General features: G+C 71.1%; 54 protein-coding genes (1 of these 54 only partly in view). 23 read left to right on the top strand and 31 right to left on the bottom strand.

Annotated features, from left to right (window positions below; translation table 11 throughout):
* Nucleotides 1–257 precede the first annotated feature (257 nt).
* Nucleotides 258–1,454, bottom strand: coding sequence for an acetoin utilization protein AcuC (locus FHX52_RS22960; RefSeq protein ID WP_141824629.1), 1,197 nt, complete (start codon nt 1,452–1,454; stop codon nt 258–260).
* A 49-nt stretch (nt 1,455–1,503) separates the two neighbouring features.
* Here FHX52_RS22960 and FHX52_RS22955 point away from each other — a divergent pair, with 49 nt between their 5' ends.
* Nucleotides 1,504–2,172, top strand: a complete 669-nt coding sequence (locus FHX52_RS22955) for a potassium channel family protein (RefSeq protein WP_141824628.1) — start codon at nt 1,504–1,506, stop codon at nt 2,170–2,172.
* Between the two features lie 117 nt (nt 2,173–2,289).
* On the opposite strand, the gene FHX52_RS22950 is transcribed toward FHX52_RS22955, so the two are convergent.
* From FHX52_RS22950 to FHX52_RS22935, 4 genes are all read right to left on the bottom strand, one after another.
* The gene (locus FHX52_RS22950) at nt 2,290–2,817 is read right to left on the bottom strand and encodes a GNAT family N-acetyltransferase (RefSeq protein WP_141824627.1); all 528 of its coding nucleotides are present in this window, start codon (nt 2,815–2,817) and stop codon (nt 2,290–2,292) included.
* A gap of 149 nt (nt 2,818–2,966) precedes the next feature.
* Complete coding sequence (locus FHX52_RS22945; protein ID WP_246070348.1) at nt 2,967–3,470, bottom strand: GNAT family N-acetyltransferase; 504 nt, start codon at nt 3,468–3,470, stop codon at nt 2,967–2,969.
* Between the two features lie 5 nt (nt 3,471–3,475).
* Complete coding sequence (gene proC, locus FHX52_RS22940) at nt 3,476–4,282, bottom strand: pyrroline-5-carboxylate reductase (RefSeq protein ID WP_141824626.1); 807 nt, start codon at nt 4,280–4,282, stop codon at nt 3,476–3,478.
* A 12-nt stretch (nt 4,283–4,294) separates the two neighbouring features.
* The gene (locus FHX52_RS22935) at nt 4,295–5,245 is read right to left on the bottom strand and encodes a proline dehydrogenase family protein (protein ID WP_141824625.1); all 951 of its coding nucleotides are present in this window, start codon (nt 5,243–5,245) and stop codon (nt 4,295–4,297) included.
* Nucleotides 5,246–5,365: 120 nt separating this feature from the next.
* Between FHX52_RS22935 and FHX52_RS22930 the strand changes: the two genes are divergently transcribed.
* The 8 genes from FHX52_RS22930 (at nt 5,366) to FHX52_RS22900 (ending at nt 19,237) form a co-directional block, all read left to right on the top strand.
* Complete coding sequence (locus FHX52_RS22930; protein ID WP_246070347.1) at nt 5,366–6,163, top strand: maleylpyruvate isomerase family mycothiol-dependent enzyme; 798 nt, start codon at nt 5,366–5,368, stop codon at nt 6,161–6,163.
* Between the two features lie 62 nt (nt 6,164–6,225).
* Nucleotides 6,226–6,354: a hypothetical protein gene (locus FHX52_RS24625; RefSeq protein WP_281288050.1), complete on the top strand. Its 129-nt coding sequence runs from the start codon at nt 6,226–6,228 to the stop codon at nt 6,352–6,354.
* Between the two features lie 218 nt (nt 6,355–6,572).
* Entirely contained in the window at nt 6,573–12,158 is a 5,586-nt protein-coding gene (locus FHX52_RS22925; RefSeq protein WP_141824624.1) for a beta strand repeat-containing protein, read from the top strand.
* 133 nt (nt 12,159–12,291) lie between these two features.
* Nucleotides 12,292–13,632, top strand: coding sequence for an alpha-hydroxy-acid oxidizing protein (locus tag FHX52_RS22920; protein WP_141824623.1), 1,341 nt, complete (start codon nt 12,292–12,294; stop codon nt 13,630–13,632).
* Nucleotides 13,633–13,695: 63 nt separating this feature from the next.
* Complete coding sequence (locus tag FHX52_RS22915) at nt 13,696–14,448, top strand: SAM-dependent methyltransferase (RefSeq protein WP_141824622.1); 753 nt, start codon at nt 13,696–13,698, stop codon at nt 14,446–14,448.
* Nucleotides 14,449–14,745: 297 nt separating this feature from the next.
* Nucleotides 14,746–17,367, top strand: a complete 2,622-nt coding sequence (locus FHX52_RS22910; protein ID WP_141824621.1) for an ATP-dependent Clp protease ATP-binding subunit — start codon at nt 14,746–14,748, stop codon at nt 17,365–17,367.
* Between the two features lie 86 nt (nt 17,368–17,453).
* On the top strand, nt 17,454–18,671 hold the full coding sequence (locus FHX52_RS22905) for an LCP family protein (protein ID WP_141824620.1): 1,218 nt from the start codon (nt 17,454–17,456) through the stop codon (nt 18,669–18,671).
* Nucleotides 18,668–19,237 carry an amino-acid N-acetyltransferase gene (locus FHX52_RS22900; protein ID WP_141824619.1) on the top strand — a complete coding sequence of 190 codons (570 nt, stop codon included), beginning with the start codon at nt 18,668–18,670 and terminating at the stop codon, nt 19,235–19,237. The genes FHX52_RS22905 and FHX52_RS22900 overlap by 4 nt, the downstream gene beginning before the upstream one ends.
* A 118-nt stretch (nt 19,238–19,355) precedes the next feature.
* Here the strand turns inward: FHX52_RS22900 and FHX52_RS22895 are convergent, their stop codons facing one another.
* Nucleotides 19,356–20,270 (bottom strand): LysR family transcriptional regulator, encoded by a 915-nt coding sequence (locus FHX52_RS22895; RefSeq protein ID WP_141824618.1) that lies wholly within the window; start codon nt 20,268–20,270, stop codon nt 19,356–19,358.
* Nucleotides 20,271–20,356: 86 nt separating this feature from the next.
* Here FHX52_RS22895 and FHX52_RS22890 point away from each other — a divergent pair, with 86 nt between their 5' ends.
* The gene (locus tag FHX52_RS22890) at nt 20,357–21,622 is read left to right on the top strand and encodes an MFS transporter (protein WP_141824617.1); all 1,266 of its coding nucleotides are present in this window, start codon (nt 20,357–20,359) and stop codon (nt 21,620–21,622) included.
* A gap of 311 nt (nt 21,623–21,933) precedes the next feature.
* On the opposite strand, the gene FHX52_RS22885 is transcribed toward FHX52_RS22890, so the two are convergent.
* Genes FHX52_RS22885 through FHX52_RS22875 form a run of 3 tightly spaced genes read right to left on the bottom strand, consistent with a single transcriptional unit; the run spans nt 21,934 to nt 24,474 of the window.
* Nucleotides 21,934–22,866 carry an ABC transporter ATP-binding protein gene (locus tag FHX52_RS22885; protein WP_141824616.1) on the bottom strand — a complete coding sequence of 311 codons (933 nt, stop codon included), beginning with the start codon at nt 22,864–22,866 and terminating at the stop codon, nt 21,934–21,936.
* Complete coding sequence (locus FHX52_RS22880; RefSeq protein WP_141824615.1) at nt 22,863–23,687, bottom strand: ABC transporter permease; 825 nt, start codon at nt 23,685–23,687, stop codon at nt 22,863–22,865. The genes FHX52_RS22885 and FHX52_RS22880 overlap by 4 nt, the downstream gene beginning before the upstream one ends.
* Nucleotides 23,680–24,474: an ABC transporter permease gene (locus FHX52_RS22875; RefSeq protein WP_141824614.1), complete on the bottom strand. Its 795-nt coding sequence runs from the start codon at nt 24,472–24,474 to the stop codon at nt 23,680–23,682. The genes FHX52_RS22880 and FHX52_RS22875 overlap by 8 nt, the downstream gene beginning before the upstream one ends.
* A 78-nt stretch (nt 24,475–24,552) precedes the next feature.
* Between FHX52_RS22875 and FHX52_RS22870 the strand changes: the two genes are divergently transcribed.
* Nucleotides 24,553–25,092, top strand: coding sequence for a gluconokinase (locus tag FHX52_RS22870; protein WP_141824613.1), 540 nt, complete (start codon nt 24,553–24,555; stop codon nt 25,090–25,092).
* A 3-nt stretch (nt 25,093–25,095) separates the two neighbouring features.
* On the top strand, nt 25,096–25,485 hold the full coding sequence (locus FHX52_RS22865) for a PPOX class F420-dependent oxidoreductase (RefSeq protein ID WP_141824612.1): 390 nt from the start codon (nt 25,096–25,098) through the stop codon (nt 25,483–25,485).
* 71 nt (nt 25,486–25,556) lie between these two features.
* On the opposite strand, the gene FHX52_RS22860 is transcribed toward FHX52_RS22865, so the two are convergent.
* The 4 genes from FHX52_RS22860 to radA form a co-directional block, all read right to left on the bottom strand.
* A complete protein-coding gene (locus FHX52_RS22860; protein WP_425460124.1) occupies nt 25,557–26,861 on the bottom strand; it encodes an IS256 family transposase in 1,305 nt (434 codons plus the stop codon).
* 211 nt (nt 26,862–27,072) lie between these two features.
* Entirely contained in the window at nt 27,073–27,966 is an 894-nt protein-coding gene (locus FHX52_RS22855) for an HhH-GPD family protein (protein WP_141824611.1), read from the bottom strand.
* A gap of 26 nt (nt 27,967–27,992) precedes the next feature.
* Nucleotides 27,993–29,069, bottom strand: a complete 1,077-nt coding sequence (gene disA / locus FHX52_RS22850; protein ID WP_141824610.1) for a DNA integrity scanning diadenylate cyclase DisA — start codon at nt 29,067–29,069, stop codon at nt 27,993–27,995.
* A 55-nt stretch (nt 29,070–29,124) separates the two neighbouring features.
* Complete coding sequence (gene radA / locus FHX52_RS22845; RefSeq protein WP_141824609.1) at nt 29,125–30,540, bottom strand: DNA repair protein RadA; 1,416 nt, start codon at nt 30,538–30,540, stop codon at nt 29,125–29,127.
* On the opposite strand from radA, the gene FHX52_RS22840 reads away from it, so the two are divergent.
* Nucleotides 30,512–30,850 (top strand): hypothetical protein, encoded by a 339-nt coding sequence (locus tag FHX52_RS22840; protein ID WP_185747461.1) that lies wholly within the window; start codon nt 30,512–30,514, stop codon nt 30,848–30,850. The two genes, radA and FHX52_RS22840, sit on opposite strands and share 29 nt — an antisense overlap.
* A 139-nt stretch (nt 30,851–30,989) precedes the next feature.
* A complete protein-coding gene (locus FHX52_RS22835; RefSeq protein WP_141824607.1) occupies nt 30,990–31,328 on the top strand; it encodes a histone-like nucleoid-structuring protein Lsr2 in 339 nt (112 codons plus the stop codon).
* 119 nt (nt 31,329–31,447) lie between these two features.
* On the opposite strand, the gene ligD (FHX52_RS22830) is transcribed toward FHX52_RS22835, so the two are convergent.
* Together ligD (FHX52_RS22830) and ligD (FHX52_RS22825) are read right to left on the bottom strand one after the other, a co-directional pair.
* Nucleotides 31,448–32,392, bottom strand: coding sequence for a non-homologous end-joining DNA ligase (ligD, locus tag FHX52_RS22830; RefSeq protein ID WP_141824606.1), 945 nt, complete (start codon nt 32,390–32,392; stop codon nt 31,448–31,450).
* Nucleotides 32,392–33,339, bottom strand: a complete 948-nt coding sequence (gene ligD / locus FHX52_RS22825) for a non-homologous end-joining DNA ligase (RefSeq protein WP_185747440.1) — start codon at nt 33,337–33,339, stop codon at nt 32,392–32,394. Before ligD (FHX52_RS22825) ends, ligD (FHX52_RS22830) begins: the two co-directional genes overlap by 1 nt.
* An 18-nt stretch (nt 33,340–33,357) precedes the next feature.
* On the opposite strand from ligD (FHX52_RS22825), the gene ku reads away from it, so the two are divergent.
* The 3 genes from ku to FHX52_RS22810 are packed head-to-tail and all read left to right on the top strand — an operon-like array spanning nt 33,358 to nt 36,460.
* Nucleotides 33,358–34,347, top strand: coding sequence for a non-homologous end joining protein Ku (gene ku, locus FHX52_RS22820; RefSeq protein ID WP_141824605.1), 990 nt, complete (start codon nt 33,358–33,360; stop codon nt 34,345–34,347).
* A gap of 34 nt (nt 34,348–34,381) precedes the next feature.
* On the top strand, nt 34,382–35,608 hold the full coding sequence (locus tag FHX52_RS22815; protein ID WP_141824604.1) for an acetyl-CoA hydrolase/transferase family protein: 1,227 nt from the start codon (nt 34,382–34,384) through the stop codon (nt 35,606–35,608).
* Between the two features lie 54 nt (nt 35,609–35,662).
* Entirely contained in the window at nt 35,663–36,460 is a 798-nt protein-coding gene (locus tag FHX52_RS22810) for a sugar phosphate isomerase/epimerase family protein (protein ID WP_141824603.1), read from the top strand.
* Nucleotides 36,461–36,538: 78 nt separating this feature from the next.
* Here the strand turns inward: FHX52_RS22810 and FHX52_RS22805 are convergent, their stop codons facing one another.
* From FHX52_RS22805 to FHX52_RS22780, 6 genes are all read right to left on the bottom strand, one after another.
* Complete coding sequence (locus FHX52_RS22805; protein WP_246070345.1) at nt 36,539–37,273, bottom strand: SDR family oxidoreductase; 735 nt, start codon at nt 37,271–37,273, stop codon at nt 36,539–36,541.
* Nucleotides 37,274–37,369: 96 nt separating this feature from the next.
* Nucleotides 37,370–38,299, bottom strand: a complete 930-nt coding sequence (locus FHX52_RS22800) for a Ppx/GppA phosphatase family protein (RefSeq protein WP_141824602.1) — start codon at nt 38,297–38,299, stop codon at nt 37,370–37,372.
* A gap of 126 nt (nt 38,300–38,425) precedes the next feature.
* Nucleotides 38,426–39,160, bottom strand: coding sequence for an ABC transporter permease (locus FHX52_RS22795; RefSeq protein WP_141824601.1), 735 nt, complete (start codon nt 39,158–39,160; stop codon nt 38,426–38,428).
* The gene (locus FHX52_RS22790; protein WP_141824600.1) at nt 39,157–39,915 is read right to left on the bottom strand and encodes an ABC transporter ATP-binding protein; all 759 of its coding nucleotides are present in this window, start codon (nt 39,913–39,915) and stop codon (nt 39,157–39,159) included. The genes FHX52_RS22795 and FHX52_RS22790 overlap by 4 nt, the downstream gene beginning before the upstream one ends.
* Nucleotides 39,916–39,925: 10 nt before the next feature.
* Entirely contained in the window at nt 39,926–40,552 is a 627-nt protein-coding gene (locus FHX52_RS22785; RefSeq protein ID WP_141824599.1) for a TetR/AcrR family transcriptional regulator, read from the bottom strand.
* Between the two features lie 9 nt (nt 40,553–40,561).
* Nucleotides 40,562–41,860: an ankyrin repeat domain-containing protein gene (locus tag FHX52_RS22780; RefSeq protein WP_141824598.1), complete on the bottom strand. Its 1,299-nt coding sequence runs from the start codon at nt 41,858–41,860 to the stop codon at nt 40,562–40,564.
* Between the two features lie 344 nt (nt 41,861–42,204).
* Between FHX52_RS22780 and FHX52_RS22775 the strand changes: the two genes are divergently transcribed.
* Both FHX52_RS22775 and FHX52_RS22770 read left to right on the top strand, forming a co-directional pair.
* A complete protein-coding gene (locus FHX52_RS22775; RefSeq protein ID WP_141824597.1) occupies nt 42,205–43,062 on the top strand; it encodes a DUF3109 family protein in 858 nt (285 codons plus the stop codon).
* Entirely contained in the window at nt 43,059–43,748 is a 690-nt protein-coding gene (locus tag FHX52_RS22770; RefSeq protein WP_141824596.1) for a class I SAM-dependent methyltransferase, read from the top strand. The genes FHX52_RS22775 and FHX52_RS22770 overlap by 4 nt, the downstream gene beginning before the upstream one ends.
* Before the next feature lie 318 nt (nt 43,749–44,066).
* Here the strand turns inward: FHX52_RS22770 and FHX52_RS22765 are convergent, their stop codons facing one another.
* The 6 genes from FHX52_RS22765 to FHX52_RS22740 form a co-directional block, all read right to left on the bottom strand.
* Nucleotides 44,067–44,693 carry a flavin reductase family protein gene (locus FHX52_RS22765; protein WP_246070344.1) on the bottom strand — a complete coding sequence of 209 codons (627 nt, stop codon included), beginning with the start codon at nt 44,691–44,693 and terminating at the stop codon, nt 44,067–44,069.
* Entirely contained in the window at nt 44,690–45,583 is an 894-nt protein-coding gene (nadC, locus tag FHX52_RS22760) for a carboxylating nicotinate-nucleotide diphosphorylase (RefSeq protein WP_141824595.1), read from the bottom strand. The genes FHX52_RS22765 and nadC overlap by 4 nt, the downstream gene beginning before the upstream one ends.
* The gene (locus FHX52_RS22755; protein ID WP_246070343.1) at nt 45,580–47,406 is read right to left on the bottom strand and encodes an L-aspartate oxidase; all 1,827 of its coding nucleotides are present in this window, start codon (nt 47,404–47,406) and stop codon (nt 45,580–45,582) included. The genes nadC and FHX52_RS22755 overlap by 4 nt, the downstream gene beginning before the upstream one ends.
* Nucleotides 47,407–47,418: 12 nt before the next feature.
* A complete protein-coding gene (gene panD / locus FHX52_RS22750) occupies nt 47,419–47,862 on the bottom strand; it encodes an aspartate 1-decarboxylase (RefSeq protein ID WP_141824594.1) in 444 nt (147 codons plus the stop codon).
* A 35-nt stretch (nt 47,863–47,897) separates the two neighbouring features.
* Entirely contained in the window at nt 47,898–48,794 is an 897-nt protein-coding gene (gene panC / locus FHX52_RS22745; RefSeq protein ID WP_141824853.1) for a pantoate--beta-alanine ligase, read from the bottom strand.
* A 167-nt stretch (nt 48,795–48,961) separates the two neighbouring features.
* Nucleotides 48,962–49,870: a Rossmann-like and DUF2520 domain-containing protein gene (locus tag FHX52_RS22740; RefSeq protein WP_141824593.1), complete on the bottom strand. Its 909-nt coding sequence runs from the start codon at nt 49,868–49,870 to the stop codon at nt 48,962–48,964.
* A 23-nt stretch (nt 49,871–49,893) separates the two neighbouring features.
* Between FHX52_RS22740 and FHX52_RS22735 the strand changes: the two genes are divergently transcribed.
* Together FHX52_RS22735 and FHX52_RS22730 are read left to right on the top strand one after the other, a co-directional pair.
* On the top strand, nt 49,894–51,042 hold the full coding sequence (locus FHX52_RS22735; protein WP_246070342.1) for an SAM-dependent methyltransferase: 1,149 nt from the start codon (nt 49,894–49,896) through the stop codon (nt 51,040–51,042).
* Between the two features lie 5 nt (nt 51,043–51,047).
* Nucleotides 51,048–51,581 carry a copper resistance CopC family protein gene (locus FHX52_RS22730; RefSeq protein WP_141824592.1) on the top strand — a complete coding sequence of 178 codons (534 nt, stop codon included), beginning with the start codon at nt 51,048–51,050 and terminating at the stop codon, nt 51,579–51,581.
* A gap of 47 nt (nt 51,582–51,628) precedes the next feature.
* On the opposite strand, the gene FHX52_RS22725 is transcribed toward FHX52_RS22730, so the two are convergent.
* Entirely contained in the window at nt 51,629–52,015 is a 387-nt protein-coding gene (locus FHX52_RS22725) for a VOC family protein (RefSeq protein WP_141824591.1), read from the bottom strand.
* Nucleotides 52,008–53,261 carry a cytochrome P450 gene (locus FHX52_RS22720; protein WP_221630690.1) on the bottom strand — a complete coding sequence of 418 codons (1,254 nt, stop codon included), beginning with the start codon at nt 53,259–53,261 and terminating at the stop codon, nt 52,008–52,010. Before FHX52_RS22720 ends, FHX52_RS22725 begins: the two co-directional genes overlap by 8 nt.
* Before the next feature lie 89 nt (nt 53,262–53,350).
* Here FHX52_RS22720 and FHX52_RS22715 point away from each other — a divergent pair, with 89 nt between their 5' ends.
* Nucleotides 53,351–54,538: an NADH-quinone oxidoreductase subunit D gene (locus tag FHX52_RS22715; RefSeq protein WP_141824589.1), complete on the top strand. Its 1,188-nt coding sequence runs from the start codon at nt 53,351–53,353 to the stop codon at nt 54,536–54,538.
* An 8-nt stretch (nt 54,539–54,546) separates the two neighbouring features.
* Nucleotides 54,547–54,780, top strand: coding sequence for a hypothetical protein (locus FHX52_RS24030; protein ID WP_185747439.1), 234 nt, complete (start codon nt 54,547–54,549; stop codon nt 54,778–54,780).
* A gap of 100 nt (nt 54,781–54,880) precedes the next feature.
* Here FHX52_RS24030 and FHX52_RS22710 read toward each other — a convergent pair whose 3' ends face one another.
* Nucleotides 54,881–55,357, bottom strand: a complete 477-nt coding sequence (locus FHX52_RS22710; protein WP_141824588.1) for a DUF3180 domain-containing protein — start codon at nt 55,355–55,357, stop codon at nt 54,881–54,883.
* Nucleotides 55,354–56,122 carry the 3' portion of a 2-amino-4-hydroxy-6-hydroxymethyldihydropteridine diphosphokinase gene (folK, locus tag FHX52_RS22705; RefSeq protein ID WP_141824587.1) on the bottom strand. The gene runs 131 nt beyond the window's last position, so the window shows 769 of its 900 coding nt (coding positions 132–900); the start codon falls outside the window, past its right edge; the stop codon is at nt 55,354–55,356. Before folK ends, FHX52_RS22710 begins: the two co-directional genes overlap by 4 nt.

The following is a 56,122-nucleotide window of genomic DNA, read 5'->3' as shown; positions in this document are numbered from 1 at the left end:
CCTTCGCCGTCCGCAAACCGCGGTCGGCCTCTGGTCGTGCTCGGCTCAGGATCGTCAGGCCCGTCATCGCCGTGCGAACATGCTAGGTCCGCGGGACCCGTTGGACCAACCGGATTGCTCAGGACCTCGTGGTCCGGCCGGGGCGCCGGCGTCGCCTGGACGAAGCGCAGCGAGCGAGGAACGAGCGAGCGAAGCGGAGGAAGGCGACGTCAAGAGGGCGCCACGGCACGCGCGCAGCAAAGCGAAGCGCAGAGAACTCAGTCGAAGTGGACGTCGAGGCCGTGGAGGGGGAAGACGGCGCTGCGGGTCGCCATGATCGCGCGGTCGATCTCGCTCGCCGGGTCGTAGCCCATCTCCCAGGAGCGCCACCAGAGCGGACCGTCCTCGGTCGTGAGGTCACCCATCCGGCGCGGCCCGGGGCGCCCGGTCACCTGCTCGACATGGTCGCGCCAGTCCTGCGGCACGTCGGCGGAGGTCTTGACGGGTACGTGGGCGGCGATGGCGGTCAGGTGGGTCCACGTGCGCGGCACGACGTCGACGACCTCGTAGCCGCCGCCGCCGAGCGCGACCCAGCGCCCGCCGCATACGTCGTGGGCGAGCCGGTGCATCGCCTCGGCCGCTGCGCGCTGGGCGTCGACCGACACGGCGAAGTGGGCGAGCGGGTCCTCGACGTGGGTGTCGCAGCCGTGCTGGGTGACGAGCACGTCGGGCTTGAAGGAGCGCACGAGCGCCGGCACCGTCGCGTGGATGGCCCGCAGCCAGCCGGCGTCGGGCAGGCCCGGCGGCAGTGACACGTTGACCGCGTCTCCCTCCGCGTCGGGTCCGCCGATGTCGGTCGGCCACCCCGTGCCGGGGAAGAGCGCGCGCCCGCTCTCGTGCACCGAGATCGTCAGCACCCGCGGGTCGTCCCAGAAGATGCGCTCGACGCCGTCACCGTGGTGGACGTCGAGGTCGACGTACGCCACCCGCTTCGCGCCGTTGGCGAGCAGCCACCGGATGCCGACCGCCGCGTCGTTGTAGACGCAGAAGCCGCTGGCCGCCCCGGGCATGGCGTGGTGCAGGCCACCGCAGAAGTTGACCGCGTGCTCCGCCTCCCCCGTCCACACCGCCTGGCAGCTCTCGAGGGTGCCCGTGACGACGCGCGCGCTCGCGTCGTGCATGCCGAGGAAGGCCGGGTCGTCCTCCGTGCCGAGGCCGTATGCCGGGTCGGCGCTCCCCGGGTCGACCGACGCCGCGCGGACGGCCGCGACGTAGTCCGCGTTGTGCACCGTCTCGAGGACCTCGTCGCTCGCCACCTCGGCTCCGACGACCTCGACCCCGGGCGCGTCGAGCACTCCGAGGGCCTCACACAGGCGGGCGGTGAGATCGAGCCGGATGGGCGCCATAGGGTGCATCGGGCCGAAGTCGTACCTCGTGAACTCGGTGTCCCAGACGACCCTGGCCTGACTTGGCATGATTGAGACGCTATCGCGGACGCACCGCAGACGACGGAGGTTATGACCCATGGCACGCAACCGGCTCTTCGACGATGACGTCATCGTCATCGGGATGGGGCGGTTCGGCTCGGCCGTGGCGCTCGAGCTCACCCGCCTCGGTCACCGGGTCATCGCCGTCGAGCGCAACAACCAGCTCGCCGAGAGCTTCGTCAACAAGGTGGCCAAGGTCGTGCACGCCGACATGGCGCAGGCGAGCGCCCTCGAGATGATCAGGAGCGCGGAGCCGAAGATCGCCGTCGTCGGCATCGGCAGCTCGGTCGAGTCCTCGGTGCTGGCCGCGGCCAACCTCGTCGACGCCGGGGTGCCGTCGATCTGGGCCAAGGCCCTCTCGCCGGAGCACAAGCGCATCCTCGACCGCATCGGGGTCCACCACGTCATCTCGCCCGAGGCCGACTCCGGTCGACGAGTGGCGCACCTCGTCAACGGCAAGCTGCTCGACTACATCGAGTTCGACGACGGCTTCGCCATCGTCAAGGTCAGGCCGCCGAGCGAGACGATCGGCTTCACGCTCGAGCAGAGCCAGGTGCGCAGGAAGTACGGCGTCACGATCGTCGGCGTCAAGGCGCCGGGCGAGGACTTCACGTATGCCGTGCCGCAGACGAAGATCTCGGCGCACCACATGCTCATCGTCAGTGGGCCGACCGAGCTCATCGAGCGTTTCGCCGCCCGCCCCTGACGGAGCGGCCCCACCCAATCGAAAGAGCAGTTCGTCGCCCTCGAGCGCGCCCGCGCGGCCCCACCCAATCAACAGGGGGCCTGCCCTGCCGGAAGACGGACTGCTCTTTCGATCGGGTCAGAGGCGGGGGGCTGCTCCGGGGTCGCTGCCGAGCGCGAGGACCATGGCGATCTCCTCCTCGCCGTCCTCCTCGCTGACGACGCCCATGGGACGGCGGTAGTCGGTGGGCCGGAAGCCCATGCCGCTCGCGAAGGCCACGGCGCGGCCGTTCTCGGTGCCGACCCAGTAGACGAGGTGCGACTGCCCTCGGGCGGCCGCCAGGGAGGCGCCGTTCTTGACGAGGCGCGTCGCGACACCTGACCCGCGTGCCTCGGGGTGGACCCAGAGCCCGAAGAGCTCGCCTGCGTCGCCCTCGTCGGACTCGGCCTTGCCGACACTGACGACCCCGACGGCGCGGCCCGACCGCTCGGCGACGAGACGGGCGGAGCGCCGCATCCGCTCACGCCAGAGGTCCTCGTCGAAGGACTCCTCGTCGTCGACGGTCGCGACGAAGGCCTCAGGCGACTCACGCAGTGCTGCGAGCCGGACCGAACGGTAGTCCTGCCAGTCGTCCTCGCCGAGGGTGCGCACGCTGATGTCGGTCATGGGGTCAACCTTCGCATGCCGGGCCGTCCCGACGCACCCGCTGGAGCGCGGACGATCGGTGAACGTTCGGCGATCCGCACCCGCCCCACCGCGACGGCAGGCACCGCCCCACGTCGAATTCCCCTGTCATCAGGCGGATTACACCGATGTCAGAGGCTGCGGACCATCTCGATCTCGTGGAGCTCGTCCTTGCGCGGGTGCGGGTGCCTCGCACCCGTCGCGACGAAGCCGCAGCGCTCGTAGAGCGCCCTGGCGGCAGCGTTGCCACTCGTCACCTCGAGCACGATCTCCGACTTGCCCCGGCGCCGAGCCTCCTCGAGCACCGCGGCGACGAGTGCCTCGCCAACGCCGCGGCCACGCGCACGAGGCGTGACGTACATCCCGAAAAGCGTTGCCACGGTGGCGCGCTCGGGCTCCCAGTGCAGTCCGAGCCCGGCGCTGCCGAGCACGCCCTGCGCGTCTCGGGCCTGAACGAGCCACGCACCCTCGATGTGCTCACGCCAGTCGGCCTCGTCGTAGGCCGCCTCGTCGGCGTAGGTGAACCAGAAGGCGTCGGGAGCGTCGAGCAAACCCTCGAGACGCAGGTCGCGATAGGACTGCCAGTCGTCGGGATGCACCTCGTGGAGGTGCATCTTCGGACGCGACTCCCCCATCGGGCTCACCCCTGGCCGGAGGCGAGCTGCTTCGACCTGGCGGCGGCGGCCTCGATGGCGGTGACGAAGGCGGCGCGCACCTTGTGGTCGTCGAGCTGGCGCAGCGCGGCGACGGTCGTGCCGCCGGGCGAGCTCACCTGCTCGCGCAGCACGGTGGGGTGCTCTCCCGTCTCCTTGAGCATCGTGGCTGCGCCGTAGAGGGTCTGCACGACGAGCTCGGTCGACGTCGCGCGCGGCAGGCCGAGGACGACGCCGGCCTCGATCATCGCCTCGACGACGTAGAAGATGTAGGCGGGCCCGCTGCCGGAGATGGCCGTGACGGCATCGAGGTGCTTCTCGGCCAGTCGCACGACCTTGCCGCACGAGCTGAGCAGCGCCTCCGCCTCGGCGAGGTGCTCCTCCGTGCAGTGCCGGCCCGGCGAGATGCCGGCCATGCCCTGGTCGACGAGCGCAGGCGTGTTGGGCATGACCCGCACGACCGAGGTGCCCTCCGGCAGGCGCGACTCGAGCAGCTCGGTCGTGATCCCCGCGGCCAGCGAGACGACGGTGTTGCCCGGGGCGACGTGGTCACGCAGCTCGTCGAGCAGGCCCGTCATGTCCTGTGGCTTGACGCAGAGCACGAGGGTGTCGGCGAGCTCGGCCGCCTCGGCGTTGGACAGGGCGCGCACGCCGTAGCGTTCGGCGAGGGCGTTGACCTTGTCGGGGGTGCGTCCGGTGACGATGAGGTCGCCCGGCTCACGCCCGGAGCGGATGAGGCCGGAGACGAGGGTCTCGCCCATCACCCCGGCGCCGAAGATGGCGGTCGTCGACATCGTGGCCCCCGGTCAGCTCTTCGACGCCACGCCGCGCAGGAAGAACGCGACGTTGGCCGGCTTCTCCGCCATGCGGCGCATGAGGTAGCCGTACCACTCCTCGCCGTAGGGGATGTAGACGCGCATCTGGTCGCCGCGGTCGGCGATGCGCTTCTGCTCCTCGGGCCGGATGCCGTAGAGCATCTGGTACTCGAACGAGCGCGGGTCGCGCCCGGCCTGGCCCGCGAGCGCGCCGGCGATCTCGATGAGGCGCGGGTCGTGCGAGGCCACCATGGGGTAGCCCTTGCCCTGCATGAGGATCTTGAGGCAGCGCACGTAGGACTTGTCGACGTCCGCGCCGGACTGGAAGGCGACCGACTCGGGCTCCTTGTAGGCGCCCTTGCACAGGCGTACGCGCGACCCCTCGTAGGCGAGGTCACGGCAGTCGGCCTCGGTGCGGTAGAGGTAGGACTGGAGCACGGCCCCGACGGTCGGGAAGTCGGCCCGCAGCTCGCGCAGCGCGTCGAGCGTGAGGTCGGTCGTCGTGTGGTCCTCCATGTCGAGGGTCACCGTCGTGCCGGCCTCGCGGGCCACATCGCAGATCTCGCGGGCATGGTCGAGGGCGATCGTGTTGCCGTCACCCGGCAGCGCCTGGCCGAGGGCGCTCAGCTTGAGCGACACCTCCACCGCCCCGCCCTGCGTGAGCCCCTGGTCCTTGAGGGCGGTGAGCAGCGACACGTAGGCGTCGCGGGTGTGCTGTGCCTGCGCGAGGTCGGTCGTGTCCTCGCCGAGGTAGTCGATCGTCGACATGCGCCCCGAGGCGGAGATCTCGGTGGCCGCTCCGACGACGTCGGCCTTGTCGACGCCGGGCACGAAACGGCGCACCACCGAGCGCGACACCGGGGCCTTCTCGATGACGTCTCGGATCTTCTCCTGCTTGGACAGCTGCAGGAGAGAGTTGCGCAGCAGGTCGCTGGCGTCCACGGGTGGCCTCCGGTCGGGCTCGGGTGCGGGGTCCTCGCAAATCTACCGCTGAGACCCCCGTGCTCCGTCCCCTCCGTGCGGCAGACTCGGTGGCGACGACGACGAGCGGCAGGAGGGCGTGTGCACGAGGGACCACCGGACGGCATACCCCTGCTCGTGCCGTCGCTCGAGGACCTCGGCGACGCCCTGGGCGCGGCAGCGACGGTGCTGCGCGCCAACGCGGCAGCAGCGGGGCTGGACGCCGCCGTGCCGACCTGCCCCGGCTGGACGGTTCGTGACCTCGTGGCCCATCAGGGGATGGTGCACCGGTGGGCGGCGAGCCACCTGCGCGGCGCCCCGGACGCCGACCCCGAGGCCATTGCGCGCGACGGGCTGGCCTCGCCCGACCTGCTCGGCTGGTTCGACGAGGGCGCGACCGACCTCCTCCAGTCCGTCGTCGACGCGCCCGACGACCTCGACGCGCTGGTCTTCCTCAAGGACGCGCCGCCACCGCGGGTCTTCTGGACGCGCCGGCAGTGCCACGAGACGACGATCCATGCGGTCGACGCGCTCTCGGCCCGGCTGGGTCGCGCGCCGCGTGCCGACGAGACGTGGATCCGCCCGGCCATCGCGCTCGACGGCATCGACGAGCTGCTGACCGGCTTCGTCCCCCGCTCGCGCCAGGGAGTGCGGCACGAGCCGCTGCGAGTGCTCGTGGCACCGATGTCGACGACCCGCGCGTGGCTGCTCGACGTCGCCGCCGACCGCGCCCCCAGCGTGATGCGCCTCGAGCTCGAGGCCGGCGCCCACGTGCCCGCGCACGACGCCGTGCTGACCGGCGAGCCGGTCGAGGTGCTCCTGCGCCTGTGGAGCCGCGGCGGCGAGCCGCGCGACGAGCTCGAGCGCTGGTGGACCGACACCGTGTCGGTCACGTGGTAGTCCCGGGCCCCCCTGCTCGAGCCCAGACGCCGCGTCCGCCTCGACCGTCGTATAGAGCCGACATGATGGCCGATGAGGGGAAAAGGGCATTCTCCGGAAACGCCGTCAATGCGCTCCTCGACAAAAAGATCCACTGCCCGAAAACGCATTTCCAGCAAAAGAGTGCGAGCGAAGTCATACTCTCGATGTGACCGCGCGGGGGCAACGGCCCTCGGGGATCAACGGAGGAACGGCGACCGGTCGATCGCCCTGGGGGGCAGCGTAATTCGCCGCGTTCCTCCATATCGGCCCGACCCGTCGGACGGAATTGCGCGGTTTCCCTCTCTTTGCGCCACCGCACGACTCCAGCGACCGGGATGGTCGAGACAAACGATAGGAATGTCTGCATTCCCGCCTCGTTGGAGGAAAAGTGAAAAAGCCTCACAACGGCACGCGGGCGCGACTACCGCGAGCGGTGATCACCTTCTTCGCCACCCTCGCTGTCATCGCGTCGAGTGCCCTTGGAATCATGGTCACGGCGGCACCGGCCAACGCGGCCACCGCCGGTGACGGCATCAGCTACACCTTGGAGGGCTGCAAGAACGACGGCACGATCACGCTGCCGAACGGCGGCAAGTTCATCTGCCCCGACACCGCCTACACGACCGGTAACCTCGGCAAGGGGTGGAACGAGCTCGACCTCGTGCCCCTGCGCGTCACGGTCCAGGCGGGCAACTCCGCACCGGCCACGCAGAACTTCGCGTTCGCCGTGGCGGTCGACAACTGCGCCGACGGGAGTGGGGCGACGGGGTGCCCGACAGGCGTCCCGGGCTACGACGTCCTCTCGTCGGACTCCGGCGGAACCCCGGTGCTCAACACGACGCTGTCGTCCGCCGCCGGCTGCGGCACCCTGGCCTCGTCCTCACCCCAGTACGCCGCCCCGGGCCTGGGGGGCGTCGGCACGACGCTCTACCGCGTGCTCAGCGTCACGGGCCAGGCGAAGAACACGACCTGCGTCTACGACGCCTTCGCGCGCCTCGCGATCGGCTCGCACGCCTTCCCCGGCTCCTCGCTGCACTTCAACCTCGCCAACGACACTCTGGGCACGTCCGGCGTCGGCAGCAAGGAAGTCTCGATCCCGGTCAAGGAGATCACGCCGCAGTCCATCTCCAAGGACATGAGCGCCACGCAGAACAGCGACTTCGCCTGGGACGTCACCAAGAGCGCGACCCCGGCGACGATCACCTTCGCCAACACCTGCTCCGGAGCGGACACCTACAGCCAGGGTGTGGCGATCAAGGTCACGTGGACCAAGAAGGCGGTGACGCCGACCGGGCCGATCACCATCATCACGCATGTCTACGCGACGAACCCCGCAGCACGCGTCGTCACCGTCGACGTCACCGACAACATCCGCTCCGGCACGACCGTGCTGGACACGGTGACGTCCGGAGCGAAGGACGTCCCGGCGAACACGGCCAACTTCCTCGTGCTGACTCACACGACCACCGTCCCGTCGGGCACGACAAACCTCAACGACGTCGCGACCGCGACCTACACGGACAAGGCGACCGGACTGCCGGTGCCCGGGACCACCCAGGCCACGGCGAGCGCGACCGTCACGCCATCGGGCAGCTCGAGCAACAGCAGTGCCGTGATCAGTGACGTCGAGTCGCTGACCGGCACCGGACTGCAGTTCTCGGTCGACTCCACCAGTGGCGCCTCCGGCACCTACGGCAACGGCTACACCCTGGGCACGAAGACGGTCGGTCCGGTGACCTGGACGTCGGGCATCCAGTCCGACTCGGGCTCGGTGACCTTCAACAAGACGATCTACTCCCCGTCCGCGATCGTCACCACCGGCAAGCTGTCCGACACCGCGACCCTGACCGGCTCGGACGGGTTCACGACTCAGGCGAGCCTGGACGTCAACATCTCCACCAACGCCACGGGTAGCGCGACCGTCACGAAGACGGCCAGCCTCTCGATCGCCCAGCAGCTCGTGTTCACGTTCCACCTGCTCAAGGGCGGCGTGGACACGGGGAGCAGCACGACGGCGACCCTGCCCGCGAGCTCGAAGGGACCGGTGGGCTCGGGAACCCTGACCGGTCTCGACGTCACCGGCTCGTACGCCTTTGCCGAGGACGCGACCGCGCCCTACGGCGCCCAGACCACGGGTGCGAAGACCTTCAGCCTCGTGGCCGGCCAGAAGAGCACCTGTGCGCTGACCTTCCCGGTGACCAACTCAGCCCCGGCAGCCTCGGCCAGGGTCAAGAAGGACACGCTTCCGGTCAGCTCGGGAAACTGGACCTTCACGCTGACCGGACCCAACGGCCTCTCGGAGAAGCTCACCGACGTCGCTGCCGGCAGCGGCTACAACGCCTTCACGAGCTCTCTCGACGTCGATGGTGGCACCTACACCATCACCGAGACCCAGCAGGCCGGCTACGACCTGACGGGCCTCACCGGTGACGTCAATGGTGTCGCCGCCCGGGTCACGACCGACAAGACGGCGCGGACGTGCTCGTTCACGCTCGACCTGACGATCGACAGCGGCAAGATCCTCTCCTGCAACTTCGTCAACACCTTGCGCGGCAGGATCATCGTCACGAAGTACACCGATCCACCGGGTTCGATCCAGGAGTTCACCTTCACGAGCAGCTACGGGCCGAACTTCACGCTGACGGATGGCAAGAGCAACGACTCCGGCCTGCTCGTGCCGGGCACCTACTCCGTCGCGGAACTCACCCCCACCGGATGGGACCAGACCGGAGCCATCTGCGACGACGGCAGCAAGATCGACGCGATCAAGCTCGACCCCGGCGAGACGGTGCACTGCGACTTCACCAACACGCAGCGCGGCACGATCATCGTCAAGAAGATCACCGACCCGACGACGGCGACCGACACGTTCACCTTCACCGGTGACGCGGCCGGCCAGATCGGCAACGGCGGGTCCATCGTGGTGTCGGGCCTCAAGCCCGGCACCTACACGTCAACGGAGGCTGTGCCTGCGGGTTGGGACCTCACGGGCCTCGTCTGCGACGACAGCAACAGCACCGGCGATCTCGCGACGGCCAAGGCCACCTTCAAGCTCGACGCGGGCGAGACCGTGACCTGCACCTTCACCGACACCGAACGCGGGAAGATCATCGTCAAGAAGATCACCAACCCGACGACGGCGACCGACCAGTTCACCTTCACCGGTGACGCGGCCGGGCAGATCGGCAACGGCGGGTCCATCGTCGTCGGGAACCTCAAGCCCGGCACGTACTTCTCGACCGAGACCGTGCCTGCAGGTTGGGACCTCACGGGCCTGGTGTGCGACGACACCAACAGCAGCGGGGACCTGGGGACGGCAAAGGCGACGTTCAAGCTCGATCCGGGCGAGACCGTGACCTGCACCTTCACCAACACCCAACGCGGCACGATCATCGTCAAGAAGATCACCGACCCCGCGTCGGCGACCGACCAGTTCACCTTCACCGGTGACGCGGCCGGACAGATAGGCAACGGCGAGACGATCGTGGTGACGGGTCTGCAGCCCGGCACGTACTTCTCCACCGAGACCGTGCCTGCAGGTTGGGACCTCACGGGCCTGGTGTGCGACGACACCAACAGCAGCGGGGACCTGGGGACGGCAAAGGCGACGTTCAAGCTCGACCCGGGCGAGACCGTGACCTGCACCTTCACCAACACCCAACGCGGCACGATCATCGTCAAGAAGATCACCAACCCGACATCGGCGACCGACCAGTTCACCTTCACCGGTGACGCGGCCGGCAAGATCGGCAACGGCGAGACGATCACGAAGGGCAATCTCGTCCCAGGCACCTACTTCTCCACCGAGACCGTGCCTGCAGGTTGGGACCTCACGGGCCTGGTGTGCGACGACACCAACAGCAGCGGGGACCTGGGGACGGCAAAGGCGACGTTCAAGCTCGATCCGGGCGAGACCGTGACCTGCACCTTCACCAACACCCAACGCGGCACGATCATCGTCAAGAAGATCACCGACCCCGCGTCGGCGACCGACCAGTTCACCTTCACCGGTGACGCGGCCGGACAGATAGGCAACGGTGGGAACATCACGGTCGGCAACCTCAAGCCCGGCACATACTTCTCGACCGAGACGGAGCCAGCCGGCTGGAACCTGACAAAGCTCACCTGCGACGACACCAACAGCAGCGGGGACCTGGCGACCGACAAGGCCACCTTCAAGCTCGACCCGGGCGAGACCGTGACCTGCACCTTCACCAACACCCAACGCGGCACGATCGTCGTCAAGAAGATCACCAACCCGACGTCGGCGACCGACAAGTTCACCTTCACCGGTGACGCGGCCGGCCAGATCGGCAACGGCGGGTCCATCGTGGTCTCGGGCCTCCTGCCCGGCACCTACACGTCCACCGAGACCGTGCCTGCGGGTTGGGACCTCACGGGCCTCGTCTGCGACGACACCAACAGCACTGCAGACCTGGCGACGGCCAAGGCCACCTTCAAGCTCGACCCGGGCGAGACCGTGACCTGCACCTTCACCAACACCCAACGCGGCACGATCATCGTCAAGAAGATCACCGACCCCACGTCGGCGACCGACCAGTTCACCTTCACCGGTGACGCGGCCGGCCAGATCGGCAACGGCGAGACGATCACGAAGGGCGACCTCGCTCCCGGCACGTACTCCTCCACGGAGACCGTGCCGACCGGCTGGGATCTGCAGAGCATCACCTGCAACGACGGAAGCAGCGCGACGGTGAGCTCCGGCAGCGTCGCAACCGCCAAGGCGACGTTCAAGCTCGACCCGGGCGAGACCGTCACGTGCACCTTCACGAACAAGGAGCGCGGCAAGATCATCGTCAAGAAGATCACCCAGCCCTCCGGCTCCACGCAGAAGTTCGAGTTCGACCCGAGCTACTCGGTCACGAACTTCTTCCTGACCGACGGGCAGAGCAACGACTCGGGCTACCTCGTCGCCGGCACGTACGGCGTCGCCGAGGTCAACATCCCTGCTCTGTGGGATCTCATCGGCAAGTCGTGTGACGACGGGAGCGCGGTCGGCTCGATCTCGCTCCAGCCGGGCGAGACGGTGACCTGCACCTTCACCAACCGGCTCAGAGGGTCGGCCAAGGTGATCAAGACGGTGGCGAACGCCGACGGCTCGAACCCGCAGCCGCCGACAGGCTCCGAGTCGTTCACCTTCACGCTGCGGCAGGGCGCGACGAACATCATCGGCAACCCCGGCACCATCCTGGAGACGCAGGTCGCCAACGCCGCGAACCTCGGTCAGTTCACCTTCGCCACATCGCTCACTCCTGGTAACCACTACCAGGTCTGCGAGAACCTCGTGGACGCCGGCTGGCTGATCAACCTCGGACCCGGGCAGTTCGTGCCGGAGCAGTTCCTGACCGACGGGGTCACCCTCAACCCGGGCGTGATCAACAACGTCTACTGCCTGGACTTCGTCGCCCAGGTGGGTCCTGACCCGACCGCCTTCCAGGTGCTCAACAAGCGACCGCCGGGTGGCTTCGGTCTCACCATCGGCTACTGGAAGAACTGGGCCTCGTGCACGAAGTCCGCTCTGAAGCAGAAGAACTCGTTGGACATCACCCTGTTCAAGTTCGGAGCGACAGGGCTCGTGGTCTCGGCGACGAGTGGCACATGGCCGGGCTACGGGGCGACCACGTACCTGGCGCTCAAGACGGGATCCGGCACGCAGATGCAGGCACAGGACTGCGGCAAGGCCGTCAACCTGCTGAACAAGACGACGATCGACGGCAAGAAGAAGATGGCCAGCGATCCGGCCTTCAACCTCGCCGCCCAACTCGTCGCCGCCGAGCTCAACTACAAGGCGGGTTCAGCGATGACGGTGACCGGCTCGATCAACCAGGCGGTGCTGCTGCTCGGGAAGTACAAGTTCGACGGGCTGACGCACACGACGATCAGCGCGTCGGATGCGGCGACCATGAACAGCCTCGCCACCACGCTCGACAAGTTCAACAACAACCTGATCTGACGGCTCCGGCCTGACGTCAGACGGACGGGGACCGGTTCGCCGGTCCCCGTTCCGCTGCCCGCCTACCTGCGGCAGACTCCGGAGAACGCGTCGCGCGGCGGGCGCGCGAACGTGACGAGCTGGAGGAGCAGGTATGCCGTCTGTCGGGTTCGGCCGTAGCGTCCAGTCCGCGATCTATGGAGCGGGCGCCTTCGGGCACCGCCCACGGGTCCCCACCGACAGCTCGACCCTCGAAGCCGAAGCGCGAAAAGTCATGTCGCGCAGGGGTTTTGCCTACGTCGCCGGCTCCGCCGGGTCGGAGGCGACGGCGCGGGCCAACGTCTCGGCCTTCGACCGGTGGCAGGTCGTGCCGCGCATGCTCGTCGACACGACCTCGCGTGACACCGGCGTCGAGATCTTCGGCCGCGGGCACGAGAGCCCTCTGCTCGTCGCGCCGATCGGCGTGCTGTCGATGGCGCACGACGAGGCCGACCGGGCGGTGGCCGCCGGGGCGCGCGACCAGCACGTCACCCAGATCATCAGCACCCAGGCCTCGGTCCCGATGGAGGAGATCGCGCGCACCCTCCGCGGCTCCGGCCACTGGTACCAGCTGTACTGGAGCAGCGACGACGACCTCGTCGCCAGCCTGGTGGCGCGCGCGGAGGCGTGCGGGAGCGAGGCGATCGTCGTCACGCTCGACACGGCATACCTCGGCTGGCGACCACGCGACCTCGACCTCGGGCACCTGCCCTTCGCCCGCGGCGAGGGGATCGCCCAGTACACGTCCGACCCCGTCTTCCAGCGGCGCGTCGCCGAGCGGGTGGCCCGGGAGGCCGCCGCGCAGGGGGCGGAGCCGGAGCGGGCGGCGGGATCGCCGCCGGCTCGCCCGCGGCCCACCCCGGCGGCGATCGGCACGCTCCTGTCGATGAGCCGCAACCACCCCGGCCGCACGCGCGACAACCTCATCGCCAAGGAGCCTCGGGCTGCGGTCGAGACCTTCCTCGAGGTCTTCAGCCGGCCGTCGCTGACGTGGGCCGACGTGCCGCGGCTGCGCGAGCTGACGAGCCTCCCCATCGTGCTCAAGGGGATCCTCCACCCCGACGACGCCCGCAGGGCCCTCGACGTCGGGGTCGACGGCATCTACGTCTCGAACCACGGCGGGCGGCAGGTCGACCGGTCGGTGGCGGCGCTCGACGCCCTCCCCGGCGTCGTGGCAGCAGTGCGTGACGCCGGCTCGTCTGCCCCCGTCATCTTCGACAGCGGAATCCGTTGCGGCGCAGACGTCTTCGTCGCCCTCGCGCTGGGTGCGACTGCGGTCGGCGTCGGTAGGCCGCACGTCTACGGCCTCGCCCTCGCGGGTGCCGACGGCGTGGCCGAGGTGCTGCGCAACCTGCGGGCCGAGCTCGACCTCCAGATGGGCCTGACCGGCGCCACCTCCGTTGCCGACATCACCTCCGACCGGCTGCGTGAGGCGTTCGCGCCGACGCCGGGGTGATCCCGGCCACTCGACTCGTGAAACGGCTCGACGCCCTCGTCGGCGGTGACGGAGGATCGAGACATGCCCGCCCTCGACCACCTGAGCAAGGACGCGTACCCCAAGTCCGCCACCTACGACGCGCGGTGGCTCGTCGACCTCGACATGGGTCCGCACCCGCTGTGGCTGCTCGAGGACCTCGCGACCGACCTCGACCTGCGCCCGGGTATGCGGGTGCTCGACCTCGGCTCGGGCCTCGGCGCGACGTCGGTCTTCCTCGCCAAGGAGTACGGCGTCACCGTCGTGGCCGCCGACCTCTGGGTCGACCCGACCGAGGCGGCAGCGGTCTTCCGCAAGGAGGGTGTCGCCGACCGTGTCCTGCCGATGCGGGTCGACGCAGGTGCCCTGCCCTTCGGTCACGGCACCTTCGACGCGATCGTCAGCATCGACGCGTGGGAGTACTTCGGCACGGCCGACAGCTACCCGCCCTACCTCGCGAAGTTCCTCGTGCCCGGTGGGCAGCTCGGGGTCGCGACACCCGCGCTGACGGCCGAGGTGCGCGAGCTCGGCGAGATCCCCGAGCACATCGACCGGGTCGTCGGCGCCGAGAGCGCCGCGTGGCACACGTCCGAGTGGCTGCGCAGCCAGTGGGAGTTCAGCCGCGCCTTCACGTCGGTGACGGCCCGCACCCAGCAGGACGGGTGCGCCAACTGGCTGCTGTGGGAGCGCGCCGTGCTGGAGCTGAAGGGTGAGCACAGCTCGCCCGTCCAGGGCATGCTCGAGGCCGACGACGGCGCCTTCATCACCTTCGCCCTCGTCACGGGCACGGTCGCCTAGGTCGCCGTTCGCGCCCCCTCCGCCGCCTGCCCTTCCCCGTCGCGGCTTTCCTCCCGGAGACCTGCTCGAAACGCCGCCGCAACAGTGCGAGCGGACACTGGAGGGGTACGACACGCATACCGGCGGGGCCAGCGCGCCTCCGGCGTCTGTCCGCTCACGGCGAACAGACGGCAAACCTGAGCCGGTGACGCTCAGGATGGGGAACAGGAGGGACACCACCGGCGTTGGTCGGGGTGTGCTCGTCCACAGCGGGCACGGATAGCATCGAGATGTCTCTCGATCAGTCAGGAGAAGAACATGTTCGAACGGTTCACCGACAGGGCCCGAAGGGTGGTTGTCCTCGCGCAGGAGGAAGCTCGCCTGCTCAACCACAACTACATCGGGACCGAGCACATCCTCCTGGGTCTGATCCACGAAGGCGAAGGCGTCGCCGCGAAGGCCCTCGAATCGCTCGACATCTCGCTCGAAGCGGTCCGGGCCCAGGTCCAGGAGATCATCGGCCAGGGGCAGCAGGCCCCGACCGGCCACATCCCCTTCACGCCCCGCGCGAAGAAGGTTCTCGAGTACTCGCTCCGCGAGGCGCTCCAGCTCGGCCACAGCTACATCGGCACCGAGCACATCCTGCTCGGCCTGATCCGCGAGGGTGAGGGCGTCGCCGCCCAGGTCCTCGTCAAGCTCGGCGCGGAGCTCAACAAGGTGCGTCAGCAGGTCATCCAGCTGCTCTCCGGCTACCAGGGTGGCCAGAGCGGCGACAAGGCCGGAGCCGGCGTCGGCCCCGGTCAGGCCGAGGGCACCCCCGCGGGTTCGCTCGTGCTCGACCAGTTCGGTCGCAACCTCACGCAGGCTGCCCGCGAGGGCAAGCTCGACCCGGTCATCGGACGTGAGAAAGAGATCGAGCGGGTCATGCAGGTGCTCTCCCGCCGCACGAAGAACAACCCCGTCCTCATCGGCGAGCCCGGCGTCGGCAAGACCGCCGTCGTCGAGGGACTCGCCCAGGACATCGTCAAGGGCGAGGTGCCCGAGACGCTCAAGGACAAGCAGCTCTACACCCTCGACCTCGGCTCGCTCGTGGCCGGCAGCCGCTACCGCGGTGACTTCGAGGAGCGCCTGAAGAAGGTCCTCAAGGAGATCCGCACCCGCGGCGACATCATCATCTTCATCGACGAGATCCACACCCTCGTCGGTGCGGGTGCCGCCGAGGGCGCCATCGACGCCGCGTCGATCCTCAAGCCGATGCTCGCCCGCGGTGAGCTGCAGACGATCGGTGCGACGACGCTCGACGAGTACCGCAAGCACATCGAGAAGGACTCGGCCCTCGAGCGGCGCTTCCAGCCAATCCAGGTGCAGGAGCCGACGCTGCCGCACGCCATCGAGATCCTCAAGGGTCTGCGTGACCGCTACGAGGCCCACCACCGCGTGACGATCACCGACGGTGCGCTCGTCGCGGCGGCCAACATGGCCGACCGCTACGTCAACGACCGCTTCCTGCCCGACAAGGCGATCGACCTCATCGACGAGGCGGGCGCGCGACTGCGCATCCGCCGCATGACGGCTCCGCCGGACCTGCGCGAGTTCGACGAGAAGATCGCCGCGCTCGTGCGCGAGAAGGAGTCGGCCATCGACGGCCAGGACTTCGAGCGCGCGGCCCGCGTCCGCGACGACGAGAAGCGCCTGCGCCAGGAGAAGGCCGCCCGTGAGGCCCAGTGGAAGTCGGGCGACATGGACGTCGTGGCCGAGGTCGACGAGGAGCTCATCGCCGAGGTCCTGGCTGCGAGCACCGGCATCCCGGTGTTCAAGCTGACCGAGGAGGAGTCCAGCCGGCTGCTCCACATGGAGGACGAGCTGCACAAGCGCATCGTCGGCATGGACGACGCCGTCAAGGCGCTGTCGCAGGCGATCCGCCGCACCCGTGCAGGCCTCAAGGACCCGCGCCGCCCCGGTGGCTCGTTCATCTTCGCCGGCCCCACCGGTGTCGGTAAGACCGAGCTCGCCAAGACGCTCGCCGAGTTCCTCTTCGGCAGCGAGGACGCGCTGATCCAGCTCGACATGTCCGAGTACTCCGAGAAGCACACGGTGAGCCGCCTCTTCGGCTCGCCCCCCGGCTACGTCGGCTACGAGGAGGGCGGCCAGCTCACCGAGAAGGTGCGCCGCAAGCCGTTCTCCGTCGTGCTCTTCGACGAGGTCGAGAAGGCTCACCCGGAGATCTTCAACTCGCTGCTGCAGGTGCTCGAGGACGGCCGCCTCACCGACTCGCAGGGTCGGATGGTCGACTTCAAGAACACCGTCATCATCATGACGACGAACCTCGGCACGAGGGACATCTCCAAGGCCAACATGGGCTTCTCGGCCGGACCCGACAGCCGCTCGGACTACGAGCGGATGAAGGCGAAGGTCACCGACGAGCTCAAGCAGCACTTCCGGCCCGAGTTCCTCAACCGCGTCGACGACACCATCGTGTTCCCGCACCTCAACCGTGAGGAGATCACGCAGATCGTCGACCTCGAGATCGCCAAGCTCGACAAGCGGCTCAAGGACAAGGACATGGGCATCGAGCTCACGCAGGCTGCCAAGGACCTGCTCGCCAAGAAGGGCTACGACCCCGTGCTCGGTGCGCGACCGCTGCGTCGCACCATCCAGCGCGAGATCGAGGACGCCCTGTCCGAGAAGATTCTCTACGCCGAGTTCCTCTCGGGTCAGTACATCCGGGTCGGCACCGAGGGCGAGGGCAAGGAGGAGAAGTTCACCTTCTCCGACATGGCCCACCCCGACGCCGCGCACCGTCCGGCTGACGACCTGCCGGAGCTCCCGGACGGCCCGGCGCTCGACGACGCGCTCGGGGTCAACGTCACGGCCGGTCCCTCGACCGTCCCCGACGACCAGGTGTTCCCCGACTCCGGCCTGACCGGCACGGAGCGCTGACCGCTCGCACGACCGCACCACCGGAGGGGCCTGGGACATCGTCCCCGGCCCCTCCGCCGTTCCCCACTGTCGTCTACCGTGGGCCCGTGATCCCACCGTCCCGCCCGTCCCGACTGGCACGCCGGCAGCGCCGCACGCCGGTCGCGGCCGTCGTCGCGACGCTCGTTATCGTGACAACGCTGGGCGCCTGCACGGGTGAGGGCTCCGACGCCCCCGCGGGGACGTCGGGGTCTTCGGGCGCTGCCGCCCCTGGCGCCGGGGGCGGCTCGTCCGCAGGGGTCACCGTGACCGGTGCACCGGCCGCTCTCGGCGCCCTCGTCACGCGGCTGTATGCCGGGAGCGACCTCGGCGGATCAGCCTCGCGCAGCGCTGCTGCCGCCCTCAAGACCCGTACGGCCGGCCCGGCGACCGTGACCGCCAAGGCGTCGATGGGCTCGTGGAAGGGCACGCCCGTCGCCGTCGTCACGGCCGGTGACGACGTCACCCTCGCGGTCGGCCCCTCGTGGCGGGTCGTCGGTGGCTGGTGGCCGTCCCTCGGCATCGCCCAGCCCAGCCTCGGCCCGGCCGGCCCCAGATGGGTCCTCGCGATCGGCTCTGACGCCCGCAAGGGCGAGCCCCTCGAGCGCACCCGCGCCGACGTGCTCCAGGTCGTCGGCGTCGACGGGCGCGGTGGGGGCGGGGTCATGGGCCTGGCCCGCGACCTCTGGGTGCCGCTCAGCACCGGCGGCAAGGGCAAGATCAACGCGGCCATGGTCTTCGGCGGGCCGCAGGCGCAGGTCGCGACCGTCAAGGAGGTGACTGGCCTCCCGATCGAGGGCTACGTCGTGCTCGGCTTCTCGGGCTTCAAGAAGATCGTCGACGACCAGGGCGGCCTGCCGATCGTCATCCCCCGCACCGTCGTCGCGTCCCACGCCAAGAACCTCGTCATCAAGGCGGGGCCGCAGACCCTCTCCGGCGCCGAGGCCCTCGCCTACGCACGCGAGCGCAAGACCCTGCCCGACGGCGACTTCGGCCGGTCGCGGCACCAAGGTGAGGTCATCCTCGCCGCCGCGGTCAAGGCCAAGCTGGCCGGACCCGCCGCGATCCCCAGCGCACTCGCGAGCTTCAGCGAGGTGGGGCGGAGCAACCTGTCGGCCGAGCAGATCCTCACCTTCACCGCCGGACTGCACACCCTGAGCCCGTTGCAGGTCGGTCGCGGGGTCGCCAAGGGCTCCTTCGGCACCGCCGCGGGCCAGTCGATCGTCGTGCTCGGCGCGCAGGCGCGAGCGCTCTTCGCATCCTTCCGAGACGGGAACCTCCCATGACCGACGCCGCCGCCGACGCCGTTGATGCCGCCACCCCCGACGCCTCCGGCGACCGGGCCGAGCTGCGACGGCGCACGGTCATCCGGCGGGCGCGCACGGCCGACGTGCGCGGCATACGGGACCTCGTGGCGCCCCTCGCGGCGCGGCGGGTGCTCGTCAGCAAGGAGGCGGTAACCTACTTCGAGAGCCTCCAGGAGTTCCGGGTGGCGGAGCTCGACGGCCGCATCGTCGGCTGCGGGGCGCTGCACGTCATGTGGGAGGACCTCGCCGAGATCCGCACCCTCGCTGTCGCCGACGACATGCTCGGCACGGGGCTCGGTGGCCGGCTGCTCGAGGAGCTCGTCGACGACGCCCGCCAGATCGGGGTCGAGCGGCTCTTCTGCCTCACCTTCGAGGTCGGCTTCTTCGCCCGCCACGGCTTCACCGAGATCGAGGGCCAGGCGGTGTCGGCGGAGGTCTACGCCGAGCTGCTCCGCTCCTACGACGAGGGCATCGCGGAGTTCCTCGACCTCGAGCGGGTCAAGCCCAACACCCTCGGCAACCACCGGATGCTGCGCACCCTCTGACCCAGGCGGACGCACACCCTCGGGTCAGCCGCACACCGTCATTCCAGCCGCACACCTTCGAGTCAGCCGCTCGCCGTATGCCGTGTGCCGCGGTCTCCGGGGCGTGCGTGCCGGGTGGCTAGCCGGGTTGGTCACCGGGTTGGTCACCGAGTTGGTCACCGAGGCGATCGGCGAGGTGGGCGAGAAGCGCGTCGACCGCCGGCGCGCGGTCGCCCGGTCGGGCGATGACGCTGAGGTCCCAGACGGGCCGGTGGGCGAGCGGCACGACCGCCACGCCCGCGGCCCCGAGGGCCGTCTGCTCGGGCACGAGCGCGATGCCGAGACCGGCCGCGACATAGGCCGGCACCGTTGACAGGTCAGGCACCTCGATCGTCACCCGGCGGCGCAGCCCAGCCTCGCGCAACCAGTCGTCCACGGCCTTGCGAGTACCGAAGCCGACAGGCATCTCGATGAAGTCCTCGTCGAGGAGCTGCTGGACCCGAACCGCCGTGGAGCGCGCGAGAGAATGCCCGGGTGGCAGCACCGCGACGAAGGGCTGGCGGCGCAGCAGCCGGGCGTGCACGCCGACGAGGTCGCCGAGGGCCAGCCCGCAGAAGGCGACATCGACCCGCGAGCGCCGCACGTCGTCGACGAGGCCGGTGGATCCGCGGGGCGAGGTGCGCATCGACAGGTCGACGGCCGGGTGCTCGCGATGGAAGTCGCCGAGGACTTCCGGCAGACCGAGCGACTCGAGGTTGGTCAGCATGCCGATCCGGATCGTGCCGTGCACCCGGCCGCCGGCACGCGCCCCCAGGTGGCGCATCTGCGCGACAGCCTCGACGGCGGCGCGCGCCTGCGGCAGCAGGGCCCGGCCCGCCGGTGAGAGGGCGACGTGCCTCGTCGACCGGACGAAGAGGGGCGCGCCGACCTCGCGCTCGAGGGAGCTGATACCCGCCGAGACGGTCGACTGCACCGCCTGCACCCGCGTGGCCGCGCGGGTGAAGCTCAGCTCCTCGGCCACAGCGACGAAGAACTCGAGGTGCCTGGTGTCCATGTCCCCATGATTCACCATTAAAATCGATGGATCTGCCTGAGAATGCTCGTTGGACACGATCAATGCTCCAAGCGCACGCTGGGGACATGACGACGAGCACCCTGCGCCCGGCCCCGACGGCCGCGCGAGCCCCGCACACCGACGCCACCCGAGCCCGCCACCGCCGCGGCTTCTGGGTCGTCGTCGGCGCCTTCACCGTTCTCATGGCGTTCACCACCCTGCCGACGCCGCTCTACCCGCTCTACCAGCAGCTCGACGGCTTCCCGACCTTCGTCATCACGCTGATCTTCGCCGCCTACGGGATCGGCGTCATGGCCGGGCTCTACCTCGCGGGCCACGTCAGCGACTACCTCGGGCGCCGCCGCGTCCTGCTCGTGGCCACGGCGGTCGAGATCGCCAGCGCGGTGATGTTCGTGCTGCTCCATGACACCGGCAGCCTGCTCGTCGCCCGCTTCCTCTGCGGCCTCGGCATCGGGGCGGTCACCGCGACGGCCACCGCTCACCTGGCGGAGCTGCACGCGATCGGCCGTCCGGACGCCGACGGACGCTTCGCCGCGATCGTCGCCGGTGCGGTCAACACCGGCGGCCTCGCGCTCGGGCCGCTCGTCGCAGGCCTGCTCACGCAGTGGCTCCCCCACCCCCTCACGCTGCCGTATGCCGTGTGGATCCTCCTGCTCGTCGTCACCTTCGTCGCCCTGCTCCTCCTCGCGCCCGAGACCGTCGACCGGCGCGGTCCCCGGCCGGCCTACCGCCCGCAGCGGGTGGGGGTGGAGCCTGCCGTTCGACCGCACTTCTCGGCGGCCGCCGTTGCTGCCGCAGCGGCCTTCTCGGTGCTCGGCGTCTTCACCTCGCTCACGGCGAGCTTCGTGGGCGGCACCCTGGGCCTGCACTCACGGCTGCTGACGGGCGGCCTCGTCTTCGGGGTCATCGGCGCCTCGGCGCTCTCGCAGGTCGTGCTCGGCACGCGCCCGATCACCGACCGGCTGCGCTTCGGCATGCTCGCGATGTCTGTGGGCCTCGTGCTCGTCGCGATCGGCGCATGGTCGACGTCGCTGCCGGTCTACGCCCTGTCGGGTGTCGTCGCAGGAGCAGGTGTAGGGCTCGTCTTCAACGTCGCCATCACCACCGCCGCGGCCGTGTCCTCCCCTGAGCACCGCGGCGAGACCCTTGCCGGCATGTTCCTCGCGGCGTATGCCGGTATCACCGTGCCGGTGGTTGCCGCAGGTCTCGCGCTGACCTGGTTCGCAGCCCCGGTGGTGCTCGTCGTGTTCGCGGCGACGGTCCTCGTCGCCGTGCTCGCGTCGACGACGCGCCTGCGGCGCCTCCTCGATCGGGACCCCCACGTCTCCTGACCCCCACCCCCGTCGAGTGGCCTCCCCGCCCCACCAACCCCACCCCACAACCCGTCGAGTGGCCCCGCCGTCCCACCAACCCCAACCGATGAGCCCGCCCAACCCCTCGAGTGGCCTCCCCGCCTCACCCGTCACTGTCACCCGTGGTACCCGTGAGGCGACACGGCCACTCGAGGTGCCGGATGGCGTGTCCGTGGCGAGGCGCGTGGGGCGAGGCGGCCACTCGAGGTGCCGGATGGCGAGTCCGTCGCGGTGCGCGTGAGGCGACGCGGCCACTCGGCTGAGGTGGGCGGCATACCTCGTCGGTGTGGTCAGCCGCGGCCGGACGCGGCGTAGATGCGGCGCACGACGTCCTCGATGTCGGGCTCCTCGATGGTGAGGTCGCGCACCGCGTGGCGCGCCGAGACGTGGGCAAGCACCGCCGCGGCGGTCGTCGCCTCGGCGTCGAAGGCGAGGCGCTGGCGCAGGCCGCCCGACTCGCTCTCGACGAGCGTCGTGCTCGGCACGTCGGTGAGGTCGGGGCTCGGCTCCGCGAGGTCGAGGACGACGATGCGCTGAGCGCCGACCGTCGCGGCGAGACCGGGCAGGGTGCCGTCGAATGCGAGCCGGCCGTGGTCGACGACGAGCACGCGGTCGCAGAGCCGCTCGATGTCGCCCATGTCGTGGGTCGTCAGCAGCAGGGTCGTGCCCCGCTCGCGGCGCTCCTCGACGAGGAACTCGCGCAGGCGCTGCTTCGACAGCACGTCGAGGCCGATCGTGGGCTCGTCGAGGATGAGCAGCTCGGGCGTGTGCAGCAGGGCGGCGGCGATCTCGGCCCGCATCCGCTGACCGAGGGACAGCGAGCGCACCGGCGTGCCGAGCTGGGGCCCCATCTCGAGCTGCTCGACGAGGCGGTCCGTGCGGGCGGTCGCTGCAGACGGTTCGAGGCGGTGGATGGCCGCGAGGATGCCGAACGACTCGCGCAGCGGCAGGTCCCACCAGAGCTGCGAGCGCTGGCCGAAGACGACGCCGACCCGCCGCGCCACCCCGATGCGGTCGCGCATCGGGTCGATGCCGCAGGTGCGCACGGTGCCTGACGTCGGCTTGAGGATGCCCGTCAGCATCTTGATCGTCGTCGACTTGCCGGCGCCGTTCGCGCCGATGTAGCCGACGGCCTCGCCCGGCTCGACGGCGAGCGTCAGGTGGTCGACGGCGCGGGTGCGCTTGAAGTCGCGAACGAGGTCGCGGGTCTTGATGATGCTCATCCACCGGCTCCTTGGTAGTGACGGGTCCCGGACCTCCAGCACAGGCCCGCGAGGCCCCAGGCGAGGGCCGCGGCGAGCGGCGTGAACCACGCCAGCCACGGCGGGGCGAGGTGGTCTCCCGGGAGGTCGAGGATGGCGACGGCCGGGAGGTAGGCGACGAAGGCGGTCGGGATGACGAAGGTCCAGAAGATGCGCAGCGGGTCGGGGAAGACCTGCTGACTCTGCTGGGCGGCATACTGCCCGCCGTAGGTGAAGGCGTTGGTGAACTCCGCGCCGTCGACGAGGAAGAACTGCAGACCCCCGGCAGCGGTGAAGAGGGCTGAGAAGATCGCCGTGCCGCTGACGACGGTCAGCAGGATGAGGGCCACGGTGGCTGCCGACCAGGTGATGTCTGCGGTCGTGAGGGCGATCGCGAGGGCGACGAGCGCGACGGACAGCCGCCCGACGCGCCGGAGCGAGAGATCGCTCGTCATGAGCTGGGCGAGCAGTGGCAGCGGGCGCACGTAGAACGCGTCGACCTGACCCGCCCGGATGTAGCGCGGCAGCTGATCGAGGTGCCCGACGAACATGTCGGCCAGCGAGAAGGCGAGGTTCGACAGGGCGAATACGAGCAGCGCCGCGGTGAAGTCGAGTCCGCCGAGCACGTCGACGTTGTGGAAGATCACCCACACCTCGGCGAACTCCGCGAGGCCGACCCCGACGGTGCCGAGGATGTCGGTCACGAACGACGCGCGGTACTGCATCTGCGCGCGCGCTCGAGAGGCCAGGAGCACCCGATAGGGACGCAGCCGCACGGCGAGGTCGAGACGTCGGTCAGCCACCCTGCACCTCCAGGCGACGTCGCCCAGCGCGCAGCACGACCTGGCCGAGGGCCAGCAGGGCCGTGACCCAGAAGAGCTGGATCGCGAGCGACGTCGCGATGCCGGCACCGACGACGCGTCCGGCGAGGATGTCGATCGGCTGCTGGAGCATCGAGGGGAACGGCGACCAGGTGGCGATGGTGCGCAGCCAGTCAGGGAACCACGGCACCGGGAGGTAGAGCCCGCAGAGCAGCCCGCCGGTGATCATCCAGAGCAGCGTGATGCCGCGGATCTCGACGAGCCAGAACGCGAGCAGGTTGATGACGAAGTTGCCCGCGAAGGCGACGACCACCGCGAGCACGACCGAGACTGCACCCGCGGCCCAGCTGAGACCCGAGGGTGGCCACGCGAAGTCGAAGAGGAGGGCGCCCAGCAGGATCGCCGGGAGGCCCCGGCCGATGAGGTTGATGCCCGCTCTGCCGAGATCGCCTGCGAGATAGGCGAGCTGGGGGTCGAGGGGCCGGAGGAAGTCGACCGCGATGTCACCGGTGCGCACACGGTCCTTGACCTCGCTGAAGCCCCAGAGGTTGACCGTGCCGAGCAGGGCCTGGCCCCACCAGACGAAGGCGACGGCCGTCGACGCGTCGTAGCCACCGATCGCGGCGCCGGCCGACGCGAGTGCCGCGAGCAGGAGGTAGGCCCGGATGATGCCGAAGACCGAGTTCGTCGTCATGCCCGCGAGGAGCGCCAAGCGGTAGGTCGAGTGCCTCCGGAAGCCCGCCCTGACGAGGAGCCAGAAGGTCTTCACGAGACACGGGCGGGGGCAGGCACAAGGGGCCACGCTACCCACCGACCGAGATCGGATCAACGGGGTAGTTTCAGGGGCATGCCGGACAACCCCCAGCCCGACCGCCCCGCCTCCGACATCGTTGTCGTCATGGGGGTCAGCGGCAGCGGCAAGACGACGGTCGCGACAGGGCTGGCCGCGGTGATGGGGTGGACCTTCGCCGAGGGCGACGACTTCCACTCCGCGGCCAACGTCGAGAAGATGCGCAGCGGGGTGGCGCTGACCGACGACGACCGCTGGCCGTGGCTGGAGACCATCGGCGCCTGGATCAGCGGCAAGGAGGCTGCGGGTGAGTCGGCCGTCGTGACCTGCTCCGCGCTGCGCCGCGCCTACCGCGACGTGCTGCGCCGCGACCGGCCGCACGTGCGCTTCCTCCACGTCGAGGCGCCGGGTGCGGTCATCGCCGACCGGGTCGAGCACCGGGCCGGCCACTACATGCCGCCCTCACTCCTGCCGAGCCAGCTCGCCACCCTCGAGCCGCTTGCCCCGGACGAGCCAGGCGTCACCGTCACGGCCGACGGCGCGCCCGACGAGGTCCTGGCCCGCTGCCTGCTCGCCCTCGGGCTCCGGGAGGTGTGACCGATGTCTTTCACTCCTCAGGACCTCAGCTCCGCGGCCCTCGACTTCCTCACCGTGCGTCACCTCGCGACGCTGACGACGCTGCGCCCCGACGGCACCCCGCACGTCACCCCGGTGGGCTTCACGTGGGACCCCGAGACCGCGACGGCCCGCGTCATCACGAGCCACGGCAGCCGCAAGACCCGCAACGCTGCGGCCGGGGGCCCGGCCGCGCTGTGCCAGGTCGACGGCCGGTGGTGGCTCTCGCTCGAGGGAACCACCCGGGTGCTCGACGACCCCGAGTCCGTGCGCGACGCAGAGCGCAGGTATGCCGCCCGCTACCGCGAGCCTCGCCCCAACCCCGAGCGCGTCGTCATCGCGATCACCGTCACGAGCATCCTCGGCAACGTCTGAGCCTCCATCCGCAGCGACCAGAAGTGGCCCTCGACGGGTCTGTCAGATCATCGGTGTAACTGGCATTTGTGTTAGAGGTTCTCCGCGGCCGGCATACGGTCGGCGAAGGTGACTGCAAAGGCGTTCAGGGCCGGCTTCCACCGGGTCACCCATCGTGCCTGCCCGAGCCCTTTGGGGTCCAGGCTCCGCGTCACCAGGTACAGCGTCTTCAGGGCGGCCTGCTCGGTCGGGAAGTGACCCTTCGCGTTCACGGCCCGCCGGTAGCGGGCGTTCAGGGACTCGATCGCGTTCGTCGAGCAGAGCACCTTGCGGATCTCGAGGTCGTAGGCCAGGAACGGGATGAACTGCTCCCAGCTGTTGCGCCACAGCTTCGGGATCGCCGGGTAGGCCTTGCCCCACTTCTCCTCGAACTCCTCGAACGCGGCCCACGCCGCCTCGGCGCTGGGTGCTTGATAGATCGGGCGCAGGTCTCTGGCGATGGCGTCCCAGTACTTCTTCGACGCGTACCGGAACGTGCCACGGATCAGGTGCACGATGCAGGTCTGCACGATCGCGTGCGGGAACACCGCGTTCACGCTGTCCGGCAGCCCTTTGAGCCCGTCACAGACGATGAAGAAGACGTCCGCCACGCCCCGGTTGCGCAGCTCGGTCAGCACGTTCATCCAGAACTTCGCGGACTCCCCGCCACCGTTGCCGGGCCACAACCCGAGCACGTCACGATGACCTTGCAGGTCAACCCCGATCGCGGCGTAGAACGGCTGGTTGCCGACCTGTCCGTCGCGGACCTTGACCATGATGGCGTCGATGAACACGGCCGCGTACACCCGCTGCAACGGCCGGGCCGACCAGGTCTGCATGTCCTCGATGACCCGGTCGGTGATCCTGCTGACGGTGTCCTTGCTGACGGACGCGCCGTAGATCTCGGCGAAGTGCGCGCTGATCTCTCCGGTGGTCAGCCCGCGGGCGTACAGCGACAGCACGACCGCGTCGACGTCGCTCAGGCGCCGCTGCCGCTTCTTGACGATGACCGGCTCGAAGCTGCCGTCCCGGTCCCGCGGGACCTCGATGTCGACGGGGCCGGCGTTGTCGGTCAGCACCGTCTTCGCGCGGGTCCCGTTCCTCGAGTTGGCCCCGTTACGGCCCTCGGCGGCGTGCTTGTCGTAGCCGACGTGTTCGGTCATCTCCTCCTCGAGGGCGGCCTCGAGGACCTGTTTGGTGATCGCCTTGAGCAGCCCGTCCGGGCCGGTCAGCTCCTCACCCCTGGCGCGAGCAGCCTTGACCAGCTCGCGCACCGCCGCGCGCTCCACCTCTTCAGGTGTGAGCGTCTGCCTGCCTGCCTTCCGCGGTGGGCTCACGCCCACCAGTGTCTCGGTCATCATCAGACCCTTCCCGCTGAATCCTCAGCGTCGGGGCCAGTTACACCGTTCGTCGGACAGTCTCCACTCGACTGGGCGGGGCGACCAGAAGTGGCCACTCGACTCGGAGGGGGCGACCAGGAGTGGCCACTCGACTCGGAGGGGGCGACCAGGAGTGGCCACTCGACTCGGAGGGGGCGACCAGGAGTGGCCACTCGACTGGGTGGGGGGGTCAGGCGGGGAGGCGGAAGCGGCCTCGGGCCAACGGCTCGATGAGGCCGTCGGCGGCCAGGGAGTCGAGGCAGCGCATCACCTGGGCGGGGTCGTCGCCCGAGTCGACGAGGGTCGCGAGCGGCAGCGAGGCATGCGCGTCACGCAGCCGCCGCAGGATCTCGCCCCGCACCTGTCGGTCCGTGCCGTGCCAGGCCTGCCCTCGCCGCGGGGGCCCGTCGTAGGCCGGTCGACCGTCGAGGTTCCACGCGCAGAGGTCGGCGACCGGGCACTGATCGCACCGCGGTCCCCGGGCCACGCAGACGAGGGCGCCGAGCTCCATGACGGCGACGTTCCACGTGTTGGCGCTGTCGCGGTCGGCGGGCATGGCGGTCTCGGCGAGGTCGGACTCGGCCCGGTTGAGGGTCACGTGGGGCAGCGCCTTGCCCTCGAGGGTGCGGGCCAGGACCCGGCGCACGTTGGTGTCGATGACGACCTCGGGGTTGCCGAAGGCGAAGCACGACACGGCCGCCGCGGTATATGCACCGACGCCGGGAAGGGCGAGCAGCGCCTCGTGCTCGCGGGGCACCTCGCCGTCGTGCCGCTCGACCATCGCCGTGGCGGCCTCGTGCAGCCGGAGCGCCCGGCGGGGGTAGCCGAGACGGCCCCAGGCCCGCACCGCGTCACCGGGAGCCGCAGCCGCGAGGTCGGCAGGGGTCGGCCACCGGGCCATCCACTCGCGCCAGATCGGCTCGACCCTCGCGAGCGGTGTCTGCTGCGACATCACCTCGGACAGGAAGACACCCCACGGGCTGGCGTCGGGCGCTCGCCACGGCAGCTCCTTGCGGCCGGCCTCGGCGTACCAGCCGTTGACGCGCTCGTGGAGCAGCGACAGCGGGACCTCGCGGGACGGCATACGGCAGGGGAAGGCGGCGGAGCCGGTCAGACGTAGCGCTCGAGGATGCTCGACTCCGCGAGGCGCGAGAGGCCCTCGCGCACCGCGCGCGCACGGCCCTCGCCGACGCCGTCGACGAGCATGAGGTCCTCGATGCCGGCGGCGAGCAGGCGCTGGAGGGACTCGAAGTGGGCGACGAGGCGGTCGACGATCGCGGTGGGTAGGCGCGGCACCTTGGTGAGCAGCCGGTAGCCCTGGGGGCTCACCGGCGCGTCGAGGCTGTCACCGACGACGGAGAAGCCGACGGCTCGTGCACCGGCCGCGAGGTCGAGCAGCTCGACGGAGTTGAGCTCCTGGAGGTTCCCGAGCGCGTCGTCGAGGCCGAGACCCGACTTGGTGGCCGGGAGGTAGTCGCGGATGACGAGCTCGCGGTCGTTGCCGAGGCCGCCGATGAGCTCCTCGAGCTGGAGGGAGAGCAGGCGCCCGTCGGTGCCGAGCTCGACGACGTAGTCCTGGATCTCGGCCGAGATGCGACGCACCATCTCGAGGCGCTGGAGAACCGCCGTGACGTCGCGGATCGTAACGAGGTCCTCGATCTCGAGGGCCGAGAGCGTGCCGGTGACCTCGTCGAGACGCGCCTTGTAGCGCTCGAGGGTCTGCAGGGCCTGGTCGGCGCGCGACAGGGTCGTCGGGGAGCCCTCGATGACGTGGCGCAGGTCGCCGACGTAGAGCGCGACGACGCCCATCGACTGGCTGACCGAGATGACGGGGAAGCCGGTCTGCTTGGCCACGCGCTCGGCCGTGCGGTGGCGGGTGCCCGACTCGGTCGTCTCGATGCTCGAGTCGGGCACGAGCTGGGTCGCCGCGCGAAGGATGCGCGTGCCCTCACGGTCGAGCACGACGGCGCCGTCCATCTTGCACAGCTCGCGCACGCGCGTGGCCGAGAACTCGACGTCGAGCACGAAGCCGCCGGTGCAGATCGAGTCGACGGTGCGGTCGTAGCCGAGCACGATGAGGGCGCCGGTGCGCCCCCGCAGGATGCGCTCGAGGCTGTCACGCAGCTCGGTGCCGGGAGCAACGGCAGCAAGGGCTGCACGCAGCAGCAGCTCGTCGTTGCGGTCCATCACATCCCTGTCAGCGAGGGGGGCGCCGAGCGCGACCACCCCGGTCGCACGCAGTCTAGACGCTGGCAACGGCGTGCGTGTCTGTTGGCCGCGGCCCGGCCAGGCGGCCCATCGCCTCGATCGCGCGCGGCACGTCACCCACCTCGTGCGTGCGGATGCCGTCGGGCAGCGCGAGACCACCGTCGAGGCTGCCCGGAGGCACGAGCGCGTGCCGGAAGCCGAGGCGCGCCGCCTCGGCCAGCCGGCGCTGCAGCCCGGTCACCCGGCGCACCTCGCCGGCGAGGCCGACCTCCCCGAGGGCGATGACGTCGGTGGCGAGGGGACGGTCGATGACCGAGGAGGCGACGGCGCACACGATGGCGAGGTCGGCGGCGGGCTCGGTGAGCCTCACCCCACCCACGGTGGCCGCGAAGATGTCGCGAGAGCCCACCGGGGCACCGGCACGCTTGTCGAGCACGGCGATGATCATGGCGAGGCGTGCGGCGTCGAGGCCGCTCGAGGTGCGCCGCGGCGACGGCAGCGTCGAGGGTGCGACGAGCGCCTGGACCTCGGCCACGAGCGGGCGGCGACCCTCGAGCGTGACGGTGACGCAGGTGCCGGCAACGGCGAGGTCGCGCCGGGTGAGGAAGAGCCCGCTCGGGTCGGGCAGGCCGACGATGCCGACGTCGGAGAGGTCGAAGCAGCCGACCTCGTCGGTGGGGCCGAAGCGGTTCTTCACCGCGCGGACCAGTCGCAGCCGCGAGTGCCGGTCGCCCTCGAACTGCACGACGACGTCGACGAGGTGCTCGAGCACCCGGGGGCCGGCGATCGAGCCGTCCTTGGTGACGTGGCCGACGAGGAGCACGGCCATGCCGCGCTCCTTGGCGGCGCGGATGAGGCTGGCCGCGACCTCACGCACCTGCGAGACGTTGCCGGCCTGCCCCTCGATCTCGGCGCTCGCCACCGTCTGCACGGAGTCGACGACGAGCAGGTCTGGCGAGCGAGCCTCGATGTGGCCGAGCACGGTCGCGAGGTCGGTCTCGGCGGCGAGGTAGAGGGTCGAAGCCATCGCGTCGATGCGCTCGGCCCGGCCGCGCACCTGGGCGGCCGACTCCTCGCCACTGACGTAGAGCACCGCGGCGCCCCCGCGGGCGGCGCGCGCGGCGACGTCGAGCAGCAGGGTCGACTTGCCGACGCCGGGCTCGCCCGCGACGAGCACGACCGACCCGGGCACCAGCCCGCCGCCGAGCACCCGGTCGAACTCGCCGACACCCGTGGGCCGCGCCGCCGCGCGCGTGAGGTCGACCTCACCGATGGGGGGCGCCGGGGAGACCGCGGTGGCGGCTGTCGTGCGCGCCGGCGCATCGCCGACCTCGGCCACGCTCCCCCAGGCCTGGCACTCGCCACATCGACCCACCCACTTCACCGCGCTCCACCCACACTCCGAACAGCGGTAGCCTGCCGTGCGCCGCGACGCCGTCCTCGTTGCCATGGCCGCCACCGTACGGGCCCCCTCCGACATCGGGGCCCGCCGCGCTGGTCGTCCGCTCGAGATCCCGTGCGAAAATGGCGACATGGACTCCGTCATGCCCTACGTGCTCGCACTCGTGCCGACCATCGGCATGGCCACGCTCTTCTACTTCGTCATCAAGAGCATTCTCGAGGGCGACCGTCGCGAGCGCATTGCGCACGCGAAATGGGAGAAGGAGCACCAACTGGCTGACACCGGCACACAATCCGCACCCCTTACTACCAGCGATGACCGGACCGGGGGCGCGGCACCGGATATCACAGCCCGCTGAGTACGTGACACGTCAAAGTGATTCACGATCTGCATACCGTGTAAAGCCTTTCCTGCGCCGTGGGAGTGTAAATTGATCTTGTCCGCGGGTTGTCGACGCGGATAAAACCCCTCCTACAAGACAATGCAGATGGAGAAACATGGCTCAGCGTGTCGAAGTGAAGTTGATCGACGACCTCGACGGCGGTGACGCCGCCGAGACAGTGTCTTTCTCGCTCGACGGAATCTCGTACGAGATCGACCTTTCGGACAAGCACGCCAAGAAGCTGCGCGACGAGTTCGCCACGTGGACGGGCCACGCCCGTCGCAGCGGCTCGGGCAGCCGGTCCACGTCGCGACGCCGCTCCGCCTCGGCCGGCGGCGCCAAGCGCGGCGACCTCGGTGCAGTGCGCGAGTGGGCTCGGGCCAACGGGCACCAGGTGTCGGACCGCGGCCGCATCTCGGCCGAGGTCCAGGCGGCCTACGACAAGGCCCACTGACCGGCCCAGCGCCAAGAGAAGAACACCGCACCACCTCGAACGGCCCGGCGGCGACCGCCGGGCCGTTCGCGTGTCCGGGCTCCGCGAGGACCCCATCCCAGGCGCCACGGCAGAGGAAGTCAGGTGATGCTCTCCGCGAGGTCCCCGTCGGCCTCCACGCGAGCCAGCACCTCGTCCATCCGCAGCTGCGCCAGCCCCCCGCCGCCGGCGCCGCCGGCGCCGTCAGGGCCGTCAGGGCCACCCGAGGCGCCCGTGCCGCCGGATCCCTCCGCCCCCGCCTCGATCTCGGCCCACGAGCGGGGCGCCGCCACGGTCGGCTCGTCGCGGCCCCGCAGGGAGTAGGGGCACACCGTCGTCTTGGCCGCGACGTTCTGGCTCCAGTCGAGGAACACCTTGCCCGGGCGCAGCTCCTTGGCCATCTTCCACACGACGAGGTCGGGGTGGGCCTTGGTCAGCTCCTGGGCGAGCTGCTGCACGGTGTCGCGGACCTCGTCGCTCGTGTGGGCGCCGGGCAGGACGGCATACAGCTGGAGGCCCTTGCTGCCGCTCGTCACCGGCACGGTGTCGAGGCCGATGCGCCCGAGGCGCTCGCGCACGATGAGGGCGACCCGCGCGCACTCGAGCAGGCCGGTGCCCGGCCCCGGGTCGAGGTCGATGACGAGCCGATCGGGGTTCAGCGGCACGGCGTCGCGCCCCTCCCCCTCGTAGCGCCACTGGTGCACGTGGAGCTCGAGGGAGTTGAGGTTGGCGAAGTAGGTCAGCCCGGCGAGGTCGTCGATGAGCGGGAACACGGGGTCGCGACCGGCCCGCCGGATCCACGCAGGGGTGCCGGCGGGGATGTTCTTCTCGAAGAACTGCATGTCACCGACACCGTGCGGGAAGCGGATTCGCGTCACGGCGCGGTCGCGCAGGTGGGGCAGGATCACCGGCCCGATGCGGGCGTAGTAGTCGAGCACCTGCGCCTTCGTCGTGCCGGTGCGCGGGAACATGACCTTCTCGAGGCTCGACAGCCGCAGCCGGCGGCCCTCGACCTCGACCGTGACCTTCGTGGGCTCGTAGGCCATCACTCACCGAGCCCTTGGGCGTCCACGTCGCCGGGCGTGAGGTCCACCCGCAAGCCCTTGTATGCCGGCTGGCGCAGTCTGCCCTGACCGCCGAGCCCCAGCGACTGCACGTCGGCGACGAGTACCGGACGCACCCACGTCGCTCCGAGGGCATCGACCGCGGGCACCTCTGTGCCGAAAGGCGACTCGTCGGAGGCGAGGGGCTCGAGCTCACGCATCAGTGCCGTGCCCAGCTTGCCGGCGAGGCCGGAGCCGACGCGTCCGAGATAGCGCAGACCGCCCGGCCCGGGCACCCCCACGAGCACGGCGCCCAGTCGGGTGCGGACCGTTCCGGTCGACTCGGGTCGCCAGCCGCCGATGACGACCGACACGGTGCCGCGGTGAGGAGACTTGAGCCAGAAGGGACTTCGCACCCCCGGGGTGTAGCGGGAGTCGACCCGCTTGGAGACGATGCCCTCGAGGCCCTGCTCCTTCGTCGCCTCGTGGAGCACGCCACCGTCGTCGAAGGTCGGCGGCGTCTGCCACCTCGGGTTGTCGAGCTCGAGCCGCTCGAGCGTCGCCCTCCGGTCGCTCCAGGGGCGGTCCATCAGCTCGACCCCGTAGAGGCGGAGCAGGTCGAAGGTCATGAGCGTCACCGGCGCCTGCTCCGCGAGCTGGCGGGCCTTGCGCGCGTCGGTGACGTGGAAGCGCTCGGCGAGGGCGGCGAACGACGGCGTGCCGCCCTGCATCGAGACGATCTCGCCGTCGAGGAGCATGTCGGCGTACTCCGTGGCGAGCTCGTGGAGCTCGGGAAAGGCGACCGTGACGTCGCGCTCGGTGCGCGACCACACGGTCAGCCCGCCCTCGGAGACGTCGGCCAGCACCCGCATACCGTCCCACTTGACCTCGTGCTGCCAGGCGTCGCCGGACGGAATGGTCACCGTCGGCGTCGCAAGCATGGGGCGCATGGGTGCATTCTTGTTCTCATGCGAGCCATCTGGAAAGGCGCGGTGTCCTTCGGACTCGTCAATGTCCCGGTCCGTCTCTTCTCGGCGACCGAGAACCACGACGTGCAGTTCCGGCAGGTCCACGAGAAGGACGGCGGCCGGATCCGCTACAAGCGGGTCTGCGCGATCGACGGCGAGGAGGTGGCCTACTCCGACATCGCCAAGGGGTACGAAGCCGCCGACGGCCAGATGGTCGTCCTCTCGGACGAGGACATGAGGAGTCTCCCGTCGCGCTCGACGAAGGAGATCTCGATCGAGAAGTTCGTGCCGTCCGAGCAGATCGACCCACTGCTGTTCGACAAGTCCTACTACCTCGAGCCCGACAAGACCGGCCTCAAGCCCTACGTGCTGCTGCGTGACGCGCTCGAGAAGGCCGACCGCATGGCGCTCGTGACGGTGTCGGTGCGCTCGCGCATGACCCTCGCCGTGCTGCGGGTGCGTGACGGCGTCATCGTGCTCCAGACACTGCTCTGGGCCGACGAGGTGCGTGCGCCGGAGTTCGAGTCGCTGTCGGAGGAGACCCACGCGACGGCCAAGGAGCTCGCCATGGCGTCCTCCCTCGTCGACTCGCTGTCGGGCGACTACGTGCCCGACGAGTTCGAGGACGACTACTCCGAGGCCGTCGAGGCCCTCGTCGCGAGCAAGATCGAGGGCGGCGAGATCACGACGACACCCGAGGCGGAGGGTGAGGAGACCGAGGTCGTCGACCTGCTCGCCGCCCTGCAGCGCAGCGTCGACAAGGCCAAGGCCGCCAAGGCCGGTCCGGGCGCCGCCTCCGGCGAGACGACGCCCTCGACGCCCTCCACGGACGACGAGGCGGGCGCGACGAAGACGGCCGCCACGAAGTCCACCACGAAGAAGGCGACGGCCAAGACGACGACGGCCAAGACCGCCGCCAAGAAGACGGCCGCCAAGAAGTCCACCTCGGGCACTGTGACCAAGAAGGCAGCGACGAAGAGGGCAAGCTGACCCGTCCGGAGCCGGTCTGCGCCACGATGGAAGGGTGCAGACCGTCACCGTGGAGGACCTGCAGGCGCGGTTGCGTGCCCTGCCCACCAACCCGCGCATCGTCGTCAGCGGCAACACCGCCATCCCGTGGGAGGGCGTGCGGGCCGTCGATGAGGCGCTGGAGCGCTACATCATCCATGCGCTCAACGCGCCACGCGGCATACCTGATCGTGAGGGCGTGACGGCCGAGACGTGCTTCGTCGGGCCCGGTATGCGTCACCACCCGCAGCTGCACTACGTGCCCTCGCGCCTGTCACTCGTGCCACTGCTCTTCGCGCGCACCCTCGTGCCCGACGTCGTGCTCATCCACTGCACCCCTCCGCAGGGGGGCCACCTCAGCCTCGGGCTCGAGGTCAACATCCTGCCGGCCGCCATCGACTCCGTGCGCGCCCACGGAGGTCTCGTGGTGGCGGTGCTCAACCGCTCGATGCCGCGGACGTCGGGTGACGCTCTCGTGCCCATCGAGTACGTCGACCTCGCGATCGAGGTCGACGAGCCGCTGCCGACCCACGCCCCGCTCGAGCCCGACGACGAGAGCCGGCTCATCGGCGAGCGTGTCGCCGCCCACGTCCGCGACGGCTCGACGCTCCAGCTCGGCATCGGTGGGGTGCCCGACGCGACCCTCGGCGCGCTGACCGGCCGGCGCGGCCTGCGGATGTGGACGGAGATGTTCTCCGACGGCGTGCTCGCGCTCGACGCCGCGGGTGCGCTCGACCGCGACCACCCGCTCGTCACGTCGTTCTGCTTCGGCTCGGCGGAGCTCTACGAGTGGATCCACGACAACCCGCGGGTGCGGATGCTGCGCACCGAGAAGACCAACGACCCCGGCCTCATCGCGCAGCAGCGACACATGACCTCGGTCAACACCGCGCTCGAGGTCGACCTCTTCGGCCAGGCGAACGCCTCGCGCATCAATGCCCGCATCCACTCCGGCTTCGGCGGCCAGACCGACTTCATCGTCGGGGCGCTGCACTCCCAGGGTGGGCAGTCGTTCATCGCGCTGCGCTCGTGGCACCCCAAGGCCGACGTGTCGACGATCGTGCCTCTGCTCGACGAGCCGGTCACGAGCTTCCAGCAGAGCGCGGTCGTCACCGAGCACGGCATGGCGCAGCTCTGGGGGCGCAGCGAGCGGGAGCAGTGCCACGACATCATCGAGGAGTGCGCCCACCCGCGCGTGCGCGACGACCTGCGCGAGGAGGCCCACGCCCTCGGCCTCGCATGAGACGGGACCCCTCCCGGCGCGAGCCGTGAGGGGTCGGTGACGGAGAATGACGCCATGACCATCCGCATCGGGCTCTCGTCGTCGTCGGTCTATCCCGACAACGTCGCGACGGCCTTCGCGACGGCCGACCGCCTCGGCTACGACGGTGTCGAGATCATGGTCTGGACCGACCCGGTCACCCAGGAGGCGGGGGCGCTCAACGCGCTCGCCGAGCTGCACGGCATACCGGTGCTGTCGGTGCACGCGCCGACGCTCCTGCTCACTCAGCGGGTCTGGGGCACCGACCCGTGGGGCAAGGTCGACCGCTCCATCGAGCTGGCGCTCGAGGTGGGCGCCGACACCGTCGTGCTGCACCCGCCCTTCCGCTGGCAGCGGGAGTATGCCGCCGGGTTCGTCGAGGGGATCGCGGAACGTGAGCGCGACTCGGGCGTGCGCCTCGCGGTCGAGAACATGTATCCGTGGCGCACCGCCCGCCGCGAGGTGCTCGCCTACCTGCCGCACTGGGACCCGACGACGCAGCCCTACGACAACGTCGTCATCGACCTGTCGCACACGGCCACGGCGGGCTCCGACGCCGTCGAGATGGTGCGGTCGCTGGGGTCGCGGCTCGCGCACCTGCATCTCGCCGACGGGCTCGGCTCGTTCAAGGACGAGCACCTCGTGCCGGGGCGCGGCACGCAGCCGTGCACCGAGGTCCTCGAGCTGCTGTCGGACTCCGGGTGGCAGGGCGACGTCGTCGTCGAGGTGTCGACCCGCAAGGGCACCCGCGACCAGCGCGACATCGACCTCGCCGAGTCGCTGGCCTTCGCCCGCTTCGGCCTGCTGCCGACGGTGGGCGCCTCGCGGATCTAGCGTGCGGCGCGGCGCGCCGGGTCGACGCCGGTCGGTCCGGCGGACCCCGGGCGAGCGCTCCCCCGGACCGCCGAGGGGTCAGTCGGAGGTGGGCCGCCAGCCGCGCGGACGCACGGACACGAGGTCGACGCTCGCCCGGGGGCCGGCGTCGATCGCGAGCCGCGCGGCGGCCACGACGGACTCGACGTCGAGGTAGGCCGTGGCGTCGTAGTCCGCCCCCTCGTGGCCGACGAGCTCGTGCTGCATGTCGGTGTCGACGCGGCCGGGGTGAAGCGACGTGACGCGCACGCCGTGGGCCCGCTCCTCCTCGCGCAGGGCGTCGGTGAGGGCGCGCAGGGCGAACTTCGAGGCGCTGTAGGCGCCCGACCGCGCGCCAGAGGTGAAGCCCGACCCGGAGTTCACCGCGATGACGAGACCCTGCGCGGCGCGCAGGGCCGGCAGCAGGGCCCGGGTGACGGCGGCGACGGCCACGACGTTGACGGTCATCGACTCGGCCCAGTCGGCCACCGGCGCCTCGGCGACGGTTCCGTGGCGGAGGATCCCCGCCGAGTGCACGAGCACGTCGACCCGGGGAAGCGTCGGCACGAGGTCCGCGAGGGCGTGCTCGAGGGAGCCGCCCGGCGCGCAGTCAGCGAGGTCTGCGACGAGGCCCTGGGCCGACGGCAGCTCGGCGACGAGACGGGCCACGCCCTCCTCGCTGCGGCCGCCGACGACGACGTGGTGGGTGGGCGCCAGGTCGCGCACGATGCCGAGGCCGATGCCGCGGGTGCCTCCGGTGACGACGGCGACGGGTCGGGTCTGCGGTGAGCTCACCCGCAGAGCGTACGAGGCCGTGGGCCGAGCGCCCCTCCGGGGCGAGGTTGCCACGGGACGCTCCCTACGGGCGAACTTCCTGCGAGCCGCGGCTTCCTACGGGGCGAGCTGGTCGAGGCGGCGCACGATGAGGCCTTCGCGCAGCGCCCACGGGCAGATGTCGATGCGCTCGACCTGGAGCAGGTCGAGCGCGGCCTCGGCGACGAGCGCGCCGGAGAGCATCTGCGCCGCCCGCCCCGCCGACACCCCGGGCAGCTGGGCGCGCTGTGCGGCGTCCATGCCCGAGAGTCGCTCGACGATGCCGTGGAGGTCGTCGCGGCCGAGCCAGCGGGGCACGAAGGGCCCCTCGGCGCGGGGTGCGGCTCCGGCGATCCGGGCGAGGGAGCGCATCGTCTTCGAGGTGCCGACGACGCGGTCGGGGGCACCGACCGTCAGCAGGGGGCGCATCTGCTCGGCGAGCGAGGTGCGCACGTAGGACCGCAGCGCCCGCACGTCCGTGGCATCGGGAGGGTCTCCCGTGAGTCGCTCCCGGGTGAGGCGACCTGCCCCGAGAGGCAGGCTGAGCGCGACGTCCGGCTCCTCGTCGATGCCGGAGGCCAGCTCGAGGCTCCCGCCGCCGATGTCGATGACGAGGAGGCGCCCGCTCGACCAGCCGAACCAGCGCCGCACGGCGAGGAAGGTCACGCGGGCCTCGTCCTCGCCCGTCAGCACGTCGAGCTCGATGCCGGTCTCCTCGCGCACCCGGGCGATGACCTCGTCGCCGTTGGGTGCCTCGCGCAGCGCCGAGGTCGCGAACGCGAAGACGTCCTGCACGCCCTGGTCCTCGGCCACGCGCAGGCACTCGCCGAGGAAGTCGACGAGCCGGTCCGCCGTCGCCGGGTCGACCCGCCCGTCGTGGTCGAGGCTCTCCGAGAGCCGCAGCTCGGTCTTGTGCGAGAACGCCGGCAGCGGGTGACCGCCGCGGTAGGCGTCGACGACGAGGAGGTGAACCGTGTTGGACCCGATGTCGATGACGCCCAGTCGCATGCCCTCACCCTAGTGGCGCGGTCGCCCCGCGCTCCCGCGCTCACGGGCGACTCACAGGGTGCCCCTGAGCCGCCCGGGGCCGTCTGGGGCGCACCCTGCGCCCTCGTTGCCGTATGCCGTATGCCGTCAGGCGGAGCGGCGGCTCAGGGTGAGCGAGGCGAGGGCGAGGGCCGCGATGATGAAGCCCGCGACGATGCCGAGGTCGCCTGCTACCGCAGAGAGGGGATCCGTACTGCGGGTGATCTCCTTCATCGCGTCGACGGCGTAGGAGAGGGGCAGCAGGTTGCTGATCCACTCGAGGAAGGTCGGCAGCTGGTCGCGCGGGATGAGCAGCCCGCACAGGAGGAACTGCGGCAGCAGGAACGCCGGCATGAACTGCACGGCCTGGAACTCCGTGCGTGCGAAGCCGCTCGCGAGCAACCCCAGCGCAGTGCCGAGCACGGCATCGGCGACGGCCACGACGACGAGCAGCCAGACCGGTCCGGCGACGTCCAGGCCGCACACCCAGACGGCGAATCCCGTTGCCACGACGGCCTGCACGACGGCCAGCAGACCGAAGCCCACGGCATACCCGATCATGAAGTCGCCCTTGCCCATGGGCGTGGTCAGGAGCCGCTCCAACGTCCCAGACTGACGCTCGCGCAGCGTGGCGACCGAGGTGACGATGAACATCACGACCATCGGGAAGACGCCGAGCAGGGCCGGCCCGATGAGGTCGAAGACGTGCGTGCCGGTGTAGATCCAGGCGAGCAGGCCGAGCAGGACGCAGGGCACGACGATGATGAGGGCGATGGTGCGGTGGTCGGTGCGCACCTGGCGCAGGACCCGACCCGCGGTGGCGAGGGTGAGGCCGGGGTTCATGACGCGCTCCGACGGGTCTCGGCAGCGTGGTCGACGAGGGTGAGGAAGGCGGCGTCGGCGTCGGCCGCGCCGGTCCGCGCGAGGAGCTCCTCGGGAGTGACGTCGGCGAGCACCTCGCCCGCCCGGAGCAGCACGAGGCGGTCGCAGCGGGTCGCCTCGTCCATGACATGGCTCGACACGACGAGGGAGTGGCCCTGCGCGGCGAGGTTCGCGAACAGCTCCCACAGGTCGCGCCGCAGCACCGGGTCGAGTCCGACCGTGGGCTCGTCGAGGACGAGGAGGGTGGGGCGTCCGACGAGCGCTGCGGCGAGCGAGACCCGCGACTCCTGACCGCCCGAGAGGTCGCGGATGAGCTGACCGCCGTAGTCGACGAGGTCGACCTCGGCGAGGGTGCGGTCGACCGCGTCGCGCAGCTCCGTGCCACGCAGGCCGACGGCGCGCGCGAAGTAGGCGATGTTGTCGCGCACCGTGAGGTCCTCGTAGACGCTCGGGGCCTGCGTCACGTAGCCCACTTCCTTGCGGAGCTCCGGGGAGCCCGCCGGGTGGCCGAGCACGGTGACCGTGCCGCCCTTGGTGATCTGCACGCCGACGATGCACCGCATGAGAGTCGACTTGCCGGAGCCGGACGGTCCGAGCAGCCCGACGACCTCGCCCGCGGGGATCTCGAGGTCGAGGCCCGGGATGACGTCGCGACGACCGCGCACGACCTGCAGGCCGCTGATGGCGACCGCCGGCCCGTCGTAGTTATTCATCATGTGATGAAATCTACTCCGGTCGGCGCGGCTCGTCCACCAGATAGCCCTGAAGAACCGGACCGAGGTGCTCGACGAGCTCGGCTCGGCTCGCGTCGGCCAGGCCCGGCACGCGCACGACGTAGCGAGCCATGACGAGCCCGATCATCTGCGACGCCGCGAGGGCGCCGCGCAGCTGCGGGTCCGGCGCTCCCGTCGAGGCCGCGATGCGCCCGAAGACCTCCCGACCGAGGAACTCGCGCAGCATCCTGGCGGCTTCCTCGCTCGTCATGCTGGACCGCGCGAGGGCGACGAGGGCGTCGCGCCGGTCGGGCGGTTCCCAGATGGTCAGGAAGGTCTCGACGAGCCGCCACCCGAGCCGGCCCTGGTCGCCAGCGATGACGTGCGAGATGACCTCCGCGGGGTTGACCGGCACGGCCATGGTCTCGGCGAAGAGCGCCGCCTTGCCGTCGAAGTAGTGGTGCACGAGGGCGGGGTCGACCCCCGCGTCGCGCGCGATCCCACGCAGGCTCGTCTTGTCATATCCCTTGGCAGCAAAGGAGCTTCGCGCCGCATCGACGATCGCGGCGCGCGTGTCGGGTCCACCCGGTCGACGCCCGCGCCCGCGCTGTGCGGCACCGTCCTCCACGCGTGGGCTCATGCCCCAACGCTAACCCTGCCCGTCGCCGCCCGGCCCGTATGCCGTCCGGTTGGCTTCCGGCTCCCACCGGGCCTCCGCCTCGCGCAGCAGCTGCTCGGCCTCGTCGTTGCGTGCCCATCGGGCCCAGTGGGCCGGAGTCGTGCCGTGCACCTCGTCGACCGCAGCCGGGTCGGCGCCGGCCTGCAAGAGCGCCCGGATGACGTCGAGGTCGCCCATCAGTGCGGCCTGGTGCAGGGGCGTGCGGCCGTCCGGGCTGCTGTGGGTGCCCGGGTCGGCGACGGCCGCGGCGGCGTCGCGCACGGTGTCCAGCGTGAATCCGTGGGCGGCGAGCAGGGCTGTGCGATGGGCGAACCCGTGCCCCGCGGCCCACTCGAGCTGTCGCCTCATCATCTCCTCGAGCGACTCCGCCACGATCCCGAGGCGCTCCGCCCACACCTCGCCCGCGGGCCGGCCGAGGCCGTGGTCGAGGAGCAGCTCGAGGTGGCTGTCGTCGCGGCCGAACATCCGGTTGTAGAGGGCCTGCCGGTCGTTGGGGTCGGCGCCTCGATCGAGGAGCAGCAGCGCCAGCTCGCGCCACGCCGGGTGTCGCGGCTGACGCCCCGGCCCGGACTCCCCCTCGGCGAACACCCCCGTCAGCACGCTGAACGGCGTCGGGAGGCCCTGCCAGAGGTAGCCGGTGTCGGGGTCCGCCCCGCCGTCGAGCAGCATGCGCGCGCTATCGACGGCATCCATCTGCGGCACACGCGAGTAGGCGAGGTAGAGGATCGGGGGCCAGTCGAACGGACCGCCTGACCGGGCGGCCGAGCGGGGGTCACGATCGAGGTGGCGACGCAAGATCTCCGGGTCGCCGACGGTCGCCGCGACGAAGACGTCGCGCTCAGGCAGGTCCGGGTGCCGCTCGAGCAGCTCGGCCGCTCGCGCCCACCGGGCCGGCTCGTCGGCGCCGTCGTAGCGCAGGCAGGCGAGGGCAGGAACGGAGCGGGCCGCCCGATCGACAGGGTCGGCCGCAGGGTCTGCCGACTCCTCGGCAAACGCCGCCGGGTCGCGGCGCAGGCCCTCGCTGCGGCGAAGGTAGGCACGCAGCCGGGGCCAGCTGGCGAAGCCGTAGGAGCGGGCGAGCACGAGCTGCGCCTCGGCCAGGGTGAGGTCGCCGCCCTCCTCGCCGTTCTCGGCCGTGGGGCGTGACGGATGGTGCCGCGCCACGAGCGCGAGCGCCTGCGGGTCTCCGCCGCGTGCGCCGCGCTGCAGCCGGCGCGCGTCGCGACGGAAGCGCTCGAGGTCGGGGTTGCCGGGCAGGGACAGGGCCATGACGGCCTCCTCTCGTCGTGCCCGGCGTGCGCGGGTCGGGCCGAAAGGAGGTCGGGCCGAACGTCGTTCACCACCAGGGAGGCTGTGCCCCTTCCCGCGCACCGGAGGCGACCTGGACGCCCCCGCCAGCGTACTGCGCGAGCCCACCGGACGGCATACCCCAGCAGTGACCCCCCACCCAATCGAAAGAGCACTTCGTCGGCAATCGAGAGAACCAACCCCAACCCATCAAGAGCGAACCCCACCCAATCGAGAGAGCAGTTCGTCGGCGTCCCTCGCGCTCGGGCATCCGCCTGATGGGCGCGCGCGACGCACGGGCGAGCGTCACGACATAGGGTGTGCCGGTGGCTGAAGCACCGTTGGACCTGCCTCGCGTCTGGGTCGAGTTCACCGACCCGGCGGACGAGAACCAGCGCTATCGCTGCGACCTGACCTGGCTCACGAGCAGCTGGACGTGCGTCTACGGCAGTGGGTGCAAGGGCATCTACGCCGACCGCCCCGATGACGGCTGCTGCACCCTCGGCGCGCACTTCACCGACAAGGACGACCTCAAACGCGTGGCTGCCGCGGTGGCCGAGCTCGGCGAGGACGAGTGGCAGTTCCACTCGGTCGGCACGGCCACCGGCTCGCGTGACGACTGGACCGAGAAGGAGGACGGCGCCCGCAAGACGCGCGTCGTCGAAGGCGCCTGCATCTACCTCAACCGGCCGGGATTCCCTGCGGGCGACGGGTGCGCGCTGCACCAGCACGCCGTCCTCACCGGCGTCCAGCCGCACACCCTCAAGCCCGACGTCTGCTGGCAGCTGCCGCTGCGTCGCACCTTCCGCACCGTCGAGCTGCCCGACGACACGAGCTATCTCGAGGTGACCATCACGGAGTACGACCGGCGCGGATGGGGGCCGGGCGGCCACGACCTCGACTGGTACTGCTCCGGCAACTCCGAGGCGCACGTCGGACGCGAGCCCGTCTATCGCTCCAACCGCGCCGAGCTCGTCGAGCTCATGGGGCAGGCGGCCTACGAGCAGCTCGCGATCCGCGCGGAGGGACACCTCGCACAGGTCAAGGCGGTGCGGGCGAGAGGGGTGCGCCAGCTGCTGCCCCTCCTCGTCCACCCGGCCACGCTCGAGGCGCAGGCGACCGCGCGGACGCGCGCTGCCCAGGCAGCCCGGGCGGCGCGGACGGCCCGGAAGCGGGCCCGATGAGCGAGATCATCCCGAGCCCCAACATCTGGGAGTCGCCCGACGTCTACGAGGTCGAGAACCGCGGCGTCGACCGCGACCACGTCATCGAGACGGCGATGCGCGCGGTGCTCGACTGGAGCGGTCTCGACGTCGTCGACATCGGTTGCGGCACGGGCTACCACCTGCCCTACTTCGCGCAGGACGCCCGGTCGGTCGTGGGTGTCGAGCCGCACCCGCCGCTGGCCACCCTTGCAGCACAACGCGTCTCAGGTATGCCGTCCGTCTCGGTCCGCGAGGAGGGCGCAGCCGCGATCGGGCTGCCCGACGCGTCCTTCGACGTCGCGCACGCCCGGTGGGCCTACTTCTTCGGGCCGGGGAGCGAGCCTGGCCTGGCCGAGCTCGACCGCGTCATGCGGCCCGGTGGTGCGGCCTTCGTCGTCGACAACGACGCGACCCGCTCGACGTTCGGGGCGTGGTTCCGCCGCGCACTGCCGAGCTATGACCCGCGCGCCGTCGAGCGCTTCTGGACGCGCCAGGGGTGGGAGCGCGAGCGGCTCGACATCCGATGGGACTTCGACTCGCGGGCGGACTTCGAGGCCGTCGTCGGCATCGAGTTCGACCCCGAGCACGCCGATCTCATCCTCGCCGAGCACCCCGAGGCGACCGGCGTCGACTACGCCGTCAACCTCTGGTGGCGCCGCTTCTAGCGGACCCAGCAAAGTCGAGAGGCCAAACCTGGTCGCCCCTCCCCCGTCGAGAGGCCACTCTTGGCCGCCCCTCCCCCGTCGAGTGGCCACTCTTGGCCGCCTTGTCTTGGTCGAAAGGCCAAACCTGGCCGCCTTTCCCGTGTCGAGAGGCCAGATCTGGCCGGCCCTCCCGTGTCGGCTGTCCCTGGGCAACGCTCGTCCACGATTGGCCACTCGACGCGGTGGAGACGACAAAGAGTGGCCACTCGACGGGGTTAGGGCGACCAGGTTTGGCCACTCGACGGGGTTTGGGCGACCAGATTTGGCCACTCGACGGGGTTAGGGGCGGTAGGGGCGGCGGGCGATCTCGCGGATCTCGCCGAGCAGGCCCCACTCGTCGCGCCCGAGCCGCGACAGCGGCTTGATGCGGTGGATGTCGACGTGGGGCGACCCCGGCACGGACTCGTCGAGGACGTCCTCAGCGACGGCGACGTGGAGCACCTCCCCGACGACGACCCAGCAGTTGCCCGTCGGGCGCACCTCGTGGAGCCGGCACTCGAGCACCACCGGCGACTCGGCAACGCGAGGAGGCGCCACCGTGAGTGACTCCTCTCGCTGGAGCCCCTCCGCATCGAACTCGCTGACGCCGGACGGGTAGTCGGTGCCGGTCCCGTTGACCTGCTCGAAGAGCCACTCCGGCGTGAGGTTGACGACGAACTCCCTTGTCGCCTCGACGTTGTCGAGCGTGTCCTTGCGCCCGACCGACGTGAAGGCGACCATCGGCGGGTCGGTGCTGACAACGGTGTAGAAGGAGTGCGGTGCCAGGTTGTCGACACCGTCGACCGATCGGCTCGACACCCAGGCGATCGGTCGCGGCACGACCGACGCCGTCAGTAGGCGATAGGCCGCGCCAGCCCGCAGCCGGGACTCCGCGGGCCCGTGCAGCAGGGGGAAGTCACGCCTCACACGAGGTCCAGGGCGATGTCGACGATCGGCGAGGAGTGGGTCAGCCCACCGACACTGATGAAGTCGACGCCGGTCAGCGCATAGTCGCGCGCCACCTCGAGCGTCATGCCGCCCGTGGCCTCGATCTCGACCGACTCCCCCGCCGCCCGCAGCAGCGCCACCGTCTCGCCGAGCACCTCGACCGACATGTTGTCGCACATGATGAAGCGGGCCCCGGCGTCGTAGGCCTCCTGCGCCTCGGCCTGCGTCGTCACCTCGACCTGCACCGTGACATCCGGAAAGCGTTGGCGCACAAGGTCGTATGCCGCCGCGACCGACCCAGCCGCGAGCTTGTGGTTGTCCTTGATCATGGCGACGTCGTAGAGGCCCATGCGCTTGTTCGTGCCACCACCGCAGCGCACCGCGTACTTCTCGAGCCAGCGCAGCCCCGGCGTCGTCTTGCGCGTGTCGAGCACCATCGCGCCGGTGCCGTCGAGGGCGTCGGCCCACCGCCGGGTGTGCGTGGCAACCCCGGAGAGGCGGCTGAGGATGTTGAGCATCGTGCGCTCGGCGACGAGGATCACCTGGGTCGAGCCGGACAGCCGCGCGATGACGTCGCCACGCTCGACCCGGCCGCCGTCATCGACGAGCACCTCGACAGTGACATCCGCCTCCGCGAGGTCGCGCCCCACCGTCTCGGCCACGGCCGCGAGCACGAGGTCGATGACCGGGACGCCGGCCACGACGCCCGGCGCGCGGGCCACGACCTCGGCGACGCGACGCTGGTCTGCGGGGATGGTGGCCTGCGTCGTCACGTCGACCCCGTCGGGGCCGAGGTCTTCGAGCAGGGCGACCCGCACGACGTCCTGCGCCCACTCGAGCGGGAAGCCGCTCAGCCCGTCGCCGCTCACATCGTCTCCTTCGTCTCGTCCGCCGAGTCCGTATGCCGTGCAGCAGGTTTCGTCGCAGCGATGCCTTCCGCGCGGTCCTCGTCGAGCACGTCGACCGGCACCGAGCCATCGAGGTCGAGACCCTCGAGGTTGGCCCCTGGCACCGGCACGACGCGCGCCTCGAGGACACCTGCCGCCGACCTCTGGAGGTGCACGTGGTGCAGGAAGTGCTCGTCGTCGCGCGCCGGGAAGTCCTCGCGCACGTGGCCGCCGCGGGTCTCGTCACGCAACGCGGCGGCATACGTCAGGGCGCGACCGAGGTGGAGCAGGTTGGTGGTCTCCCAGCTCTTCGGGCCCCCCTGCTTGTCGGCATCGGCGCCGACGGCTCGGGCGGCGAGCGCGGCGAGCGTCTCCTCGGTGGCAGCGAGCGAGGACGCCGAGCGGACGGTGCCGGAGCCGGCCGTCATGGCCCGCTGCACGTCGAGGCGACGCTTGCCGCGGATCAGCTCGGGCTCCCCGGAGGGCGCGACCGGCGTCGTCTCGGGGAGCTCCCCGGCACCGAGGCGCGCGGTGAGGTCGTCGGCGATGCGCCGGGCGAAGACGAGCCCCTCGAGCAGCGAGTTGGAGGCGAGGCGGTTGGCACCGTGCACGCCGGTGCACGAGGTCTCGCCACACGCATACAGCCCCTCGAGCGACGAGCGTCCGCGCAGGTCGGTGCGCACCCCGCCGCTTGCGTAGTGCTGCGCCGGCGCGACCGGGAGCAGCTGGGTCGCCGGGTCGAAACCGAGCTCGCGGCAGCGCTGGACGATCGACGGGAAGCGCTGCTCGAGGAAGTCGGCGCCGAGGTGCCGGCAGTCGAGGTAGACGTGGTCGGTGCCGGTCTCGCGCATCCGCGCGATGATGGCCCGGGCGACGACGTCGCGCGGCGCGAGGTCGGCGAGCGGGTGCTGGCCCCGCATGAAACGGTCCCCCGCCTCGTCGACGAGGAACGCGCCCTCGCCGCGGACCGCCTCGGAGATGAGCGGCTGCTGGCCGCGAGATCCCTCACCGAGCCACAGCACCGTCGGGTGGAACTGGACGAACTCGAGGTCGGCGAGCACGGCGCCCGCCCGCAGGGCGGCAGCCATGCCGTCGCCCGTCGCGACCGAGGGGTTCGTCGTGGACGAGTAGATCTGGCCGAGACCGCCCGTGGCGAGCACGACGGCGCGGGCGTGGGCCGCCCCGACGCCGTCGACCTGACCCTCACCGATGACGTGCAGCGTGACGCCGCAGACCCGCTCGCTCTCGTCGGTGAGCAGGTCGACGACGAGGGCGTGCTCGATGACCTCGATGCCCGGGTCGTCGCGCACGCGGTCGAGAGCCGCGATGAGGGCCCGCGAGATCTCGCGTCCCGTCGCGTCGCCGCCGGCGTGCAGGATGCGGTCGCGGTGGTGGCCACCCTCGCGGGTCAGCGAGATCTGCCCGGTGTCGCCACGGTCGAAGTCGGCACCGAGCGCGATGAGGTCCCACACCGCGTCGGGCCCCTCGGTGACGAGGGCCTCGACGGCGTCGACATCGCAGAGCCCGACGCCGGCGACGAGGGTGTCGTGGATGTGCTCGGCCGGGCTGTCCTCGGGCGACATGACGGCCGCGATGCCGCCCTGAGCCCACGCGGTCGACCCCTCGTCGAGCACGGTCTTCGTGACGAGCAGCATGCGGTCGACACGACGCCGCAGCCGCAGCGCCGTCGTCAGGCCGGCGATGCCGGAGCCGACGACGATGACGTCGGCCGTCGTCGTCCACCCCGGCGCGGGCGCCCGGAGGCGCCTGGGGATGGAGATCTCGGGGAGCCCGCTCACCGGCATACGCTCGGCCTCTCAGTCATCGACGTGCTGGTAGTCGTGGTGGCGCTCCGTGACGGCCGACGTGCGCAGTCCGAAGCCATCGGGCACGTCCCCCGCGTCGTGCCCGATCTCGACCATACGGTTGTCGTCATCGACGAAGACGACGCGCGGTTCGAACGCCCGCGCCTCGGCATCCTCCATCGCGGCGTAGGCGATGATGATGACCGTGTCGCCGGGCGAGATGAGCCGAGCTGCGGCGCCGTTGATGCAGAGGATGCCCGTGCCCCGTTCGCCCTCGATGGCGTAGGTCGTGAGGCGGTTGCCGTTGTCGACGTCGACGACATCGACCTGCTGCCCCGGCCACAGGTCGGCGGCGTCCATGAGGTCGCGGTCGATCGTCAGCGATCCGACGTAGTGCAGGTCCGCCTGCGTGACCGTGGCCCGGTGGATCTTCGAGTGGAGCATGAAGCGCTGCAAGGGAGTTCGTCCTCAGGTGGGTGCGGTAGCCCGGGTCAGGCCTCGGGTCTGGCCTCGGGTCCGGATCGGGAGAACGTCTCGAGGGCGCGCCCTCCGGGTCCGACGAGGAGCGGCAGGTTGTCGATGAGCCGGGTCGTGCCGACCCGTCCGGCCACGGCGAGCAGCGCCTCGCCGCGATACCACTCCGGCACGTCCTCGAGCGTGTCCGGGTGCACGAGCACGAGGTAGTCGATGAGCGCGAGCGGCTCCCGCACGAGCACGGCGCGAGCGGCTCGACGCACGGCCGACGGGCCCTCTGCAGCGGCTTCGGCGCCGGCTCGCAGCGCGGTCGAGAGGCAGCGCGCGGTCTCGCGGTCGGACGGGGTGAGGTAGGTGTTGCGGCTCGACATGGCCAGCCCGTCGGGCTCGCGCACCGTCGCGACGGCGACGACGTCGACCGGGAAGTCGAGGTCGCGGCACATCCGGCGGATGAGGAGCAGCTGCTGGGCGTCCTTCTGCCCGAACCACGCTGCGTCACACCGCGTGAGATGCATGAGCTTGGAGACCACGGTGAGCATGCCGTCGAAGTGGCCCGGGCGGGACTGCCCCTCGAGGACGTCACCGAGCGGGCCGGCCGAGATGCGCACACCCGGGTCGCCGTCGGGATAGACGACGTCGGGAGTCGGTGCGAAGACGAGGTCGACACCGGCGGCCGTGCAGATGTCGAGGTCGGCGTCGAAGGTGCGCGGGTAGCGCGAGAGGTCCTCCTTCGGCCCGAACTGGAGCGGGTTGAGGAAGATCGTCACGACGACGTGGCGGTGCGCCTTGCGCGCCTGGTGGATGAGGGTGGCATGCCCCTCGTGCAGCGCGCCCATCGTCATGACCACGGCGACGTCACCGTCGTCGAGGGTGGCTCGCGCCTCGCGCAGCTCTTCTCGGGTGCGCGCGACCACGGGCCGCTGCGGAGCGGGTCGCTCGGGGCCCGAGCCGTCGGATGCGGGCCGCCCCGCGTCCGAGCCTTCCGGCGCGGGCTGCCGAGTGGCGAACCCGTCTGGCGCCGCTGACGGGGGCGGCGTGGCCGGGTCGGTCGGGCCGGGCGCGGCGCCGGTCACTGGGTGGGTCACGTCTCGTCCTCCTCGTGGGCGAGCAGCTCGAGCAGCGGCTCGGCCGCCGCGGCACGGAGCCGGCCGCTGAGCAGAGCGCGCTGCGCCGTCGCGCGGGCGAGCGCGAGGTAGGTCGGACGGATGTCCGGCGCGACCCTGCGCAACATCGCGACGTGCCCGGCAACCGTACCGGCATCGCCGCGCGCGACCGGCCCCGTGAGGGCCGCGTCACCCAGCTGGAGGGTGTTGGACAGCGCTGCGGAGAGCAGCGGCTCGAGGACGCGCGCGGGGTCCTCGACCCCGGCCTCGGTGAGCAGCTGCATCGACTGGGCCACGAGGGTCACGAGGTGGTTGGCGCCGTGCGCGAGGGCCGCGTGGTAAGTCACGCGCTCGTCCTCCGGGATCCACACGGGGTCGCCGCCCATCTCGATGACGAGCGCCTCACCCAGCGGTCGCGCCAGGTCGACGGTCGTCACCCCGAAGCAGCAGTCGTGCAGCCGGTCGAGGTCGACGGCAGTGCCCGTGAAGGTCATCGCCGGGTGGAGCGCGAGCGGCACGATGTCGCTGCCTGCGGCGGCCTCGAAGACCCCGATGCCGTGGGCGCCGGAGGTGTGCATGACGAGCTGGCCGGGCGTGAAGGTGCCCGTCGAGCTCAGTCCGGCGACGAGGTCGGCGAGCGCGTCGTCGGGCACGGCGAGAACGACGAGGTGGGCGCCCGACACCACCTCGGGGATCGGCCGCACCGGCACTCCCGGCAGGAGGGTGGCCGCACGCTCGAGGCTCGCCTCGCTGACGGCCGACACCCCGGTGACGCGGTGGCCGGCCCGCTGCAGCGCCGCGCCGAGCACGGCACCGACGCGCCCCGCACCGACGATCCCGACCTCGAAGCGGGCCGGTCGCTCGTGCGGAGTGCTCACCCACGGCACGCTATCGCCTACAGTCCGTGGGCGTGGATGCCCTTCCGTGGCGCGAGGCCTGGCACGACGCCCTGTATGCCGCAGGGCGGGGCTTCTACGTCACCCGCGGTGGGCCTGCCGAGCACTTCACGACCGCGACGCACGGGGTGACCGGGGCAGTGCTCGCCGAGGCCCTGCTGCGTCTGTGGCTCCGCGAGCACGACCACCTGCCCGCGGTCGTCGTCGACGTCGGCGCGGGCCGTGGTGAGCTGGCGACCCACCTCCTCACCGCCCTCGCGGCATACGACGAGCAGCCGACGGAGTGCTCTCGCGATCGGCAAGCGGCCACGACCACCGACGAACTGCTCTCTCGATTGGAGCGCACCCCCAGGGCAGACGAGGAGCCGACGGAGTGCTCTCTCGATCGACGAGGGACCCCAGCGACCGACGAACTGCTCTCTCGATCGGAGGGTCCGCCCACTCGGGTGGTGGCCGTCGACGTCGTGGCTCGGCCGGCGGGGCTCGACGAGCGGATCGCCTGGCTCCGCTCGCCCGGTGGCGAGACGCTGCCGACCGAGCTCGCCGGACTGCGCGACGCGCTCGTCATCGCGCACGAGTGGCTCGACGTCGTGCCCTGCACCGTCGCTGAGGTCGACCCGCAGGGCGCCCCGCGCGTCGTCCTCGTCGACCCGGTCACCGGCGCCGAGTCCCTCGGGGATCCCCTCGACCCTGCAGACAGCGACTGGGCCGACGCCCACTGGCCCGCCACCACCCCGGGCGCGCGCCTCGAGGTCGGTCGCACCCGCGACGAGGCCTGGTCCGACCTCGTCTCCCGGGTCGGCTCCGGCACCCTCGTCGCCGTGGACTACGGCCACGTCGCGAGCGAGCGTCCGAACGAGGGGACGCTCACGGCATACCGCCGCGGGGTGCAGACGGAGCCGGTGCCCGACGGCACGATGGACCTCACGGCCCACGTCGCGATCGACACCCTCGACGCGGACCGGGTCGGGCGCCAGCGCGACGTGCTGCGCGACCTCGGGATCCGCGGGCAGACCCCGCCGCACACCCTCGCCGCGACCGACCCGCTCGGCTACCTGCGCGCCCTCGAGCGGGCGGGTGCCGAGGCGGAGCTCCTCCGTCCGGGCGGCTTCGGCGGCTTCTGGTGGGCGGTGAAGCGGGTCACGAGCGGCGACGTAGCCTGAGGACCATGCGTCGCGTGCTCGCCGTCCTCGCCGTCCTCGCCGTCGTGCTGCTCGGCGCGCCGCTGACCGCGAGCGCCCACGACGTCCTCGAGAGCACGTCGCCGGCCGCCGGCTCGACCGTGCAGCGGATGCCGCAGAGCGTGACCCTCACCTTCACTGAGGCGCCGCTCTCGATCGGCACGCAGGTCGTCGTCACCGGCCCGTCCGGGGCGACGCAGCAGGGGGCGCCGACGATCGACGGCCGCGTCGTCACCCAGGCGATCGCGCCGAGCGCGCCGGCGGGCAGCTACACGGTGACCTACCGCGTCACCTCCGACGACGGTCACCCGGTCACCGGGTCGTTCGCCTTCGTCGCGACGACCGGTCTCGACGGCTCGACGGCCAAGCCCGGCACGGCCGTCCAGCAGCCGGCGGCACCCGCAGACGAGAGCTCGTCGTTCCCGCTCGCCGCCGTGCTCCTGACGATCGCAAGCACCCTCGTCCTGCTGGCGATCGGCGGCTTCGTCGCCCTGCGTGCCCGCGCGTCGGACCAGCGCTGAGCCACCGGCGCGCCGGCACGCGCCGGCGCGTCGAAACGCGAGCGCCCTTACGCGAGAGGCTGGTTGAGGAACCAGCGATGCCCGAACGGGTCGTGGAAGACGGCGACCCGGCCCACCGGCGGGTTGTCCTCGGGCTCGCGGTCGACCTGCGCCCCGCCCCTCCGGACCCGGTCGCAGACCGCGTCGACGTCGGAGACGGTGAGGTGCAGCGTGACCGCGTTGCCGAGCGAGCGGTCGGGCGGCGCGACGCCGGCCGACTCGAAGGCGTCCGACATCATCCACCGGGCACCGTCGACGGCGAGCTCGCAGTGGCCCACTTGGCCGTCGGGCATGACGATGGGCTCGTACGTGACCTCCGCACCGAGGTGCTCGCGATACCACTCGATCGCGGCGCGGGAGTCGGAGACGCAGATGTAGGGGGTCAGCTCACTCATGACCTCCACCCTCCTGCACCGCACCCGCCAGCGGAGCCGCGCGCACCACGAGACTCTCGTAGCCGCGCAGCACGAAGGTCGGCCGTCGCCGCGCCTCGACCACCTCGAGGCGGCCGAGCCGCTGGAGCAGTGCCTGCACCGAGATCTGCAGCTCCATCCGCGCGAGAGGGGCGCCCAGGCAGAAGTGGATGCCGGCACCGAAGGCGAGGTGCGGGTTGGGCTCGCGGCCGGCGCGGAAGCGGTCGCGCTCGTCGAAGACCGCCGGGTCGCGGTTGGCAGCCCCGAGCAGCGCGGCGACCTTCTCGCCGGCGCGGACCGTCACACCGTGCAGCTCGACGTCGCGCGTCGCCGTGCGCTCGAAGAGGTGCAGCGGCGAGTCGTGGCGCAGCATCTCCTCGACGAGCGCCGCGACCGCGGTGTCGTCGTCGAGCGTGGCGAGCACCTTCGTCAGCTCATCGGGCTCGGCGAGGAGCGACGCCACCCCGTTGCCGAAGCCGTTGACGCTCGCCTCGTGCCCCGCGTTGAGCAGCAGCACGACCGTCGCCACGAGCTCGCGGCGCGAGAGCCGGTCACCGCCGTCGCGCTCGAGCACGAGCGAGGTGAGCAGGTCGTCGCCGGGGTGGGCGGCCCGCTCCGCCGCGAGCCCGTCGACGTATGCCGCGAACTCGGCACACGCTCGCTGCGCCTCCTCCTGCGTGGGCTGGGTCGGGCTCACCTCGTACATCTTCACGATGGCCTGCGACCAGTCGCGCAGGAGCTTCCAGTCGGAGGCAGGCGCGCCGAGCAGCTCGCAGATGACGAGCACGGGCAGCGGCTCGGCATAGGCCTCGATGAGGTCGACCCGGCCACCACTTCCAGGGTCTGCGAGGGTCTGCTCCACGCCGGTGAGCAGCTCTGCAGCGATCTGCTCGACCCGGGGTCGCAGCCGCTCGACGTGGCCCTTGTTGAAGGCCCCGGCGACGAGCCGGCGCAGCCGGGTGTGCTTCGGCGGCTCCGAGTCGAGGATCGAGTCGGCGTGCAACCAGTCGAACACGGTCCACGGATCGTCCTCCCCGGCTGCCCGGGGGCGGAAGATCCGGCCGAGGCCCCTGTTGCGCAACACGTCGTTCGCCGCGGCGTGCGTGGTCGTCACCCACAGCCCGAGGCCGTCGTGCCACTGGACGGGGCCGTCGGCGCGGGCCGCCGCGAGGGCCGGATACGGGTCGGCGACGAAGCCGGGGTCGGAGAGGTCGAACGAGGCGCTCACCCCCACACTCTGCCCGACCGCGGGCGACGCGTGACCCGGTGACGGGCCACACGGCATACCGGAGCGGTGGGGGCCGTAGGCTCAGGGCCATGACGGAGACCACCGCGGCGTCCTCGCGCGAGCGTCAGGCGCTGACTGTGGGCGTCGGCGCGGGCGGGCTCGCCACGGCCGACATGGTGCTCAACATCGGACCCCAGCACCCGGCGACCCACGGCGTGCTGCGCCTGCAGATCCTCGTCGACGGCGAGCGGATCGTCAGCGCCGAGCCGATCATCGGCTACATGCACCGCGGGGCCGAGAAGCTCTTCGAGGTGCGCGACTACCGCCAGATCCTCGTGCTCGCCAACCGGCACGACTGGCTGAGCGCCTTCTCCAACGAGCTCGGGGTCGTGCTCGGCGTCGAGCAGATGCTCGGCATGGAGGTGCCCGAGCGCGCCGTCTGGGCCCGCACGGCACTCGCCGAGATCAACCGGGTGCTCAGCCACCTGATGTTCCTCGGCTCCTACCCGCTCGAGCTCGGGGCGATCACGCCCGTCTTCCACGCCTTCCGCGAGCGCGAGGAGCTCCAGGCGGTCATGGAGGAGGTGTCCGGCGGCCGGATGCACTACATGTTCAACCGCGTCGGAGGCCTCAAGGAGGACCTGCCGGCCGGCTGGATGGGCCGGGTCGACAAGGCCATCGCCAACGTGCGCGCCCGGATGCCCGACCTCGAGCGGCTCATCGTCGGCAACGAGATCCTCGAGGGGCGCACCCGAGGGGTCGGAGTGCTGCCGCGCGAGCGCGCGATGGCCTACGGCGTCTCTGGGCCGATCGCCCGCGCCAGCGGCCTCGACGTCGACCTGCGCCGCGACGCGCCCTACCTCGCCTATGGCGAGCTCTTCGGCGAGAAGGGGCCCGGGCGCGTCGTCACCCGCACGGCCGGTGACTGCCTGGCCCGGCTCGAGGTCCTCATCGAGCAGACGCACGTCGCGCTCGACCTCGCCGAGGCCTGCCTCGACCGGCTCGTGCAGCTGCCTCCCGGCCCGATCAACGTCAAGCTGCCGAAGGTGCTCAAGGTGCCGGAGGGCGAGATCTACTGCGCCACCGAGAACCCCCTCGGCTTCAACGGCTACTACCTCGTTTCGCGCGGGGAGAAGACGCCGTGGAGGCTCAAGCTGCGGTCGGCGTCGTTCAACAACGTCTCGGTGCTGTCCGAGATGCTGCCCGGCCAGCTCATCGCCGACATGGTCGCGATCCTCGGCTCGATGTTCTTCGTCGTCGGCGACGTTGACAAGTGACAAGCCGTATGCCGTCCGGGCAGGTCTCGAGAGCAAGCGTCCTGCGCGCCGCCGCCGTCACCCTCATCACCGCCACGATCACGCTCGCAGCAGCGTGCTCCGACCAGGACACGGTCGACACCGTCCCGCCGCCGTGGCCGACCCGCACGACGACGCCTGACGGGCCGCCGCGCCCGCCCTCTCAGCCGACGCCGACCACCCCCGTGGCCACCTCGACGGTGACGCAGGCCGGCACCACCTGACCGACCCTCCAGACCCCGCTCTTCCTCTCCCGGTCGATGTATGACCGCGGGCCAGAGCCCTCGCAGACACATCGAACCGGGGCCAGGGAGGTCCGGGGGGTCAGGCGGGGGTGTCGGTGTCCTCGTCGTCGCGCGGCCGCAGACGGCACCACCACTGGACGACCATGCCGCACACCGCGAGAAGCAGGGCGACGACGGCGTGCAGGACGAAGGGCGTGATCCGGTCGCGCTGCGACTGCACGTCCGCGTTGGGAAGCAGCACGAGGACGTTGGCGACGTACCACCCCGTCAGCACCGAGCCGGTCAGTGCCGCAGCCTGCGCGAGCACGAGCGTGCGGGCGGCCCGCAACGGCGAGACGGTTCCGTCGGAACGGCCGTCACGCACCTTGCGCACCTGCCACCCCGCGACGAGCAGGCCCGCCCCGAGGAAGACCATCACCGCGATCGCCACCCAGCCGGGTGACGGCATCTCGGCACCGCCCGAGGTGACCCAGCGCAGCAGCAGCCACGAGAGTCCCGTCGAGACCAACCCGGCGATGACGAGCGTCGTCGCACGGATGCCGGTGTGTGGTGTCACGGGTGCTCCCATCCGGGGCCGGGTCGCACACCCGCCGCGTCGAGGTCGGGCGAGACGGCGTCGAGCAGCTCGGCCACCCGGCGTATGCCGCCGTCCCCCGCTGCGACGCGCAACGTGGCCTCGGGGTCGGCGTCGAGCCAGGGCGCGAGCACGAAGGCACGCTCGGCGGCCCGGGGGTGCGGGAGGGTGAGCCTCGCGTCGTCACTGACGACCTCGCGCGGCCCGCCCGGGGTGCCGAACTGGATGAGGTCGAGGTCGAGAGTCCTTGCCCCCCAATGGATCTCGCGCGTCCGGCCGTGGGCCGCCTCGATGCGGTGCAGCTCGCCGAGGAGCGCGTCGGGCGGCACGGTCGACCGGCCCACAGCGACGGCGTTGAGGTAGGGAGGCTGCTCGGGCCCGCCGACGGGGTCGGTCTCGACGATCGAGGACACGCCCGTGAGGGTGAGGCCCGGCACCGTGCGCAGGGCGGACACGGCGGTCGCGAGCGTCTCGCCGCGGTCACCGAGGTTGGAGCCGAGGGCGATGACGACCGCCGCCCCACCCCGCCGCTCGAGCCGCACCTGCACGTCGGTGAAGGGCTGGCCGACCGGCGCCTCGGGCTTGTGCACGACGACCTCGACGACCTCGACGAGGTCGTGGCGCAGCACGTCGTCGGCGATGACCTCGGCGAGGCGCTCGATGAGGTCGAACGACGGACCAGTGATGCGGGCCACGACGTCGGCGGCCACCTCGGCGTAGTTGACCGTGGCGGCGAGGTCGTCGGTG

The sequence above is a fragment of the Humibacillus xanthopallidus genome, assembly GCF_006717145.1.
Taxonomy (GTDB): Bacteria; Actinomycetota; Actinomycetes; order Actinomycetales; family Dermatophilaceae; genus Humibacillus; species Humibacillus xanthopallidus.
The sequence above is the reverse complement of the archived record's forward strand: the minus strand, read 5'-3'. Positions and strand labels throughout refer to the sequence as shown.

Excerpts from the sequence above, each read along its gene's own strand:
- FHX52_RS22960 (WP_141824629.1), bottom strand. The coding sequence starts at position 1,454 with ATGCCAAGTCAGGCCAGGGTCGTCTGGGACACCGAGTTCACGAGGTAC.
- FHX52_RS22955 (WP_141824628.1), top strand. The coding sequence starts at position 1,504 with ATGGCACGCAACCGGCTCTTCGACGATGACGTCATCGTCATCGGGATG.
- FHX52_RS22950 (WP_141824627.1), bottom strand. The coding sequence starts at position 2,817 with ATGACCGACATCAGCGTGCGCACCCTCGGCGAGGACGACTGGCAGGAC.
- FHX52_RS22945 (WP_246070348.1), bottom strand. The coding sequence starts at position 3,470 with ATGGGGGAGTCGCGTCCGAAGATGCACCTCCACGAGGTGCATCCCGAC.
- proC (WP_141824626.1), bottom strand. The coding sequence starts at position 4,282 with ATGTCGACGACCGCCATCTTCGGCGCCGGGGTGATGGGCGAGACCCTC.
- FHX52_RS24625 (WP_281288050.1), top strand. The coding sequence starts at position 6,226 with ATGATGGCCGATGAGGGGAAAAGGGCATTCTCCGGAAACGCCGTCAAT.
- FHX52_RS22920 (WP_141824623.1), top strand. The coding sequence starts at position 12,292 with ATGCCGTCTGTCGGGTTCGGCCGTAGCGTCCAGTCCGCGATCTATGGA.
- FHX52_RS22915 (WP_141824622.1), top strand. The coding sequence starts at position 13,696 with ATGCCCGCCCTCGACCACCTGAGCAAGGACGCGTACCCCAAGTCCGCC.
- FHX52_RS22910 (WP_141824621.1), top strand. The coding sequence starts at position 14,746 with ATGTTCGAACGGTTCACCGACAGGGCCCGAAGGGTGGTTGTCCTCGCG.
- FHX52_RS22900 (WP_141824619.1), top strand. The coding sequence starts at position 18,668 with ATGACCGACGCCGCCGCCGACGCCGTTGATGCCGCCACCCCCGACGCC.
- FHX52_RS22895 (WP_141824618.1), bottom strand. The coding sequence starts at position 20,270 with ATGGACACCAGGCACCTCGAGTTCTTCGTCGCTGTGGCCGAGGAGCTG.
- FHX52_RS22890 (WP_141824617.1), top strand. The coding sequence starts at position 20,357 with ATGACGACGAGCACCCTGCGCCCGGCCCCGACGGCCGCGCGAGCCCCG.
- FHX52_RS22885 (WP_141824616.1), bottom strand. The coding sequence starts at position 22,866 with ATGAGCATCATCAAGACCCGCGACCTCGTTCGCGACTTCAAGCGCACC.
- FHX52_RS22870 (WP_141824613.1), top strand. The coding sequence starts at position 24,553 with ATGCCGGACAACCCCCAGCCCGACCGCCCCGCCTCCGACATCGTTGTC.
- FHX52_RS22865 (WP_141824612.1), top strand. The coding sequence starts at position 25,096 with ATGTCTTTCACTCCTCAGGACCTCAGCTCCGCGGCCCTCGACTTCCTC.
- FHX52_RS22860 (WP_425460124.1), bottom strand. The coding sequence starts at position 26,861 with ATGACCGAGACACTGGTGGGCGTGAGCCCACCGCGGAAGGCAGGCAGG.
- FHX52_RS22855 (WP_141824611.1), bottom strand. The coding sequence starts at position 27,966 with ATGCCGTCCCGCGAGGTCCCGCTGTCGCTGCTCCACGAGCGCGTCAAC.
- disA (WP_141824610.1), bottom strand. The coding sequence starts at position 29,069 with ATGGACCGCAACGACGAGCTGCTGCTGCGTGCAGCCCTTGCTGCCGTT.
- radA (WP_141824609.1), bottom strand. The coding sequence starts at position 30,540 with ATGGCAACGAGGACGGCGTCGCGGCGCACGGCAGGCTACCGCTGTTCG.
- FHX52_RS22835 (WP_141824607.1), top strand. The coding sequence starts at position 30,990 with ATGGCTCAGCGTGTCGAAGTGAAGTTGATCGACGACCTCGACGGCGGT.
- ligD (WP_141824606.1), bottom strand. The coding sequence starts at position 32,392 with ATGGCCTACGAGCCCACGAAGGTCACGGTCGAGGTCGAGGGCCGCCGG.
- ligD (WP_185747440.1), bottom strand. The coding sequence starts at position 33,339 with ATGCGCCCCATGCTTGCGACGCCGACGGTGACCATTCCGTCCGGCGAC.
- ku (WP_141824605.1), top strand. The coding sequence starts at position 33,358 with ATGCGAGCCATCTGGAAAGGCGCGGTGTCCTTCGGACTCGTCAATGTC.
- FHX52_RS22810 (WP_141824603.1), top strand. The coding sequence starts at position 35,663 with ATGACCATCCGCATCGGGCTCTCGTCGTCGTCGGTCTATCCCGACAAC.
- FHX52_RS22800 (WP_141824602.1), bottom strand. The coding sequence starts at position 38,299 with ATGCGACTGGGCGTCATCGACATCGGGTCCAACACGGTTCACCTCCTC.
- FHX52_RS22795 (WP_141824601.1), bottom strand. The coding sequence starts at position 39,160 with ATGAACCCCGGCCTCACCCTCGCCACCGCGGGTCGGGTCCTGCGCCAG.
- FHX52_RS22790 (WP_141824600.1), bottom strand. The coding sequence starts at position 39,915 with ATGATGAATAACTACGACGGGCCGGCGGTCGCCATCAGCGGCCTGCAG.
- FHX52_RS22785 (WP_141824599.1), bottom strand. The coding sequence starts at position 40,552 with ATGAGCCCACGCGTGGAGGACGGTGCCGCACAGCGCGGGCGCGGGCGT.
- FHX52_RS22780 (WP_141824598.1), bottom strand. The coding sequence starts at position 41,860 with ATGGCCCTGTCCCTGCCCGGCAACCCCGACCTCGAGCGCTTCCGTCGC.
- FHX52_RS22770 (WP_141824596.1), top strand. The coding sequence starts at position 43,059 with ATGAGCGAGATCATCCCGAGCCCCAACATCTGGGAGTCGCCCGACGTC.
- FHX52_RS22755 (WP_246070343.1), bottom strand. The coding sequence starts at position 47,406 with ATGCCGGTGAGCGGGCTCCCCGAGATCTCCATCCCCAGGCGCCTCCGG.
- FHX52_RS22730 (WP_141824592.1), top strand. The coding sequence starts at position 51,048 with ATGCGTCGCGTGCTCGCCGTCCTCGCCGTCCTCGCCGTCGTGCTGCTC.
- FHX52_RS22725 (WP_141824591.1), bottom strand. The coding sequence starts at position 52,015 with ATGAGTGAGCTGACCCCCTACATCTGCGTCTCCGACTCCCGCGCCGCG.
- FHX52_RS22715 (WP_141824589.1), top strand. The coding sequence starts at position 53,351 with ATGACGGAGACCACCGCGGCGTCCTCGCGCGAGCGTCAGGCGCTGACT.
- FHX52_RS24030 (WP_185747439.1), top strand. The coding sequence starts at position 54,547 with ATGCCGTCCGGGCAGGTCTCGAGAGCAAGCGTCCTGCGCGCCGCCGCC.